This is a genomic window from Bacillus sp. KS1 (assembly GCF_020075515.1).
In the GTDB taxonomy this organism is placed as follows: domain Bacteria; phylum Bacillota; class Bacilli; order Bacillales; family Bacillaceae; genus Bacillus; species Bacillus velezensis.
The window spans coordinates 517,038-574,708 of the sequence record NZ_JACAWW010000015.1; the positions used below are offsets into that span (position 1 = coordinate 517,038).

At 48.8% G+C, this 57,671-nt stretch carries 26 protein-coding genes (2 of these 26 cut by a window edge); 19 read left to right on the forward strand and 7 right to left on the reverse strand.

From position 1 onward, the window contains the following. The 4 genes in view from HWY38_RS09760 to HWY38_RS09775 are tightly spaced (at most 17 nt apart) and all read left to right on the forward strand, a layout consistent with a single transcriptional unit that may run on beyond the window. Positions 1-6,723, forward strand: partial view of a type I polyketide synthase gene (locus HWY38_RS09760; RefSeq protein WP_317986218.1) — the 3' portion only. Its footprint begins 6,687 nt before the window's first position; 6,723 of the gene's 13,410 nt are visible here — the last part of the coding sequence; its start codon lies off the left edge, out of view; it ends in the stop codon at positions 6,721-6,723. 17 nt (positions 6,724-6,740) lie between these two features. Further along, positions 6,741-17,279 (forward strand): SDR family NAD(P)-dependent oxidoreductase, encoded by a 10,539-nt coding sequence (locus HWY38_RS09765; RefSeq protein ID WP_224181723.1) that lies wholly within the window; start codon positions 6,741-6,743, stop codon positions 17,277-17,279. Then, positions 17,269-33,570, forward strand: coding sequence for a non-ribosomal peptide synthetase (locus tag HWY38_RS09770; protein ID WP_224181724.1), 16,302 nt, complete (start codon positions 17,269-17,271; stop codon positions 33,568-33,570). The genes HWY38_RS09765 and HWY38_RS09770 overlap by 11 nt, the downstream gene beginning before the upstream one ends. A gap of 13 nt (positions 33,571-33,583) precedes the next feature. Continuing rightward, a complete protein-coding gene (locus tag HWY38_RS09775) occupies positions 33,584-41,050 on the forward strand; it encodes a beta-ketoacyl synthase N-terminal-like domain-containing protein (RefSeq protein WP_224181725.1) in 7,467 nt (2,488 codons plus the stop codon). A 134-nt stretch (positions 41,051-41,184) separates the two neighbouring features. On the opposite strand, the gene HWY38_RS09780 is transcribed toward HWY38_RS09775, so the two are convergent. Continuing rightward, complete coding sequence (locus tag HWY38_RS09780) at positions 41,185-42,396, reverse strand: cytochrome P450 family protein (protein ID WP_224181726.1); 1,212 nt, start codon at positions 42,394-42,396, stop codon at positions 41,185-41,187. A 288-nt stretch (positions 42,397-42,684) separates the two neighbouring features. Between HWY38_RS09780 and HWY38_RS09785 the strand changes: the two genes are divergently transcribed. Both HWY38_RS09785 and HWY38_RS09790 read left to right on the forward strand, forming a co-directional pair. Then, positions 42,685-43,119: a NucA/NucB deoxyribonuclease domain-containing protein gene (locus HWY38_RS09785; protein WP_007611576.1), complete on the forward strand. Its 435-nt coding sequence runs from the start codon at positions 42,685-42,687 to the stop codon at positions 43,117-43,119. Between the two features lie 59 nt (positions 43,120-43,178). Next, positions 43,179-43,934 carry a YoaK family protein gene (locus HWY38_RS09790; protein WP_224181727.1) on the forward strand — a complete coding sequence of 252 codons (756 nt, stop codon included), beginning with the start codon at positions 43,179-43,181 and terminating at the stop codon, positions 43,932-43,934. A 33-nt stretch (positions 43,935-43,967) separates the two neighbouring features. Here the strand turns inward: HWY38_RS09790 and HWY38_RS09795 are convergent, their stop codons facing one another. Next, complete coding sequence (locus tag HWY38_RS09795; RefSeq protein ID WP_007410383.1) at positions 43,968-44,330, reverse strand: hypothetical protein; 363 nt, start codon at positions 44,328-44,330, stop codon at positions 43,968-43,970. A gap of 183 nt (positions 44,331-44,513) precedes the next feature. Continuing rightward, the gene (locus tag HWY38_RS09800) at positions 44,514-45,842 is read right to left on the reverse strand and encodes a S8 family peptidase (RefSeq protein WP_224181728.1); all 1,329 of its coding nucleotides are present in this window, start codon (positions 45,840-45,842) and stop codon (positions 44,514-44,516) included. Positions 45,843-46,021: 179 nt separating this feature from the next. On the opposite strand from HWY38_RS09800, the gene HWY38_RS09805 reads away from it, so the two are divergent. The 3 genes from HWY38_RS09805 to HWY38_RS09815 all read left to right on the forward strand — a co-directional run bounded on the left by HWY38_RS09805 (position 46,022) and on the right by HWY38_RS09815 (position 47,730). Continuing rightward, positions 46,022-46,255, forward strand: coding sequence for a hypothetical protein (locus tag HWY38_RS09805; RefSeq protein ID WP_224181729.1), 234 nt, complete (start codon positions 46,022-46,024; stop codon positions 46,253-46,255). Between the two features lie 255 nt (positions 46,256-46,510). Further along, positions 46,511-47,218 (forward strand): poly-gamma-glutamate hydrolase family protein, encoded by a 708-nt coding sequence (locus HWY38_RS09810; protein WP_007611586.1) that lies wholly within the window; start codon positions 46,511-46,513, stop codon positions 47,216-47,218. Between the two features lie 59 nt (positions 47,219-47,277). After that, positions 47,278-47,730 (forward strand): OsmC family protein, encoded by a 453-nt coding sequence (locus HWY38_RS09815; RefSeq protein ID WP_224181730.1) that lies wholly within the window; start codon positions 47,278-47,280, stop codon positions 47,728-47,730. A gap of 13 nt (positions 47,731-47,743) precedes the next feature. Here HWY38_RS09815 and HWY38_RS09820 read toward each other — a convergent pair whose 3' ends face one another. The 3 genes from HWY38_RS09820 to HWY38_RS09830 form a co-directional block, all read right to left on the reverse strand. Beyond that, positions 47,744-48,097: a DMT family transporter gene (locus HWY38_RS09820; protein ID WP_007410379.1), complete on the reverse strand. Its 354-nt coding sequence runs from the start codon at positions 48,095-48,097 to the stop codon at positions 47,744-47,746. Positions 48,098-48,114: 17 nt separating this feature from the next. After that, positions 48,115-48,429, reverse strand: coding sequence for a DMT family transporter (locus HWY38_RS09825; RefSeq protein ID WP_007410378.1), 315 nt, complete (start codon positions 48,427-48,429; stop codon positions 48,115-48,117). Between the two features lie 138 nt (positions 48,430-48,567). Then, positions 48,568-48,873, reverse strand: coding sequence for a hypothetical protein (locus HWY38_RS09830; RefSeq protein WP_224181731.1), 306 nt, complete (start codon positions 48,871-48,873; stop codon positions 48,568-48,570). A gap of 101 nt (positions 48,874-48,974) precedes the next feature. Between HWY38_RS09830 and HWY38_RS09835 the strand changes: the two genes are divergently transcribed. From HWY38_RS09835 to HWY38_RS09875, 9 genes are all read left to right on the forward strand, one after another. Continuing rightward, positions 48,975-49,379 carry a YmaF family protein gene (locus HWY38_RS09835; RefSeq protein ID WP_224181732.1) on the forward strand — a complete coding sequence of 135 codons (405 nt, stop codon included), beginning with the start codon at positions 48,975-48,977 and terminating at the stop codon, positions 49,377-49,379. Positions 49,380-49,477: 98 nt separating this feature from the next. Beyond that, positions 49,478-50,422 carry a tRNA (adenosine(37)-N6)-dimethylallyltransferase MiaA gene (gene miaA / locus HWY38_RS09840; RefSeq protein WP_007410375.1) on the forward strand — a complete coding sequence of 315 codons (945 nt, stop codon included), beginning with the start codon at positions 49,478-49,480 and terminating at the stop codon, positions 50,420-50,422. A 39-nt stretch (positions 50,423-50,461) separates the two neighbouring features. Further along, positions 50,462-50,683, forward strand: a complete 222-nt coding sequence (gene hfq, locus HWY38_RS09845) for an RNA chaperone Hfq (protein WP_003154064.1) — start codon at positions 50,462-50,464, stop codon at positions 50,681-50,683. A gap of 96 nt (positions 50,684-50,779) precedes the next feature. Next, the gene (locus HWY38_RS09850) at positions 50,780-51,055 is read left to right on the forward strand and encodes a YmzC family protein (RefSeq protein WP_059366960.1); all 276 of its coding nucleotides are present in this window, start codon (positions 50,780-50,782) and stop codon (positions 51,053-51,055) included. Positions 51,056-51,137: 82 nt separating this feature from the next. After that, positions 51,138-51,353, forward strand: a complete 216-nt coding sequence (locus HWY38_RS09855) for a hypothetical protein (protein ID WP_003154062.1) — start codon at positions 51,138-51,140, stop codon at positions 51,351-51,353. Between the two features lie 259 nt (positions 51,354-51,612). Then, entirely contained in the window at positions 51,613-52,005 is a 393-nt protein-coding gene (nrdI, locus tag HWY38_RS09860; protein ID WP_003154061.1) for a class Ib ribonucleoside-diphosphate reductase assembly flavoprotein NrdI, read from the forward strand. Continuing rightward, positions 51,965-54,067: a class 1b ribonucleoside-diphosphate reductase subunit alpha gene (nrdE, locus tag HWY38_RS09865; RefSeq protein ID WP_007611605.1), complete on the forward strand. Its 2,103-nt coding sequence runs from the start codon at positions 51,965-51,967 to the stop codon at positions 54,065-54,067. The genes nrdI and nrdE overlap by 41 nt, the downstream gene beginning before the upstream one ends. Before the next feature lie 17 nt (positions 54,068-54,084). Then, on the forward strand, positions 54,085-55,074 hold the full coding sequence (gene nrdF, locus HWY38_RS09870) for a class 1b ribonucleoside-diphosphate reductase subunit beta (RefSeq protein ID WP_012117608.1): 990 nt from the start codon (positions 54,085-54,087) through the stop codon (positions 55,072-55,074). 48 nt (positions 55,075-55,122) lie between these two features. Further along, a complete protein-coding gene (locus tag HWY38_RS09875; protein WP_224181733.1) occupies positions 55,123-55,743 on the forward strand; it encodes a hypothetical protein in 621 nt (206 codons plus the stop codon). Between the two features lie 49 nt (positions 55,744-55,792). Here the strand turns inward: HWY38_RS09875 and HWY38_RS09880 are convergent, their stop codons facing one another. After that, positions 55,793-56,551, reverse strand: a complete 759-nt coding sequence (locus HWY38_RS09880; RefSeq protein WP_174737476.1) for an N-acetylmuramoyl-L-alanine amidase — start codon at positions 56,549-56,551, stop codon at positions 55,793-55,795. A 306-nt stretch (positions 56,552-56,857) separates the two neighbouring features. Between HWY38_RS09880 and spoVK the strand changes: the two genes are divergently transcribed. After that, a protein-coding gene (gene spoVK / locus HWY38_RS09885) for a stage V sporulation protein K (RefSeq protein WP_015417523.1) crosses the window boundary here: on the forward strand, positions 56,858-57,671 show its 5' portion. It continues 155 nt past the right edge of the window; the window shows 814 of its 969 coding nt (coding positions 1-814); its start codon is at positions 56,858-56,860; its stop codon lies beyond the right edge, outside the window.

Here is a 57,671-nt window from a genome sequence, read left to right on the forward strand (position 1 = left end):
GATAAACAGTTTTGCTCTATCGGCTCAGCGAAATCCAATATCGGGCACTGTGAAAGCGCGGCGGGCATCGCGGGGCTGACGAAGGTGCTGCTGCAAATGAAAAACAAGAAGCTTGCGCCGTCACTGCATTCCCGGACGCTTAACCCGATTATTGATTTTCCGAGTACGCCGTTTAAAGTGCAGCAGACGCTTGAAGAGTGGAAAAGACCGGTCATAAATGATAAGGAATTGCCGAGAACCGCGGGACTTTCCTCATTCGGAGCCGGCGGCGTCAACGCTCATATCGTCATCGAAGAATATTCCGCTGATGAGGATAAGGAGACGGCTTTTGCCGCGCCTCATCCGTCGATGATCGTCCTTTCCGCGAAAAATGAGAAATTGCTTCAAAAACGGGCGGAACGTCTTCTTGATGCACTGCGGAGCGGGCGTTACCGGGAAGCGGATCTGAGCCGGATCGCATATACACTTCAAATCGGCCGTGAACCGATGGAAGAGCGTCTCGGAATGATTGTCAGCAATTTGCGCGAGCTTGAAGAAAAGCTTGACGAATTTACGGGCGGCAAGGAGTCAATTGACCAGCTCTACCGCGGACAGGTCAAACAGAATAAAGACACGATGGCGCTGTTTGCGGCTGATGAGGACATGGAAAAAACCATTGAGGCATGGCTTGAAAAAGGCAAAGCCGCAAAGGTATTAGAGCTTTGGGTGAAGGGCCTTCCGCTGAATTGGGATAAGTTGTATCAAATGGGCAGACCGCAAAAAATCAGTCTCCCGGCCTACCCGTTTGCAAAAGACCGTTATTGGATCGACATATCAGCAGATTCAGCTGTCAAAAAACCGGCCGACACACAGTCTGCGCCGATCGCCCCGGCGGCCGTCCCGGAAGCGGTCATTGAAGTAACAACTCTTCACGAGGAGACTGCCAAAGAAAAACCGTCAAACATTTCATTGCAGCCTTTGAGCGGCGCGAAACCGAAAAGAACCGTACAGTCTGCTTCCCGTCCGGTGGTATCCGCTGAAAAAGTAAGTGCCGAATTAACGGAAAGGTTGGCGGACGTTTTATATATGGATGCCGACGATATCGACGCAGATGACACATTTATTGATATCGGCATGGATTCAATCACAGGTCTTGAATGGATAAAGGCCGTTAATAAAGCGTACGGCACGTCCCTTACGGTGACGAAAGTATATGATTATCCGACAATCCGCCAGTTTGCGGCCTTCTTGCAAAAAGAGCTCGGGACAGAACCGATCCTTGAGGAAGCAGCCGAACCGCAGAAAACAGAGGCCGTAAAAAAACCGTCAAACATACTGCTGCAGCCTTTAAACGCTCATAAGCAGCATGTGATACAAGCAGAAGCGGATATTCTGGAGGCGATGTCTGAAACGGCAGCTTCCGCCGAACCGGAAGAACCGATTGAAGCGGTGCATGACGAGTTATCAAAAGCACTGGCTGATGTATTGTACATGGAGCGGCATGAAGTGGATATTGATGAGGCCTTTATTGACCTCGGTATGGATTCGATTACCGGTCTTGAATGGATAAAGGCCGTCAATAAACGGTACGGCACGGACTGTAACGTAACGAAAGTGTATGATTATCCGACAATCCGTCAATTTGCCGATTTTCTGCGTACGCAGCCGTCCGTCCGCGGCAGAAAAAAACAGGCGGTTCCCGTACGTCCAAAGCCGCTTACACAGCAAGCCGCCCCGCAGGAGAAAACACCTGCCGAGCCGGAGAGATTAACGGTTCAAAAGGAACCTGAACCGGTGCAGGCCAAACGGGAGCCTAAAGACGAGATAGCGGACGCGATAGCCATCGTCGGCATGTCGGGCAAGTACCCGGATGCGCCGGACCTAAAGGCATATTGGGACAACTTAGCCCATGCGAAAAACGCTATCCGCGACATCCCGCTTTCCCGCTGGGATGTAAACAAATACTATGATCCGGCCTTAAACAAGAAGGGCAAAGTATACTGCAGATCAATCGGTATGCTTGACGGCATTGAAGAGTTTGATCCGCTGTTCTTTAATATTTCTCCGTCTGAAGCGGAACTTATGGACCCGCAGCACCGGATATTTTTACAGGAAGGTTTTAAAGCCTTTGAAGATGCGGGTTACAGCTCAAAAGAATTAAACGGAAAAAATTGCGGCGTTTATTTGGGGATTATGAACAATGAATACGGAATGATGTTAAACAAACATCAGACAGGAGGAAGCGCGACGGGCAACAGTTTCAGCATCGCGGCGGCCCGCCTGCCTTATTATCTCAATTTGAAAGGGCCGGCCATTCCGATCGATACGGCATGCTCTTCATCTCTCGTCGGGACTCATTTGGCGCGTCAGGCGCTGTTGAATCATGAAATTGACATGGCCCTTGTCGGCGGCGTCACCTTGTATTTAACGCCTGAATCATACATCAGCATGTGTGAAGCCGGAATGCTGTCTCCTGACGGCCAATGTAAAGCATTTGATAACAGTGCGAACGGATTTGTGCCTGGCGAAGGCGCGGGGGCGCTCGTTTTGAAGAGGCTGAAAGATGCGGAAGCCGATCAAGACCATATTTACGGAGTCATTATCGGATCTGGAATTAACCAAGACGGAAAAACCAACGGCATTACCGCACCAAGCGCGAAAAGCCAAATGGATTTAGAGCGTCAAGTGTATGAAGCGCACAACATCCACCCTGAGAGCATCACCTATGCGGAAATGCACGGCACCGGCACAAAGCAGGGGGATCCGATTGAATTAGAAGCCTTATCTTCTGTATTCAAGGAAAAAACGGACCGCAAACAATTTTGCGCCATCGGTTCGGTTAAATCGAATATCGGGCATACGTCGGCGGCGGCAGGTGTAGCAAGCGTCCAGAAGGTTCTGCTGTCGATGAAGCACCAGCAGCTTGTGCCGACCCTTCATTTCAGCACGCCGAATGAACATTTTGATTTCGATGACTCGCCTTTATTTGTCAATACCGAACTTAAACCTTGGGAAACAGGCGGAGCACCGCGGCGGGCCTGCGTCAGCTCATTCGGCTACAGCGGCACAAACGCTCATCTCGTTATCGAAGAGTATCAGCCGAAAGACCGGGGAAGCCGCAAGTCTGATGAGACAAACATTTTTGTGCTGTCGGCGAAAAAAGCGCCGCAGGTAAAAACCTATGCTGAGTCTGTGATCGAATTTGCAAAAGCCAATCAGAATATCAATCTTTCGGATATGGCATACACGCTTCAGACCGGGCGTGATGCGATGGATTACCGTCTTGCGGTTACAGCCGGTTCGAGAGAAGAACTGATCAGCCGTTTAACCGATTTTGTAAACGGAAATACGGGTGAAGGGATATATGAAGCCCACATCAAAACGGCAAAAAAAGAAATCAAAGCATTTGAAACGGACGATGATCTGAAGCAGCTTGTCAGGTCGTGGTTCGATAAGAAAAAATACGCCAAAATAGCGGAATTGTGGGCCAAAGGGCTTCAGACGGACTGGGACAGACTCTATCAAGGCGAAAAACCCCGCAGAATCAGTCTGCCGGCTTACCCATTTGCGAAGGAGCCGTACTGGCTGCCTGAGCCGAAAGCCGTATCGCAGGAAACAGAAGACCGGTGCAAGGCTGTGCTTTTAGAAAAGCAATGGGTTCCGTGTGAGATCGATTCGGCCGGTGAGAAAAGCGGCAGGACGGTCATGATTCTGGCTGATGCAAGAACAGCGGAACTTGCCGAAGAGACTGCGAAGCATTTCGCTGACTCGTTCATTCTCCCGGCCGATTCCGCTGACACTGCAGCTAGCGATTGGAATCACATAGATGGCGTAATCGATCTGACGGGATGCGGAGACGAAGACCCTTCACTGGAAGGGATCAGCCGGCTCCAGACTCTGATTGATACAAGCCGCCGGCAAGCGCGGCCGCTGACGCTGCTATATGTAACAAAAGGCTTGGAGCCATTTCAGCAGAAAACGATTCATCTTGCAGGAGCGGCAAAAAGCGGCCTGTACAGAATGCTTCAAAATGAGTATCAAAACGTGACGTCCAGACACATGGATGCCGATACAGATACGGATCAGCAGGCGCTTGCCAAACAGATTGCAGATGAATTTTCGGCGGACAGCACAGAACCGGAAATCTGCCGCCGAAACGGACAGAGATACCGTGCTTTATTCACGGAGATTCCAAGCAGGAAGCGAGCAGAACATAAGCCCGCACCGTTTCCTGAAGACCATGTGCTTTTCATTACCGGAGGCACAAGGGGACTGGGTCTCTTATGCGCCCGCCATTTCACAGAAAAACACGGGGTGAAAAAAGTAGTGCTGACAGGCAGGGAGCCGATTCCTCCCCGTCATGAACGGTCAGCCGTTAATACGAGGCTGAAAGAGAAGATCCGGGCGATTGAAGAGCTCGAAGCAAAAGGAGTGCAAGTGGCGGTGATCAGTCTGAAATTGTCTGATCATGATGCGGCGGCAGCGGAAATTGAAACAATCCGGCGCACGATGGGACCGATCGGCGGTGTCATTCACTGTGCGGGATCGGTTAATTCATTAAATCCGGCGTTTATCAGAAAGACTGCCGACGACATACAAGAAGTGCTTGAACCGAAAGTCGCCGGGCTTCAAACATTAAGCAGCCTTTTCACAAATGATCCTTTGCAATTTTTTGTCTTATTTTCTTCAGTATCTGCAGTCGTTCCGGCGCTCGCGGCGGGACAGTCGGATTATGCGATGGCAAATGCGTACATGGATTATTTCGCGGCGGCTCATCAGCATCAATATCCGCTGGTCAGCATTCAATGGCCGAACTGGAAGGAAACCGGATTAGGTGAAGTCCGCACAGAAAGCCTGAAGCAGACCGGGCTGCTGGGACTGTCCAACGCGGAAGGACTTGACTTGCTGGACCGCATTTTATCTGAAAACATCCGCCCGTCCGTTCTGCCGGCTATCGTTGATCGGAGCGAATGGCATCCTGACAGGCTGCTCTGTCAAGTGAAAACACAAAAAGCCGAAATAAACGGCAAAGCCGCGGAAAAACATTCAGACAGAGACCTGCTTCTTGATACGAAGGCGTGGCTTGTGAAACTGTTTTCCGATGAGCTGAAAATCGCTCCGGAAGAACTGGAAACAGACGAACCGTTTCAGGATTACGGGGTTGATTCGATCATTTTAGCGCAGCTTTTACAGCAAATGAATCAAGCGCTCAAAGAGGACTTAGATCCGTCTGTTTTATATGAACATCCGACGATCGACGCGTTTGCCGAATGGCTTGTATCCAATGGGCAGCCGCTGCTTGCAGAAAGGGAGGAACCTGATACAGAAATGTTGGTTCCGGCTGCCGTACAAACGGTTCACACTGAACAAAAGCGTGATGCCGTAACTGAAGACATTGCCGTCGTCGGAATGAGCTGCCGTTTTCCGGGAGCGGAATCGTTAGACCAATATTGGGACTTGCTGAGAAGCGGCAGGTCCGCAATCGGCTCCGTCCCGGCGGAACGTTTCGGATATGCAAATCAATACGTTGCGGGATTGATTGACAATATGGATCACTTTGATTCCGAATTCTTTTTCATTCCGGAAAACGACGCGAAAGCGATGGACCCTCAGGCGTTGGCGGTGTTGGAAGAGAGCTTGAAACTTTGGTGCCATGCGGGCTATACCCGTGAAGAAATCAAGGGCATAGAAGCCGGTGTGTATATCGGAGGCCGCAGCCAGCATCAGCCTGATCCTGAAATTCTTGCGAATACCCGCAACCCGATCGTTGCGGGCGGGCAGAATTATTTAGCGGCAAACGTTTCGCAATTTTTTGATCTGCGCGGGCCGAGCATCGTGCTTGATACGGCTTGTTCATCGGCTTTGACAGGAATGAACATGGCCGTTCAGGCACTGAGAAGCGGTGATATCAAAGCGGCGGTAGTTGGCGGCGTCAGCCTGCTGAACACGGATGCGGCGCACCGGATGTTCCAAGAGCGCGGGCTGTTAAACGAAAAACCGGCATTTCACGTATTTGACAAGCGTTCAGGCGGAGTTGTCCTCGGTGAAGGCGTCGGCATGGTGCTGTTAAAAACAGTAAGCCAGGCGCAAAAAGACGGCGACACGATACACGCGGTCATTAAGGCCGCCGCCATGAACAATGACGGCAGAACGGCAGGTCCGTCAGCTCCTAATATGCAGGCGCAAAAAGACGTCATGCAAAGCGCGCTTTTCAAAAGCGGCAAAAAGCCGGAAGACATCAGTTATATCGAAGCAAACGGATCGGGTTCCGCGGTGACTGATTTGCTTGAGCTGAAGGCGATTCAATCCGTATACCGCTCAGGTCAGCATGTTCCGCTCGGCATCGGGTCAATCAAGCCAAACATCGGGCATCCGCTTTGCGCAGAAGGCATCGCAAGTTTCATTAAAGTCGTATTAATGCTGAAGCATAAACAAACGGTTCCGTTTCTCTCAGGAGACGAACCGATGCCGCACTTTGATATAACAAAGACAGATTTTAATTTTCATAAAACAGCCGGCGAATGGGATGCAGCCAGACCGTCAGCAGCCATCAACTGCTTTGCCGACGGCGGAACGAACGCCCACGTCATTCTGGAAGCTTGGGAAGAAAAAGATACCCGAATGAAAAGAAAGCCGCTGCCGGTACCGTCATTAAGACGTAAGGCTCTGGTAAAAGAGCCTGACGCACCGGCGGAGAAACAAGAGCTTCCTGCGAAAAAAATGTTCTGGAAAGCATTTAAATGAGAGAGGAGTGGGAAGGAATGATATCGGAAAAAATCAATATCTCACTGGATCATCCCATCATGAAGGGCCATAGGGTCTTTGGTGAAGCGGTATTGCCCGGTCTTGCTTATATCGATTTGATTTATCAGGTTTTTCAGGAACACGGTTATGTATACAATGAGCTCGAATTGAAGCACGTTACGATTTATCAGCCTTTAACCGTCAGTGAAACGGCTGCAATCATTCTGACCATTCAATGTTCTGATAGCGGAGATGGAAAGTGGCTCATCTCCCTTTCAGGGCAGAAACAGCAAGGTGACGAGCTGTCAGACAATATACAATATGCGACGGCTGAAATGGTGAAAAGAGACGCTGTCACATTTGACGAAACCATTGATTTCGGCGATGTAAAGCAGTCAGGCAGATCTCTGAATCTTGATGACATGTATAACCGCTGCCTGGATCATGACTTGGTTCATTCCGGCATGATGAAATCGAACGGACGATTGTACGAAACAGAAGGCGGCATGCTGGCTGAGCTTTCTTGCGAAGAAGGAAAAGATTTCTTTTTATTCCATCCGGCCCTTTTGGATGCGAGCGGAATCGGGGCGAGCGGTTTGCTTTCTGAAACAAACCGGCTTCATCTGCCTTTATATTATGAATCGTTCACGGCCGCCGACAGGCTGCAATCTGAGTGCACGGCGCGTATCGCCGCTTCCGGCGTCCGTCAGGAAAAAGAACTCACAACGATGACAATCGAGTACTTCAGCCGATCCGGACAAAAGGTGGCGGAGCTTAAAAACATTACGGGAAAAGCGGTTCGGCTCAAAGAAGACGCGAATACAGCCGAACAGAATCAACAGGCTGCAGCTGAGCCGGAAAGCGCAGATGAAAAAGACATCATTCTGTTTTTAAAGAAGCTTTTGGCTGATAAGCTTGGTCAGCCCTGGGAGACGCTGGACGTTCTAGCCGGCTACTATGAGCTTGGGCTGGATTCATCTTCTTTGCTTGAGATTGTACAAGATATCAGTAAAAAGACGGGTGCGGACCTCGCGCCCACTCTTCTCTTTGAATATACAAATATAAAAGAACTCGCAGCCTTTTTGAAAAAGACCGTTTCATTTGAATGTGCGGTGGAACGTGCAGCCGAACCATCACGGTCTGAAGCTGAAGCACCGGACGCGCCAGAACATCATAAAAACACCGGAGACATCGCGATTATCGGAATGGCCGGCCGCTATCCGAAAGCGAAAAGTGTGGCGGAGTTTTGGGATAACCTGAAGGCAGGCGCGGATTGCATCACTGAAGTACCGAAGTCCCGCTGGGATTGGAAAACATATCAAAACGTAACGTCCCCGTCTGGAAAAACAGTATCAAAATGGGGCGGTTTCATTGACGATGCCGACTGCTTCGATCCGCAGTTTTTCAGAATCTCACCGCGTGAGGCGGAAATGATGGACCCGCAGGAGCGCCTGTTTTTAGAAACATGCTGGGAAACGATTGAAGATGCGGGGTATACACCTGAAACGCTGGGGAATAAAGGGGAGAAACAGCATCCGATCGGCGTATTTGCAGGGGTGATGCATAAAGATTATTCCTTAATCGGCGCAGAACAATTATCTGAGTCTGATCCTTTTCCGGTTTCACTGAATTATGCGCAGATCGCCAACAGAGTGTCCTATTATTGTGACTTCCACGGGCCGAGCATCGCGGTGGATACCGTTTGTTCCTCATCATTGACCGCCGTCCATCTGGCCATTGAAAGCATCCGCGGCGGCGAATGTGAAGCCGCGCTTGCGGGAGGGGTGAACTTGTCGATGCACCCGGCGAAATATCTCAGCTACGGAAGCGTGGGCATGCACTCAAGTGACGGCCGCTGCCGTACATTCGGCGAGGGCGGGGACGGCTACGTTTCCGGAGAAGGAGTCGGTGCGGTCTTGCTCAAGCCGCTGGAAAAAGCCGAACAAGACGGCGACCGCATTTACGCGGTCATTAAAGGAAGCGCCGTTAACCACGTCGGGAAAGTAAGCGGAATTACCGTCCCGAGTCCTGCTGCACAGGCAGAAGTCATTAAGGCCTGTCTGAAAAAAGCAGGTATCAGCCCGCGGACCGTCAGTTATGTGGAAGCCCATGGCACGGGTACTTCGTTAGGAGACCCGATTGAAATTGAAGGTCTGTCAAAAGCGTTCAGCCAAGGGACGCAGGATCAGCAATTTTGTTCCATCGGTTCGGTCAAATCAAATATCGGTCACGCAGAATCAGCGGCGGGGATCAGCGGGTTAACAAAAGCAGCGCTGCAGCTTCATCACAAAACGCTTGTCAAATCACTGCATTCTGCGGAATTAAATCCTTACCTGAAATTTGAGGGATCTCCTTTTTACGTGCAGCAGCAGACTGCTCCGTGGAAGCAGCCGGCAGCCGAAGAAAACGGAAAAGTCACACATTATCCGCGCCGGGCCGGACTCAGTTCCTTCGGTGCATCAGGTTCGAACGCCCATATCATTTTAGAAGAATACATTCAGCCTGAACAAAAAGCTCCTGCACCTGAGAACGATGCAGCAAAACTCATCCCGCTGTCAGCAAGAAATAAAGACAGGCTTCTGGCCTATGCGGAAAAACTAGCCCGATCGCTTTCAGAAAAGACGGTGCTGTCTGAACTGGCTTATACACTTCAGACAGGACGTGAAGCAATGGAGGAGAGAGCTGTCTTCCTTGTAAATGACACTCGCGACTTGAAAGAAAAGCTGAATGATTTTGTAAAAGGAAACGAAAACATCTCCGGTTTTTGGCGCGGACAAGCTGAGCTGCCGGAACTGAGCGAAGCCGCTCCTGAGACGGACGATCCGAAACGGCTTGCGGCGTTATGGGCAGAAGGGAAAACAGTAGATTGGAATAAGCTGTACGGTTCGGATAAACCGCGTAAAACAAGCGTTCCGACTTATCCGTTTGCAAAAGAACGTTATTGGATTCCGCAGCAGAAAAAACAGGAGAAAAGCCTTTCAGGCACAGTGCTGCACCCGCTTTTACAAGAAAATACGTCAGATTTTTCGCAGCAGCGCTTCACGTCTCTTTTTACGGGAGATGAATTTTTCCTATCTGACCATGTCGTCAACGGACAAAAAATACTGCCGGGCGTCGCCTATTTGGAAATGGCCGCAGAGGCGGTCAAAAAGGCCGCTGCCGTGACGGAAAAAGACCACAGCGTCACACTCAGACAGGTCGTTTGGGTCCGGCCGGTCATGGTTGAAGACAAACCGAAGGAAATACATATTGCCCTTTATCCGGAAGATGATGGTGAGATTACCTATGAAATATACAGTGAGGCAGAAAACGGCGAAGATCCGGTTATTCACAGCCAGGGTGAAGCGGTCATTACCGAACCGGGAAGCGCCCAGATTGATATCGAGTCTGTCAAAACTTCCTGCAATTTAGGAATCGTGACTGCGGAAGAATGTTACGGTGCTTTTGAGAAGATCGGTCTGGATTACGGAGAGGCATACAGGGGCGTACAGCAATTGCTGATCGGAGAAGACCGATTATTGGCCCGTATTTCACTCCCAGCAGCCGTACATGACAAAAAAGAACAGTATACGCTTCACCCGAGTATGATGGACGCCGCTTTTCATGCCTCCGTCGGGCTGCTTGTCCGCTCGATACATGACGATGCAGACAGCCACGAGCTTTCTTTGCCGTTTGCGATGCAGGAAGTGGAAGTGTTCGGCCCGTGCCCTGAACATATCTGGTCATATATCCGGTACACAGAAGGCAGCAAAGCAGATGACAACGTAAGAAAATTTGACATTGATATGTGCGATGATGCCGGTACGGTTTATGTCAGGATGAAAGGCGCGTCCGTCCGGGCGCTTGACACAAGCCAAACAGCGGGCGGAGAAACCACGGAGGCGCCTGTCGGCCATACGATGCTGATTCCGGCTTGGGAGCCTGTTGGGCTTGAAAAAGCCGGGGAAGCAGCGGTGGATAAGCAGACGGCAGTATTCGGCGGTACGGATTCGAGACATACGCGCATAAAAGAACATCTGCCGAACGCTTCCTATTATCCGATCAGAGGTACGGATGATATCACATCTCTTACGCACGTGCTTGAAGGACAAAAAGAACTGGAGCAAATCATTTGGCTTGCTCCGCAGGCTGAGAGTGCTGACAGCCTCAAGGAACAGGATAGGAACGTTCTTCATGTGTTCAAGCTGATGAAAGCATTACTTGCCTTAGGGTACGGAGAAAAACGTTTGGACTGGTGCATCGTCACGGCAAATGCCCAGCCGTTTTCGGATCAAGGCAGCGCCGACCCGTCACAAGCCGCAGTCAGCGGACTTGCCGGAACAATGGCGAAAGAATATCCGCATTGGCATATCCGCATGATTGACACAGAAACGGACGGCAGCTGGCCGATCGAAGAGGCGCTCAGTCTTTCTGCCGGGAAAAACGGTCAAATTTGGGCGTACCGCAATCAGCAGCTGTTTGAGCGGCAGCTGATACCGCTTGACAATATGCCGAAAAACGGCACGCTGTACCAAACAGGCGGGGTTTATGCCGTGATCGGAGGCGCCGGGTATCTCGGTGAGGCATGGAGTGAATATATGATCCGCCGCTACAAAGCACGCATCATTTGGATCGGAAGAAGCACACTGAATGATTCCATACAGGCGAAACTCGACCGGCTCAGCGCATTCGGCCCGGCGCCTGAATATGTTTCCGCCGATGCCGCTGACAGTGCTTCCTTAGAGAGGGCTTATCAGTTCATAAAAGAGCGCCACACAAAAATGAACGGAATCATCCACTCGGCAATGGATCTGTCTGAGCAAAGCTTAAATAATATGAAGACAGAAGAGTTCAAATCGGTGCTGCGGGCAAAAGCCGATGTAAGTGTGTCCATGGCGGAGGTATTTGGACGGGAGCCGCTTGACTTTGCGCTCTTCTTCTCCTCGCTTGTGGCATTTATTCATAACGTGAAACAAAGCCATTATGCCGCAGGATGCGCTTTCAGTGACGCATTTGCGAAAGAACTTGATCAGACATGGAATTGTCCGGTCAAAGTGATGAATTGGGGCTATTGGGGCAACAGCGAAGCGGCTGAAGACGGCGACTTTATTCAGCTGATGGATCAGATCGGATTGGGATTGATCGAACCGGACGCTGCGATGGAGGCGCTTGAAACTCTTATGACGCTGCCGATTGACCAGGCGGCCTTCATTCATACGACCAAACCGGTCGCAGTCGAAGGGATGAGTGAAACAGAAAAAATCTCTGTTTATCCGCCTCAGCCGATTGTCTTTTCACAAAAGCCGAAGGTCGCTCCGCCCGGCGCACGTCTTGTAAGAGAGGCTGAACATCAGGAGCTCGATGATTTTCTGTATCAGCTGTTGATCGCCCAGCTTAAAGAAGCGGACTTGCTGACGCCGCAAAGCCTTAAAGTGTATGAGCCCGAGCATGAATACTTTAAAAAATGGCTCAAGCAAACGATCGCCTTCCTTCTGGAACATGGCTATCTGGAAGGGAATGCGGATTCATTTACACTGTCGGCACGCGCCGAAAACACAACCGCCGCGCTATGGCAAAAATGGGAGCGGGAAAAGGCGGAATGGCTCAATAACGCCGATACAAAAGCGATGACTGTTTTAGCCGAGACGATGCTTAAAGCACTGCCGGGCATTCTGCGCGAAGACGTGCCGGCGACAGACATCATGTTCCCGCATTCTTCAATGGAACTTGTTGAAGGAATTTATAAGCGCAATCAAGTCGCGGATTACTTTAACAGCGCCCTGTCAGATACATTAACGGCTTATGTGAAAGAAAACATCAGCAAACATTCAAAAGCCGAGATCCGCATACTGGAAATCGGAGCGGGCACAGGCGGCACAAGCGCAGGCATATTTGAAAAGCTTAGGCCGTATCAAAACCATATAAAAGAATACTGTTACACCGATGTATCAAAAGCTTTTCTCGTGCATGCGGAGACGGAATACGGCAAACGGAATCCTTATCTGACGTATAAGCTTTTTAACGCAGAAGCGCCGCTTGCCGGCCAGGATATAGAGCCGGGCGCATACGACATCGTCGTTGCGGCCAATGTGCTCCACGCGACGAAAGACATCCGCCAGACGCTGAGAAACGCCAAAGCCGTTTTAAAAGACAACGGTTTGCTGCTCTTAAATGAAATGGCGGGAAACAGCCTGTTCCCGCATATTACTTTCGGACTGCTTGAAGGCTGGTGGCTGCATGAAGATTCTGCCCTTCGTATTCCGGGGTGCCCGGGCTTGTATCCGGAAAGCTGGAAGCGCGTGTTAGAAAGTGAAGGCTGGCATTCTGTCTTCTTCCCGGCAGAAGCGGCACATGAATTAAGCCATCAGATTATAGCGGCAAAAAGCAACGGCATTGTTCGCCAAAAAACGCTTCAAGCAAAGGCCGGAAAACGGACCGCTCCGCCAAAAGCATCACATGCGCCGGAACTTCAGGGGCAAACAACGGTGCAAAAAGGCGACACGTCTTTAATAGAAAAAAGCACCGAGTACTTGAAAACGTTAATCGGAGAAACATTAAAAATTCCGCCGGCTCAAATTGATCCGAAAGCGCCGCTTGAAAAATACGGAATTGATTCTATCGTCGTCGTACAGCTGACAAACGCGTTACGAAATGTATTGGACCAAGTCAGCAGCACTTTATTTTTTGAATATCAGACGATTGAGGCGCTCGTCGCTCACTTAATCAAAACGAAAAAAGACGCAATGATCAAACTGACGGGACAAACGCCTGTTCAGGAAGAACGGAAGGCATCACCAGAACCGCAGGCTGTACAGCCGGCTAAGCCGCTTCGCACTGACTGGCGGCGGAGGGAAAAACGGGCAGCCAAAGAGACCGTCCGGCAAAGTTCAGTTCGCGACGTGGCCATCATCGGTGTTTCAGGACGCTACCCGCAGGCAAAAACAGCGGCTGAGCTTTGGGCTAATATTAAAAAAGGAAAAAACTGCATAGAAGAAATCCCGTGGGAACGCTGGAACTGGCAGGATTACTACGATGAAGAGAAAGGTAAAGAAGGCTCTATTTATACGAAATGGGGCGGCTTCATTGAGGATATGGACAAGTTTGATCCGCTGTTCTTTCAGATTTCTCCTTTGGAAGCAGAGCGAATGGACCCGCAGGAGCGATTATTTTTAGAAACGGCGTATGCGAGTATCGAGGATGCCGGCTATACGCCTGACAACCTGTGCCAAAGCAGAAAAATCGGTGTTTTTGCCGGCGCGATGAACAAAAACTACCCGACAGGCTACGGCTATTGGTCCATTGCCAACAGGGTATCTTACCTTTTTGATTTCCAAGGGCCGAGCATTGCCGTTGATACAGCCTGCTCTTCTTCTTTGACGGCCATTCATCTGGCGCTTGAGAGCATATACAGCGGTTCAAGCGAATGCGCGATTGCCGGTGGCGTAAACATAGTGACCGACCCGATCCATTATATGAATCTGTCAGTCATGAACATGCTTTCCGCAGGCGACACGTGCAAATCGTTCGGAGACCGCGCGGATGGTTTTGTAGACGGAGAAGGGGTAGGCGCGGTCGTGTTAAAGCCGTTAGAGCGAGCGATTGCCGATAACGATCACATTTACGGTGTGATTAAAGGAAGCACCATTAACAGCGGAGGCAAAACGAACGGATACACCGTTCCGAATCCGAATGCGCAGGCCGCCTTAATAAAAGAAGCTTTCCAAAGGGCAAACGTCCCGGCGCGCACCGTCAGTTATATTGAAGCCCACGGTACGGGCACCGCATTAGGAGACCCGATTGAAATCGCCGGATTAACGAAAGCATTTGAAGAGGATACAACAGACAAACAGTTTTGCGCCATCGGCTCCGCAAAATCAAATATCGGCCATTGTGAAAGCGCCGCGGGAATTGCGGGTCTGACAAAAATACTATTCCAGCTCAAAGACCGCCAAATTGCGCCGTCCCTGCACGCGGAACAGCTGAATCCGAATATTGATTTCGCGTATACGCCGTTTGCCGTTCAGCAGGAGCTCGGTGAGTGGAAACGTCCCGTCATCGGCGGCAGAGAGCTTCCGAGAAGGGCGGGGTTAAGCAGCTTCGGCGCGGGAGGAGCAAACGCCCACCTCGTTATAGAAGAATATACGGCAGATAAAGAGCCTGATGAGACGCCGGCAGATCAGCCCGCCATCATCGTCCTGTCCGCGAAAAACAGCGAACGGCTCACTGAAAAAGCAAAACAGCTCAGAGACGCCATCCGTGAAAAAAGATACAGCGGCAGCGATCTAATGAGCATAGCCTTTACTCTCCAGACGGGCCGGGTGCCGATGGAAGAGCGTCTCGGTTTTATCGTCCATTCACTTCATGAACTTGAGGAAAAACTGAATGGATTTATCGCCGGACAAAACAGCGCCGGACTGCACCGTGACGGCACGGAAGAAAACAAACGGATGCTTGCCGTATTTTCGGCGGATGATGATATGGAAACAATCATAGACGCTTGGATCAGCAAACGGAAATATTCTAAGCTGCTTAAGCTTTGGGTAAAAGGATTGGACATCGATTGGGCGAAATTATACGGAGACCGTCCTCCGGCCCGCATCAGCCTGCCCGCTTATCCGTTTGCGAAAGAACGCTTCTGGCATCAGCAGCCTGTACAAAGCAAGGCAGCGCCCGTTAAGTCGCCGGCTGATGAAAATGATCCGGCGGAACAGTTTGAAGTGATGGCTTTTAGAGAAGTTCTTAAAGAACAGGTTCTGCCGGCTGCCGGAGAAAAGAAAATCAAAACAATGATTTCTTTCTTATCTGATCAGAAGAAGCAGCAGGAAGCCATCTCTGTGATCAAATCGTATGAAAATGACATTGACGTTATTTTTATCGCTCAGGGAGACCGGTATGAGGCTCTGTCCGACGGACGCTGCCAAGTGGTGCGGGAAGATCCGCAATCATATGTGAACGCTTTTGCGGATATTCAAACAGAGTACGGTGAAGCTTCTGCCATTTTGTACTTATGGGCGCTTGAAGATAAAAGCTGCATCGAAGATTATTCATGTATCGTTCATATTCTCAAAGCAATGGCTGAGACCGGTCTGCAGCCGGGAAGGCTGTTATTGGCGGGGGAATATGCATCCGGTCTGGAAAAGTGCTACTTGGAATCATGGATCGGCTTTGAGCGTTCGCTCGGCATTGTTCTCCCGAAAACAAGTGTTATCGGCCACTTCAGAAAAGCCGGTGCGGCCATAACGGACTGGATGAGAACCATTTGGGACGAGCTGACAGCTGAAACAGACCATACCGTTTTCTTGGAAGAGGGAAAACGATATGTCTATCACACCGAACCAACCGGACTAACGAAAGAAAACAGCAGGATCAGAACCGGCGGAACATATCTCATTACAGGCGGATTTGGAGGGCTCGGCTACTTATTTGCCCGGCATCTCGCCCGGAACTACCAGGCAAATGTCATTCTCACGGGGCGGTCGCCGATCAATGAAGAAAAGAAAGAAAAAATGAAAGACCTGGAAAATCTCGGCGCGGGTGTTCTTTACGCCGAAGCCGATGTTTGTGATCCGATCGGAATGGGCGACTGCATCAAGCGCGCGAAAGAACGATTCGGAGCCATTCACGGCGTCATTCATGCGGCGGGCATCGAAAGCAGAACATCCGTCTTTGAAAATGAAATCGGGAATTTCCGCAGTACGCTTGAACCGAAAATAAATGGAAGCCTGCTTCTTGACGAGTGGCTGAAAAACGAAACGCCGGATTTTATCTGCTACTTTTCATCCACATCGGCTGTTTTAGGGGATTTCGGCTGCTGTGATTACGCGGTCGCGAACAGGTTCCAAATGGCGTATGCCCACTATAAAAACGAACAATCAGAAAGCGGAAACGCTTTTGTCATAAACTGGCCGGTCTGGAAAAACGGCGGAATGGCCGTCGGCGGTGAAGAGACGACGGGCATGTACCTGAAATCAAGCGGCCAGCGCCTGTTAGAAACAGATGAAGGCATTGAGCTTTTTGAGCGCATCATTTCTCAAGACAACACCCAGTGCCTTGTCATTGCCGGCGAAAGAAGCCGTGCCGAACGATTTTTAGGCATACGGCGGGACGATTCATCAAAACCGGATGCGCTTTTGGAAACCGTGAGCCGCCGCATCCCGGAAGAAAGCACGGAAAAACGGCTCGAAGCGGATTTGAAAGAGCAGATACACAGTCTGCTGAAAATATCCAAAGATAAACTCGTCCTGCATAAAAACTGGGCGGAATTCGGATTTGATTCCATCTATTTAGCCAAATTTGCCGCTCTTTTGACGAGTCATTACGGCATTGAAGTCACTCCGGCGTTATTTTACAGCTATGCCACGCTCGGAGACGTCATGAGCTATTACCTGACAGAACATAAAGAAACGATCGAAACGTTTTACCGAACGGAAGAAACCGAAACAGAAGCCGCCGCTCCGGATAACAAGGAGTATACGGATCAGGAGATCATCGCCATGATGAAACAGGTCTCTGAGGGGACATTAGATTTTAAAAGAGTGCAAGACATCATAGAAGGGAGTAAGACCTATGAATCATAAAGAACTTCTCGATGCCTACAGATCAGGAACGCTCACCATCGCTGAAGTAGAACAAAAGCTTCAGGCTTCTAAGCGGACAACTGCAAAACGTCCGCTTTCTGAAGGCCAGAAAGGTTTGTGGATGCTTCAGAAAATGTTTCCGGAGATGAGCGCATATAACATTCCGTTATGCTTTCGTTTTCAAAAGCTGGATATCGAGACATTCAAAAACGCTCTTTTGTCCGTGCAGCGCCAGCACCCTATTTTGACCAGTGTGATAAAAGAGGAAAACGGCCTTCCGTATCAGATAGAAGATACGGATCGGCATTTTCCGATTGAAGAAATGGATCTTTCTGACTTAAGCGGGCGTGATGCGCTTACGTTTATTAAAGAAAAAGCAAAAGAACCGTTCTCGCTTGAAACCGGGCCGCTCCTGCGTGTTCAAGTATTCCGGCAGGCGAAGCGGGAGCCGATTGTGTTAATCACCATTCACCATATCATTTTTGACGGCGTCTCTCTTATGACGTTTATGTCGGCGCTGCTGGACGCTTATGTAAAAGCAAGTGAAGGCAAAGAACCTGTCATGCTTCAGCAGTCCGCAGATTATCATGACTTTGTGAAATGGGAAAAAGAGCTGCTGGAAAGCGCAGCGGGAAAAACGCATCTCTCTTATTGGAAAAAGCAGCTGGAAGGACCGTTGCCGGTGCTTGAGCTTCCGTCGGATTACCCGAGATCATCGGTTCAAACTTGCAGGGGGCAGGCGTATCAGCGCTTGCTTCCTGATGAACTGAACCGGCAGATTAAAGTTTGCGCCCAAAAAAATAACGTCAATGAATCCGTTGTGTATCTTGCTATTTTCAAAGGACTGCTCTATCAATATACGAATCAGGAAGATGTCATCGTCGGCATGCCGACGATGGGGCGTTCTGAGGCTCAATTTGAGTCTGTCATCGGATACTTTATTAATATGATCGCGGTCAGAAGCAGGGAGACGGGCGCCAAATCTTTTACGTCGTTTTTGAAGGAGCTGCAGCTGACACTGGCAGAAGGGCTGGACCATGCCGCATATCCGTTTCCCGCGCTTGTAAAAGAATTGAAGACGGAACGCTCGCCTGCGGTGTCGCCTGTTTTTCAAACAGCGTTTTTCTATCAAAACTTCTTCCGGACGGAAGGAGCGGAAAAGCTGGCGGAACTATATCAATCACTCGGCATTGAAATGATAGAAGACATTCATCAGGAAGGCGAATTTGAGCTTGCGCTTGAAGTCTATAAAAAAGAAACGGGAACCGTCCTGCAATTTCTGTACAACCCGGATGTCTACAGTCCTTCTTTCATCGAACGGCTTGCGGAGCATTATATGAAACTGGCGGAAAAGGTGCTTTCTGATCCGGAGATCGCTTTTGAAGCCTGTTCCGGCCTGCTCAATCAAAAACGGGATGAAAGCCGTTCATCCCATCAGCCGAATGAGCGCTGCATTCATGAAGTGTTTGCGGAAAAAGCCGGACGCCACCCTGACAGAGAAGCCGTCACATTCGGTGAAAACAGTCTTACATATCGCGAATTAGATGAACGAAGCACGGCGCTCGCTGTGTACCTGCAAGAAAAGGGTGTCACACCGGAATGCCCGGTCGGCATTTGTACGGAGCGTTCTTTTGAGATGGTCATCGGCATCCTCGCCATTTTAAAAGCGGGAGGCGCGTATGTGCCGCTGGACCCGGCTTTTCCAAATGAACGGATGGCCCACGTGTTGACTGACAGCGGCGTGTCAATCGTATTAACGCAGGAAAAGACGCGCGGCATGATTGAACAGTTGGCCATCGGCGGTGTGAGCACGGTGGAAATTGAAAACAGCGGACGTTCTGTCAGCGGGGCAAAACTGACGCCGCGTTCAAAACCGGATCATCTCGCTTATATTCTATATACGTCCGGAAGCACGGGAAAACCGAAAGGCGTCATGGTTGAGCACAGGGCCATCATGAATACGCTGCAGTTTTTGGAAGCTGAGTATCCGGTCGCACAAGAGGATGCCTATCTGTTAAAAACGAATTACGTATTTGACGTTTCGATTTCTGAATTATTCGGCTGGTTTATCGGAAACGGACGGCTAGTCATTTTGCCGCCTGGTGCAGAAAAAAATCCGCAGCTTTGCATGGAATACATCCAAACCCACCAGGTCACGCATCTGAATTTTGCGCCCGCCGTGTTTAATGTATTTCTGGAAACGGTAAAGCGGCATACGGCATTTACAGAAGCCGGCCCTGTGAAGTATGTGATGGTGGCCGGAGAGGCGTTTCCGAAAGATTTAGTCAAAAAGTCAGTTTCCATCTTCAAACATGCCAGAATTGAAAACATATACGGCCCGACGGAAACATCCATTTATGCCGCTTACTACAGCTGCGGCCAAAAGGAAATCACAAGCAGGAATACGCCGATCGGGAAACCGATTCACAATACGCGGCTTTATATCGTCGATGAAAAGCTCAGCCCCGTCCCTGACGGTGTGGCCGGGGAGCTTTGCGTGGCCGGCGCCGGTCTGGCCAGAGGCTATTACAATCAGCCTGAGCTGACGGCGGCATCATTTATTGATAATCCGTTTAGTGAAGGAGAAAAACTTTACAAGACAGGTGATTTGGCCAGATGGCTGCCAGATGGAAATATAGAATATGCCGGCCGGATTGACAGTCAGGTGAAAATTCGCGGCTTCCGCATCGAATTGGGAGCGATTGAAACGAAATTGAGCGAACATCCGGATATCCTTGACCAGGCGGTTGTGGTTCAGGAAAAGAATGGTCATAAAAAGCTGATTGCTTATTATACGGCCCGCTCCGGTCATACGGCAGACGAAAAAGCGCTCCGCAACCATCTTTTATCAAGCCTGCCGGATTATATGGCGCCCGCCCATTTTATCCGTCTGGATGCGCTGCCGTTAACATCGAGCGGAAAAGTGAACCGCAAAGACCTAAAACAGCGCAAGGTAATCGTTCACCGGTCTGAAAAGACGGGCAGACTGCCGTTATCAGAAGCGGAAGCGAAAGTGACCGCAATATGGGAAGACCTGCTGAATACGGCGGGCATCAAAATCGAAGACGGCTTTTTCGATGTGGGAGGCGACTCGCTTCTGGCTGTTGCGGCAGCAGAACGCATTAAACAGGAGCTGGAATGCGATTTTACCGTCACGGATTTATTCGAACACTCTACCATTCAGGCGATCAGCCGATTTATTGTTGAAACAAAACAGGCGGCTGAATCAGAGGCGCCCGGCCAAGATGAGAGAGAAAGAGAACACATACCGCAAAACGGGGTGCCGTCTTACTTTGATGACAGTGTGGCGATAGTGGGGATTTCCTGCCAGTTCCCCGGCGCGAAAAATCATCATGAGTTTTGGAAGCAGTTAAGAGAAGGAAAGGAAAGCGTCCGGTTCTACTCGGAAGAAGAACTTCGGGAATCCGGCGTGCCTGAAGATTTGATCGATAATCCCGACTATGTGCCGGCATTATCGACGATAGAAGGAAAAGATCTCTTTGACCCTGAGTTCTTTCACATTTCTCCGAAAGACGCAGAATTTATGGATCCTCAGCTTCGGCTTCTGCTGCTTCATTCTTGGAAAGCCGTCGAGGACGCGGGATATGTATCGAAAGAGATTCCGAAGACAAGCGTATATATGTCGGCAAGCAATAATTCGTATCGGTCGCTTTTGCCGGAAAAAACGACAGAAGGCCATGAATCTCCCGACGGCTATGTGTCATGGGTGTTAGCGCAGAGCGGTACGATTCCTACGATGGTTTCCCATAAGCTCGGATTAAAAGGGCCAAGCTATTTCGTTCATTCCAATTGCTCATCATCATTAGTCGGTCTTTATTCAGCCTACAAAAGCATAACGAGCGGAGAATCGGAATACGCGCTCGTCGGCGGAGCAACTCTGCATGCAGCGACCGGCATCGGCTATGTGCACCAAAACGGATTGAATTTTTCAAGCGACGGGCATGTCAAGGCATTTGATGCTTCAGCCGACGGTATGGCGGGCGGAGAAGGAGCGGCCGTCATTCTGCTGAAAAAGGCGTCACAAGCCGTTCAGGACGGAGATCACATATACGCCATGCTCAGAGGCATCGGTCTGAACAATGACGGAGCGGATAAAGTCGGTTTTTACGCACCAAGTGTAAAAGGTCAGACTGACGTCATCCAGCATGTTTTAGACAGCACGAATATTCACCCGGAGACGATTTCCTATATCGAAGCGCACGGCACTGGAACGACATTGGGTGATCCGATTGAAATGTCCGCGCTGCAGCAAGTGTATAAACGTTACACGGACCGGGAGCAGTATTGCGGGATCGGCTCCGTAAAAACGAATATCGGACATTTGGATACAGCAGCAGGTCTGGCTGGGTGCATCAAAGTCGCCATGAGTTTATATCATCGGGAGCTGGCGCCTACCATTAATTACACGTCACCGAATCCGAATATCAAATTCAGCGGTTCGCCGTTTTATGTGGCGGATAAGAGAAAACCGCTTCCGGAGAGAGAGACGCCGTACCGCGCAGCGTTAAGCTCATTCGGACTCGGAGGAACAAACGCACACGCCATTTTTGAACAGTATGAAAACAAAACGATCAGCGGATCAAATGACGGACAGCCGCCTTATATCGTTCCGCTGTCAGCGAGAAATAAGCAGCGTCTTACTGCCTATGCATCCTGTTTATCCGGCTTTCTGGATGAAGCCGAAAACGATGTTTCCTTGCATGATCTGGCATTTACGTATCAGACCGGACGTGAAGCGATGGAAGAGAGAGCCGTTTTTATCAGTCATGATCGTCACGATTTGAAGCGTCAGCTGCAGGATTTCATCAACGGCAATGACCAAAACATCTTACGGGGCGAAAAAGTGAGAAGCAGAGAAGTGTCAGCTCAGGAGATGGAAGAGCTTGCGGCATGTCAGACACCGGATGAAAAGCTGAAAGCACTGGCGGCACTCTGGGTTGAAGGAGCGCGTGTCGATTGGGGCTTATTGTATCAGGATTCCGCGCCGCAAAGAATCAGTGCGCCGACCTACCCGTTCGCAGAGGAGCGCTTCTGGCCGGAAGAAACGGTGAAGCAAACGGATACCAAGCTTTTGCATCCGCTGGTACATCAGAATACATCCGTCTTGCAGGAGCAGCGGTTCAGTTCGGAATTTACGGGAAAAGAGTATTTTATTGCCGAGCATATCATTAAAGGAATGGCGATCGTGCCGGCTGCCGTTACCCTTGAGATGGCACGGGCCGCGGCGGAGAAAAGCATCGGCGGGGCAACAGAGGATTCTCTGGGCCTGCGCTTAAAGAATATTGTATGGGTCCGCCCGGTGATAGTCGATCAGGAGGCTGTCCGTGTCCATATCGGACTGTATGAAGAAGAGGACGGACAGATTCAATACAGAATGTACGGGGGTAACGATTCTATCGGTGAAGAAGCTCCTCTTTATAATCAGGGCATCGCTGAAATCATCCGGAAGGAACCGGGGGAAGCGGCGGATATTATGCAGCTGAAGCGCCGGTGCACGCAGGGAACAATCGAATCTCAAGCGTTTTACAAAGGAATGATCGGTGCTGATTACGGGCCCGGATACAAAGGGGTGCAGCTTGTATACAAAGGCGAAGACCGGCTGCTTGCTAAATTGAAGCTTCCTGAATCCGTCTCTCATACAAAAGCTGATTATATCCTTCATCCGAGTATGATGGACGGTGCGCTTCAGGCCGCCGAATATTTGCAAAACGTGACGAGAGCGCTGCTTGCAAAAAGCGGGGAACCATTCAAAGCCGCATTGCCGTTTGCTTTAGAGGAGCTGGACGTTCTGAATCCGTGCGCTGATGATATGTGGGTGCACGTCACATTCAGCGCGAACAATAAAGCCGGCGATCCTATCCAAAAAGCCGATATTGATCTATATGACAATAACGGCGGGCTTTGTGTGCGGATGAGAGGTTTCTCAACGCGGATCATGGAAGAAAACGCGGGTGCCGGCGTTTCCGTCAGCCGTACGGACACATTGCTCGCTGAACCGATCTGGAAAGAGCAGCCGGAACCGGCGGACCACGAGCCAACGTATGAAGAGCATATCATTTTCCTTTGTGAGTACGATGAAGCCGTAAAACAAGCTGTCGAAGAAAAGCTTGAACATGCAAGCGTCATTATCTTGGACGATCGTCCCGCATCTATTGCAGAGCGGTATCATTCTTATGCGGGCCAGCTGTTTGACCATATCAAAACCATAATGAAAAGCAAGCCGAAGGGCCGCGTTCTATTTCAAGCTGTTACGCGGTCAGCAGGCTTACAGCAGGTGTTCTCAGGCATTACCGGCCTCTTCAAAACCGCATGCCTTGAACAATCCAAGCTGATCTGTCAAATGATCGAAGCCGAGGAGAAAGAAAGTGCTGAAGGCATAGCGGAAAAAGCGTCCGAAAACCGTATGCATGCAAAAAGCGTCCATGTGAAATATGAAAACGGCAAGCGCTTTGCCGCTGATTGGGAAGAGATGGATATTTCTCAAGCGGAGCCGGACATTCCGTGGAAAGACGAAGGCGTTTATCTCATTACAGGAGGTGCCGGAGGTTTAGGTCTGATCTTTGCAAAAGAGATCGCAAACCGTACAAAAGACGCCGTCATCTTACTAACCGGCCGGTCCGCTCTCAGAGAAAAGCAGAAAGACATGCTGGAAACAGTACGTGCTGCCGGCGCTTCTGTTTTCTACGAGCAGACCGATGTCACGGACGAAGCAGAAGTATACCGATTGATCCGCAATATACGCAAACGGCACGGCAGGCTGGACGGGATTGTTCACAGTGCCGGCATTATAAAAGACAACTACATGGTGAAGAAGACGGCAGAGGAATTCCAACACGTTCTCGCTCCGAAAGTGAAGGGCCTTGTGTATCTTGATGAAGCGTCACAACATGAGAAATTAGATGTCTTTATTGTCTTTTCATCCTTATCAGGTGTGCTTGGAAGCGTCGGCCAGGCTGATTATGCGTCTGCAAATGTCTTTATGGAGATGTATGCCGAGTACCGCCGTTCTTTACAAGCCGCAGGACAAAGATACGGAAAGACGCTTTCTGTCAGCTGGTCGTTATGGAAAGAAGGCGGAATGCAGGCAGGAAAGCAGACGGAAGATATGCTGATGCAGGAGGCGGGAATCGCACCGCTCGGCACAGATGCCGGCATCAAGGCTTTATATCAAGGCTTGATGAGCGGGACAGCCCGGATGACGGTTCTTGAAGGAGATGTGAAACACATGAAAGCAAAACTGTTCCGCAAAGAGAATGATCATCCGGAAGCAGAGACCGGCGTACGTCATGACATTGATACTGACAGCCTGCTTGAAAAAGTGAAGCATTTGTTAAAACAGCAGACGGCCTCACTTTTAAAAGTAAACATTGACAAAATTGATCCTCATGAAGAAATGACAAAATACGGGCTGGATTCTATCTCGATGACTGAGTTTACGAACCAGTTAAACAAAACGTACCGGCTTACGTTAACGCCGACGATTTTCTTTGATCATCCGACAATCCATGAATTTGCCGTTCATTTAATCAGTGAATACGAAAAGGAATTTGCCGGACGGTTTGCGGTAAATACAAAAACGGTTCAATCGGCAAGACCGGTAAAAGAGACTCAAATCACGCGCCCGGCCGTTAAGCGACGCCGCACTCTGCCTGAGGCACTTCCGCAGACAGTGCAGCGGGACCAAGGGCCGGAACCGATCGCAATCGTAGGCATCAGCGGGATTTTCCCGATGGCAGAAGACATTGAAGCTTTCTGGCAGAACCTGAAAGAAGGCAAAGACTGCATGACCGAGATTCCGAAAGACCGCTGGGACTGGCGGGACTATTACGGGGATCCCGCAAAAGAAGCTAATAAAACAAACGTCAACCAAGGCGGGTTTATTGACGGAATTGCTGAATTTGATCCATTGTTTTTCGGGATTTCACCCCGGGAAGCGGAGCAAATGGACCCTCAGCAGCGCCTCTTGCTGACGCACGCGTGGAAAGCGATTGAAGATGCCGGATATGCGTCAAAGAGTCTCTCAGGCACAAAAACAGGTGTGTTTATCGGGACCGGAAATACCGGCTACGGTTCTCTTTTAGCCAATGCCGATGCGGAGATTGAAGGGTCATCCGCGGCGAATACAAGTCCGTCTGTCGGACCGAACCGTGTCAGCTATACGCTCAATCTGCACGGGCCGAGCGAGCCGATTGATACCGCCTGCTCAAGCTCGCTCGTTGCCATACACCATGCCGTTTCTTCAATTGAAGAAGGGACGTGCGACATGGCTTTAGCGGGAGGAATCAATACGATTGTTCTTCCGGATGTGTATATCAGTTTTGACAAAGCAGGCGCGCTGAGTAAAGAAGGAAGATGTAAAACGTTCTCCGATCAGGCTGACGGTTTTGCCCATGGTGAAGGGGCAGGGCTCTTTTTCCTCAAAAAGCTGAAAGCCGCTGAGGCTGATGGGGACCATATTTACGGCGTTATTAAAGGAAGCGCGGTGAATCACGGCGGCCGCGCGGCATCTTTAACAACGCCTAACCCGAAACAACAGGCGGAAGTCATTAAAGCCGCATACAAAAAAGCGGGCATTGATCCGAAAACAGTCTCTTATATCGAAGCCCACGGCACCGGAACAGAACTGGGAGATCCGGTTGAAATTAACGGCCTGAAACAAGCGTTCAGCTCGTTTGCAGACGGAAAAGAGAAAGCGGCCGGCTATTGCGGCTTAGGGTCGGTCAAAACGAATATCGGCCATTTATCCCTTGCCGCGGGAGCATCGGGCATTATTAAAATTTTGCTGCAGATGAAGCATCGGACATTAGTAAAAAGTCTCCACTGTGAGACGGTAAATCCGTACATTCAGCTTGAAGACAGCCCGTTTTATCTGGTGCGGGAGACGATGGAATGGAAGACGCGGACGGACGAACGCGGAAACGAACAGCCTCGCCGCGCGGGCATCAGCTCATTCGGCATCGGCGGCGTAAATGCCCACGTCGTCATCGAAGAATACATCCCAGAAGACAGAGAGGAAGCAGATGATTCTCATATCGATCCATGTCTTTTCGTTCTGTCCGCCAAAAATGAAAAACGCCTGAAAGAGCAGGCAAAACAGCTGAAACGTGCGCTTACTGAAAAACGGTACGATCAATCCAGCCTCGTTTCTATGGCATATACCCTCCAAATCGGAAGGGACGCCATGGAAGAACGCCTGGCGGTTATTGCCGGATCCGCAGAAGAACTGCAGGAAAAACTGTCACAGTTTATCACTGGAGATAAGCACGCGGATTTGTACAGAGGAAGAATAGACAAAGGCACCCTGCAAATGCTGACGGAAGATGAAGAAATTCAAGAAGCCGTTGAAAAATGGATGGCACGCGGCAAATACGCGAAGCTGCTTGAATTATGGGTCAAAGGGCTGAACGTCGATTGGGCGAAGCTGTATGGAGACCGGCCGCCTAAACGTATGAGCCTGCCGTCGTATCCTTTTGCAAAAGACCGCTATTGGGCGGCAAAAAGCACCGGAAAACACGAAAAAACAAGCACTGTGTCTGCCGGAAAACAAGACGCGCTTCATCCGCTTCTGCACAGAAATACTTCAAACCTTGCAGAACAGCGGTTCAGCTCTACCTATACAGGAGAAGAATTTTACCTTGCGGACCATGTTGTAAAAGGCGTGCCGATTTTACCGGGGGTGGCACATCTTGAAATGGCGCGCGCAGCAATGGAACAGGCATCTGAAGTTCCGGCCGGACAAGGAAGCGTCAAGCTTAAGAATACGGTTTGGGTGCGGCCGATCACCATTGAAGACGAGCCGGTTCATGTCAACATCCGTCTCATTCCTGAAACGGCAAATGACGTTCAATTCGACATTTACAGCGGCCGGGAAACAGATCAGCCGTCCGTTTTCAGCCAAGGGGCAGTATCAGTCCGCCCTGACGCCGAGGCTCCGGTCATTGATCTGCAAAAGCTGAGATCACAATCCGCCGAGACACCGTTTTCTGCAGATGAAGTATACGATATGTACCGCAAAATCGGTTTTGATTACGGCCCGGCTTTCCGGGGTGTCAAAGCGATTTATACAGGCGATGATTTCGTATTGGGCAGACTGTCACTTGATGCGGCTTGTGCGGACACGGTACAGGAGTATGTCATGCATCCGGGCTTAATGGACTCTGCATTGCAGGCATCAAGCATATTAACCGGAACAAATGATGAAAAACTGATGCTTCCGTTTGCGGTTCAGGAGCTCGAAGTATTCAGCGCATGCGCTGCCGAGATGTGGGTTTACGCCAGACTTTCTGAAGACCACAAAGCCGGCCAGATTGAAAAACGCGATCTTGATATTTGTGATGAAAACGGCAAGGTGTGCGTAAGGCTGAAAGGTTTGTCATTCAGAACGGCTGAAAAAGAACCTGAGAAAAAAGAAAAAGCTCCGGAAACGCTCATGCTTGAGCCGGTATGGACCCGAAGCGATGAAACCGCCGTTCAAACGGAACCGGTTTTTGCTCGGCATATCGTGTTGCTTTGTGATACAGACGCCGGATTAAAACAAGCCGTTGAAGCCGCGGGAGCTGAATGTATTGAAATGACCTCCCGGCACGGGAAAGCGGCGGCGCGCTTCCGTGATTATACAGGACGGATATTGGAGACGCTGCAAAAACTGCTGAAGGAAGAGACGGAAGGAGACGTCCTTATCCAGACGGTTCTCTCTAAAACAGATAAGCATCAGCTGCTCTCAGGCATTTCAGCTCTGTTAAAAACAGCCGGCCTGGAACATAAAAAACTGAAAACCCAGCTGATTGAAATAGAACCGGCGGAAAACGGCAGAATCACAGACATCATCAGAGAAAATAAAACACGGGCTGATGACAGCCATATCAAATATGAAAACGGCATCCGATACAGCGCAGATGTCAAAGAAACGGCCGTGTCCGGCGGCAAAATACGCATTCCGTGGAACGACGGAGGCATTTATCTCATTACCGGAGGAGCCGGGGGCTTAGGCTTTATTTTCGCGAAAGAAATCGCCCGGAAAGTCAAAGAGCCGACACTGGTTTTGACAGGCCGTTCCGCTTTAAGCGAGAATCAGCGGATGCAGCTGCAATCGCTTGAATCACTCGGAGCAAAAGCGGAATACAAGCAGGCTGACGTAACAAACGCTCAAACTGCGGCAGACCTGGTCAAAACAATTGAAACGGAATATGGCGGTCTTCACGGCATCATTCATAGCGCGGGTGTGATGAAAGATCAGTATATCGCAAAGAAAACAACCGAAGAGTTTTACAGTGTACTGGCCCCTAAAACGGACGGATTTGTCAACCTTGATGAAGCAACCGAGCATTTAGCGCTGGACTTTTTCATCGTTTTCTCATCCATTTCCGGCGTCACCGGGAATGCGGGACAGGCGGATTATGCGGCGGCAAACGCATTTATGGACAGCTATGCGGCATACCGCAACGCACTGGTTACCGCAATGTACCGCCACGGTCACACATTGTCAATCAATTGGCCGCTTTGGAAAGACGGCGGAATGCAAGTCAATGAAGAAATGGCGAAGCTCACCGAAAAAAGAACCGGCGTAACGCCGATGCGCACTGAAACCGGAATAGAAGCTCTTTACAAAGCATGGAGCACGGGGAAAACAAGCGTGCTCGTCATGGAAGGAAACCGCGCCGTAATGCGGGAAAAGCTGCTTCAAAAGACTCCTGCAGCCGCTTTTGCACCGGTTAAGAAAACGGATGAAACGCCTGCGCCGAAAGACCTGACGGCAAAACTTCAGGAATTGCTGGCAAAAGAGGTTTCCGGGCTTCTGAAAATAAACATTGAAGAAATCGATATCGAATTGGAGTTCAATCAATACGGATTTGATTCCATTACGCTGACGGAATTCGCCAACAAGCTGAATGACACTTATCAGCTTGACCTGACACCGACCGTATTTTTTGAATATGCGACGATTCAAGCCTTGGCGCATCATTTAGCAGAAGACTATCAAACACAATTTGCCGGCAGCACACAGCCGAAAGAAGAAAAACAAAGCGGCGTAACTGATGATGGCGGCATCAGACTGGCAGGGAACAAACGATTTGCAAAAACTGCCGTACAGCCTGTTCAGACGGCGGCTGAACATAAACCGGAACCGATCGCCATTGTCGGCATGAGCGGGGTGTTTCCGAAGGCCGCAAATATTGATGAGTATTGGCGCAACTTAGCAGAAGGAAAAGACTGTATAACAGAGGTGCCGGCGGATCGCTGGGACTGGCGGGAGTATTACGGTGACCCGCTTAATGAAGCCAACAAAACAAATGTAAAGTGGGGCGGATTTATTGACGGAGTTGCGGATTTTGATCCGCTGTTCTTCGGAATTTCACCGCTGGAAGCCGAACAGATGGATCCCCAGCAGCGCTTGTTAATGATGTATGCGTGGAAAGCGATAGAAGATGCGGGATATTCCGCCAAAAGCCTTTCCGGCACGAAAACAGGCCTGTATATCGGCACGGGGAATACCGGATACGGCTCACTCTTTTCCGACCTTGATATCGGCGGTGCGTCAGCCGCAAATATGAGTCCGTCAGCGGGGCCGAACCGTGTCAGCTATATGCTCAATCTGCACGGGCCGAGTGAACCGATCGACACGGCTTGTTCCAGCTCGCTGGTCGCGATTCATCACGCCGTATGCGCCATTGAAAACGGGAACTGCGATATGGCGATCGCCGGCGGCGTGAATACCGTCGTCACACCGCAAGGCCACATCGCTTATGACAAAGCGGGGGCGCTGAGCAAAGAAGGGAAATGTAAAACATTCTCCGACAGGGCGGACGGATTTGCCGTCAGTGAAGGTGCCGGAATTCTATTTTTGAAAAAGCTGTCAGAAGCGGAAAAAGCGGGCGATCATATTTACGGCGTCATTAAAGGCAGCGCGGTCAACCACGGCGGACGCGCGAACTCCTTGACGACACCGAACCCGAAAGCCCAGGCGGAAGTCGTCAGAACGGCTTATGACAAAGCAGGCATTGATCCGAGAACCGTCACTTATATAGAAGCGCACGGAACCGGAACGGAGCTTGGCGATCCGGTCGAAATCAACGGCCTGAAGTCCGCCTTTCAAAAGCTGTACGAAAAAACAGGCGATTCCGCCGTTTACGCGAGTCACTGCGGTCTGGGATCGGCTAAAACCAATATCGGCCACCTGTCACTGGCAGCCGGTGTCGCGGGTGTGATCAAAGTGCTGATGCAGATGAAGCATAAAACACTTGCAAAAAGCCTCCACAGCGAGGTCATCAACCCGTATATCAAGCTGAAAGACAGTCCGTTTTACATCGTACAGGAAAAAAGAGAATGGACGGCATTGAAAGACGAAAACGGCAATCATCTGCCGCGCCGTGCGGGAATCAGTTCTTTCGGCATCGGCGGCGTAAACGCCCATGTCGTCATTGAAGAATATATCCCGAAGGTAGAAAGAAAAACAGCTGTTTTCACCCACCCTCAAATCTTTGTGCTGTCGGCCAAAGAAGAAGAGCGTCTGCAGGAACAGGCGCAGCAGCTGGCGCAAGCTTCTTTTACGGATGCGGATCTTGCCGATGTTGCTTACACGCTTCAGCAGGGACGTGATGCGATGGAAGAAAGAGCGGCCATTATCGCTTCCTCGGCCGAAGAACTGCGTGACAAGCTAAAGAGCTGTGCGAAAGGACGTTATGATATAGCGGGCATTTATAAAGGAAAAGCGGGTAAAACCTCCCTGAAATCCTTTCTGGCAGGCGCAAACGGCGAAGCGGATATCGAAGAGCTGATAAGCCGCCGAGAGAATGACAAGCTTGCGGAATTATGGGTGCAGGGCGCGGATATCAAGTGGGACGGCTTATATTCTGATATCAAGCCCCAACGGATGAGTCTTCCTGCTTACCCGTTTGCGAAAGAGCGGTACTGGATCACGGACAACCGGCCGAAAGCAGAGAAACCGCAAGCTGTGCCGACGTCGCGGGTACTGCACCCGCTGCTTCACGAAAATGTATCAGATTTAACAGAGCAGCGGTACCGATCCGAATTTACGGGACAAGAGACGATTTTCACCGATCATCTTATTAAAGGCAAGCCGGTTATGCCGGGCGTTGCCTACTTGGAAATGGCTAGGGCGGCGGTTGCTCAGGCAGTCAAAGGGCAAAAGGAACATCCGTCTGTCACCCGCCTGAAAAACATCGTTTGGGTTCGGCCGATCGAAGCGGGAACCCGCCCGATTGAAGCGCAAATCAGCCTGATTCCGAGGGAAGACGGTGAAATCGTGTATGACATTTACACGGACTCACAAACAGAAGCAAGCGGCAGGCAGATACACTGTCAGGGGGCTGCCGGCATTCTCAGCGCCGGGGAGGCTCCGCACCGTGATATAGGCGCACTGAAAGCTCAATGCGGCCTCAGTATACTGACTTTTGAACAGTGTTACGGCTTATTCAGCAAAATCGGCATTGACTACGGTCCAGGACAACAAGGAATTCAGCAGATTCATATCGGAAGCAATCAAGCATTAGCTGAGCTCCGGCTGCCTTCCTTCCTCGAAGAAACGGCAGATCAATACGTTCTTCACCCGTGTATGCTTGATTCAGCTTTGCAAGCGACAATCGGACTGAAGCTGCATGCAGATGATAACCAGCTGTCACTGCCGTTCGCCCTTGAAGAACTGGACATTTTCAGCCCGTGCACGACAAGCATGTGGGCGTATGTCAGCTCCCGGGGAACGGATGAAAAAATACAGCGTATGGACATTGACTTATGCGATGAGACAGGACGGGTCTGTGTCAGAATTAAAGGGATTTCTTCCAGAATGATGGAAGGCCCCGCGCCGGAAACATCATTAAATGGAGCAAACCTTCTGGCTCCGGTGTGGGATCTCGCGGAATTCCGTGATCAAAGCCCGGCATATAAGGCGGAAGAGGTTGTCTTTATCGCGGGGGATGAGGAAAGCGCGGCTTTTCAATTGCATCATCCTTCTGCGAAACGGCTTCATATCAACCCGGAGGATGAAATAGAGGCTGTTGCGGCCGAACTGAAAGCAACAGGGTCTTTCGGGCATATCGTATGGATCGCTCCTTTTCACAGCGCTGATGACATGGTGGAAGCTCAAGATGCGGGCGTCATCCAGATGTACAGAGTGATCAAGGCAATGCTTGCTTTAGGATATGGAGGCAAGCGAATCAGCTTGACTGCAGTCACAATAAAAACACAGTCCGTGCAGCCGGCGGACATTATTGATCCGGCTCATGCAGGCATTCACGGTTTGGTCGGCTCGCTCGCAAAAGAGTATCCGAACTGGCAAACAAGGCTGATTGATGCCGGATGTCCGGAAGATGTTTCAAAGGCGGAGCTGTTCTCAGCGCCGTTTGATGAGCAAGGCAATACATGGGCGTACCGGAACAATCACTGGTACAAACAGCGCCTTATTCCTGTACAGCAGCCGGTGTCAAGCCGGCCCGCTTACCAAAAAGGCGGCGTTTATGTCGTCATCGGCGGCGCGGGGGGCATCGGCGAGGCATGGAGCGAATATGCCGTGAAAACATATCAGGCGCGAGTCGTTTGGATCGGCAGACGAAAACATAACAGCGCCATCCAGGAAAAAATCGACAGACTCAGCCAATTCGGCCCGGCGCCGATTTATATTGAAGCTGACGCGGCAAATCCGAATGAGCTCACACGGGCGTATGAAACGATCAAACGCACGCACCCGCAAATTAACGGAATCATCCATTCCGCAATTGTTTTAGAGGATCAGAGCCTGGCAAATATGCCGGAAAGCCGTTTTAAAAGCGTGCTCGCTGCAAAAGTCAATGTCAGTGTGAATATAGCCCGCGTGTTCCGAAATGAGCCGCTGGACTTTGCTTTGTTCTTCTCATCTGTTCAATCATTTGCACGAGCGGCCGGACAAAGCAATTATGCTGCCGGATGCAGTTTCAAAGATGCCTTTGCCGCTCATTTGGCTAAAACGCGGCCGTATTCGGCGGCAGTGATGAATTGGAGCTACTGGGGCAGTGTCGGAATCGTATCATCTGCCGAATATCAAGAACGGATGAAACAGGCGGGAGTCGGATCAATTGAAGCGCCGGAAGCAATGGCGGCGCTTGAACGATTGCTCGGCGGCCCGTTGAATCAGTTCGTCATGATGAAACAGGCGGAAGAGCCGGAGGAAAAACCGGAAGAAATGATAGAAGTATACCCTGAACATCACGGCTCGGCGATGCAAAAACTGCGAAGCTATCAGCCTAAAGTAACAAGACATGTACAACAATTGAGTTAAGGAGGGGACGGCTTTGCAAAACACTGAAGATCTTCTTTACAAACTATTGGCAAGCCAGCTGAAATCTGTCGGATTTTTTACGGAAAACGAAACGCAGCCTGTCATGCAGGGGTTTTACGGCAGGTGGCTGGAAGAAAGCATCTCCATCTTGGTGCAAAAAGGCTTTTTGAAACAGTCAGGCAGTACGTATGTGTTAACGGGTCCGATAGAGCGTGCGGACGTGCTGTGGCAAGAATGGGATGAAAAGAAAGCTCCTTTACTCAAGGACAGCAGCAAAGAGGCGATGATCACCTTAGTGGAGACCGCTCTCAGAGCTTTGCCGGATATTTTATCCGGCAGAGTTTCTGCCACTGATGTTCTGTTTCCTGATTCCTCAATGGAATTGGTTGAAGGAATCTATAAAAACAATGAAACGGCAGACTACTTTAATGAGGTGCTCGCTGACACATTGACGGCTTTCATTGAAGAACGCCTGAAAGAAGACCCGAACGCGGAAATCCGGATATTAGAGATCGGAGCGGGGACGGGCGGGACGAGCGCGGCCGTTTTCAAAAGATTAAAAGAGTACAAACATCATGTGAAAGAATATTGCTACACCGATCTGTCAAAGGCCTTTTTCATGCATGCTGAAAAAGAATACGGTCCCGACAATCCGTATTTGACTTATAAGCGGTTTAATGTGGAAGAGCCCCCGGCTTTGCAGGGTATAGAGGCGGGCGCATATGACGCGGTAATTGCGGCAAATGTGCTTCACGCGACAAAAAATATTCGGCGGACACTTCGCAATGCCAAAGCGGTGCTTAAAAAGAATGGGATTTTGCTATTAAATGAGATCAGCAGCCATTCGGTTTATTCTCACCTGACATTCGGCCTTTTGGAAGGCTGGTGGCTGTATGAAGACGCCAAACTGCGCATTCCCGGATGCCCGGGGCTGTATCCTGAAGCGTGGCAGTCTGCGCTGGAAAGCGAGGGATATCGGTACGTTACATTTATGGCGGAATCGTCACATCACCTCGGCCAGCAGATCGTGGCGGCAGAAAGCGACGGCGTTATCAGGCAAAAGCAGCCGGACGCGCAGGCGGTTGAAGAAACTGCGGCTTCCAAAGAGCCGGCTGATTTCACAGAACCGTCTTTCTCAGTCACAGACCGGACTGTGCAATTCATAAAAGAAACGTTAGCCAAGTCCATAAAGCTTGCTCCCGAGCGCATTCAGCCGGAAACCAGCTTTGAAAAATACGGCATCGACTCCATTTTGCAGGTGAATTTTATCCGCGAACTGGAAACATTGACGGGCGAGCTGCCGAAAACGATCTTATTTGAACACACGAATACGAAAGAACTTGCCGAGTATTTGCTGGAAACTTACCCGGATAAGCTGCAACAGGCATTCGGAGCCGAACAAGCGCCTCCTGAAACGGAGCATCCGGAACCTGCAATGAATGAACCGGTGCCGCTTGTCACGGAAACGCGGCGATTTATCAATGAACAAAAAGAGCCAAAAGCGCCAAAAGCGCCAAAGCCGGAAACAGAAACCGTCACCGTTAATCGTTCTGATCGTGACGACATTGCCATTATCGGCATCAGCGGCCGCTATCCCGAGTCTGAAACGCTCGATGAGCTGTGGGAGCATTTAAAAGCCGGAGACAGCTGTATTACGGAAGCCCCGGAAAACAGATGGAAATCCGGTCTTCTGAAAACAATGGCAAAAGAAACACGAAAAGAAGAACACAAAACACGGTACGGCGGATTTCTGCAGCATATTGACGCTTTTGACCATCACTTGTTTGACATCCGGGAAGACCATGTGATGGAGATGACGCCTGAGCTCCGTCTAAGCTTAGAAACCGTATGGGAAACATTTGAAAATGGCGGTTACTCGTTAGAAAGAGTAAACGAATGGCAGGAATCAGACAGCGGCATCGGTGTATTTATGGGCAGTATGTACAATCAATATTTCTGGAATATCCCGTCATTGGAAAAAGCCGCGCTCAGCTCTAATGGAGGGGATTGGCATATCGCCAACCGCATTTCCCACTTTTTCAATTTAACGGGCCCGAGCATGGGCGTTACGACCGCATGCTCCAGCTCACTGAGCGCCATTCATCTCGCCTGTGAAAGCCTGAAGCTTAACAGCTGTTCCATGGCGATTGCCGGAGGGGTCAATCTCACGCTTGAACCGTCTAAATATGATGCGCTCGAACGGGCGAATTTGCTTGAACAGGGAAGTGAGAGCAAAAGCTTCGGAACCGGCACGGGCCTGATGCCGGGAGAAGGAGTCGGGGCGGTGCTCTTGAAGCCGCTCTCCAAAGCGGTTGCTGACAAAGACCATATTTACGGGGTCATTAAAAGCAGCGCGTTGTGCCATAGCGGCGGAAGGCAGATGTACACGGCTCCGGATCCGAAACAGCAGGCGAAGCTCATGGCGGCTTCCATTGACAAGGCGGGAATCAATCCGGAAACAATCAGTTATGTTGAATCAGCGGCAAACGGGTCTGTATTGGGAGATCCGATTGAGGTCATTGCCCTTACAAACGCGTTCGCGCAATATACCGATAAAAAACGATTTTGCGCGCTTGGATCCGTCAAGTCAAATCTCGGCCATTTAGAGGCGGCCTCCGGCATGTCCCAGCTCGCGAAAGTGCTGCTGCAAATGGAGCGGGAAACATTAGTTCCAACCATTAATGCAAAACCGCAAAACCCGAATATCGCGCTTGAACAAACGGCTTTTTACCTGCAGGAAAAAACCGAGTATTGGGAGCGTATGAGGGATGCCGAAACGGGGGACAACATACCGCGGAGAAGCATGATCAATTCCTTCGGGGCAGGCGGAGCATATGCAAATCTCATCGTAGAAGAATATATCAGCCCGAATTCCGTTCAGGCCCGTCACGGCGATGAGGAATATATTTTCCCTGTGTCAGCGAAAACAAAATGGAGTTTTGAAGCCTATCTTGAGAGACTGGCGGCCTTCTTAGAAAAGACGCCATCTCTTCATCCGGCCGCCATCGCATCCGCGCTGCAAAAAAGAACGCATCATTCGGAGTATCGGGCGGCATTTACGGCTGCTTCCGTTCAGGAACTGCTGGAAAAGCTGTCCGCTTACCGCATGGATCAGCGGAATCTCAATTTCTCTGAATCTGATATTGGCCGGCGTGCGCGGCAATGGGAAAAAGGAGAGAATATCGCGTTTGATCAGTTGCAGCAAGAGCACGCCGTTCATCTGCCGGCCTACGCTTTTGACCACGGGACTTCTTTTCAATTCGTTGAATCAGAAAACGCTGCCGGCGTTCAGGCGGTATACAGTGATGACGACCCATACGTGAAAGGGCATCAATTCAGCGGAGAACCGGTACTCGTCGGCGCTACATATAACAGTCTGGCAGTCGATCATTTTTGTGATCTTTTTCCTGAAGCGGAAGGAGGACAAATTAAAAAACTGAATTACGCGAGCCCCATTACCGTAAAAAAAGGCGATCGCATCGAGCTGAAAACAGAATCGAAACAAAACGGGGATGGATTTGAACTAAGCATAATGCACCGCAGCCGCACGTCTCCTGATTGGAGCATAGCGGCGTATGCCGAGTGCAGCCCGTATCCGTTTCAAAAGCAGCACGCGGATCTGACGGCCATTCAGCGCTCTTACCGGGAAGTGGGCCGGATAGATGAGTTATACGGAGACGGAACGGGAACTGTCGTGTGGGGAGAAGAATTTAAAACGATCACCCGCCTGTACAAAGGCTCTGATGGCGTTTTAGCGAAAGTGAACCTGAACAATAGCGACTCACAACAAGCGCATCATTATGCCGTAAATCCGTTAATCGCCAACAGTGCTTACTTGGCCTCACTTTCTTTATTGGACCAAACGGAGGCGGAAAGCTATCTGCCGTTCGGCATTAATTCCGTCACCTTCAGCAGCCCGGAAGATCTTACCGATTGCTGGCTGCACATCAAGCTGGCCAAACAAACGGGGGAAATGATTCTGATTAACGCAGATGTCATCAGCAGGCGATCGGAAGTGGTGATGCGTTTTGAAGGCTATGCCCTGAAACGGTTCCGCCCGAAAACCGAACAGATAAATCAGCCGGCCCGAACGGCTGTTAAGAATGCGGGAGCACCGATTTCTGCCGGCAGTCTGACAGATGATATCCGCAGCTACGTCCTTGGCAAGCTCGCCAAGATGATGGGTGAACCGGGGCCATCTCTTCGTTCTGACGCGAATATCATGGAATTGGGACTCGATTCAGCGAGCCTGATCGGGTTGACAAAAGAGATCGGCCAAGAGGCGGACATCGATGTGAATCCAACATTGTTTTTCGAGTATCCGACCGCGGAGGAGCTGACCCGCCACTTCGCGTCAGCATATGAGAGCAAGTTTTCTCAATTGCTTGCCGATCATAAGTATTCAGAAGAGGCCAGGATCACGGAAACAGAAGAGCGCACTTTACCGAAGAAACAGCATCCGCCTTGTGATAACGCCGATATCAAGCAAGGAATCGCGATTATCGGTATGTCAGCTCAGTTTCCGCAATCCCCGGATATCCAGTCTTTTTGGGAGCACATCGTAAACGGGGATCACTGTATTACCGAAATTCCGGCGGACCGCTGGGACTGGCGCCGTTACGCCGGTGATGAGAATGACACGAGTCTCAGATGGGGCGGTTTTATTGACGGTGTCGGCGAATTTGACCCGCTCTTTTTCGGAATTTCTCCTAAAGAGGCATCACAAATGGGGCCGGAGCAATTTCTGCTTTTGATGCATACATGGAAGGCAATGGAGGATGCGGGCCTGACAAATAAGGCATTATCAAGCAGACCGACAGGCGTTTTCATTGCCGCGGGCAACAGCGATCCGAACAATGGAACAGCCATCCCGTCCATCATTCCGAACAGGATATCATATGCCTTGAATTTACAAGGACCGAGTGAATATTACGAGGCTGCCTGCACGTCAACGCTGGTGGCATTGCACAGGGCGGTTCAATCAATCCGTCATAACGAATGTGAGCAGGCTGTCGTGGGCGCCGCCAATATTCTGCAGTCGCCGAAGGGCTTTATCGGTTTTGATTCAATGGGATATTTAAGCAAAAACGGCCGGGCGAAATCGTTCCAAAAAGATGCCGATGGCTTTGTCAGAAGCGAAGGGGCGGGCGTGATCATCATCAAACCGCTTGAGGCGGCAATTGATGACGGCGATCATATTCACATGGTCATTAAAGGAACAGGAGTGTCTCACGGCGGTAAAGGCATGTCGCTTCACGCACCGAATCCGGCGGGAATGAAGGCCGCAATGAAAAAAGCGTACGAAGACACCGATGTTGATCCGCAAACCGTCACTTATATTGAAGCGCACGGCATTGCCTCCGAAATGGCAGATGCGCTGGAGTTTAATGCAATCAAAGCGGGTTACCGCGAGTCTGCAAATCAAGAGGAAAGCGCGCCTTGTTATATCAGCACCGTGAAACCTTGCATCGGGCACGGCGAACTCGCTTCCGGACTGGCCGCCCTTATAAAAGTGGCGATGGCCATGAAGCATCATACCATCCCGGGCATTCCCGGATTTACAGCTGCAAATGAGCAAATGGCCATTCAGAAAAGCCGCTTCCGTTTCACCGAAGACAATCAGGAATGGACACAGCTCACCGACCATACGGGCAGACCGATCCCGCGCCGGGCCGCAATTAACAGCTATGGCTTCGGCGGCATGAATGCGCATGTCGTCTTGGAACAGTATAGCCTGAGTCCTAAAGACACAGAATCTGTGCATGAACCGCAGCTTATCGTCCTTTCTGCTAAGAGCGAAGGGCGTCTTAAGGCGGCCGCAGGTCAGCTGGCTGATTTTGTGCAAACTGGAGATACTCCGTCATTGCGGGATATTGCTTATACGCTTCAGACCGGCCGTGAGGCGATGAACTGCCGCCTGGCACTCGTTGCCCGCAATCAAGATGAATTGCTGGAAAAACTGAAAGAGTACAGAGCATTTTCCGAAGAAAGCAATGGAATGAAAAGCTTCTTTACAGGCAGTCAGCAGACTGGATCAGGAGATATCGGCGTTTTACTGGAAGGGACTCTAGGTACAGTCGTCACGGAGACGCTGTTGGCTGAAAACAATCTGGAAAAGCTTGCATTTTGCTGGGTGAAAGGTGCGGATATATCGTGGGACAGACTCCACCAAGGCAAATCTGTTCAAAGAGTGCCGCTTCCGACATATCCTTTTGAAAACCATAAGTATTGGAACGGCGGTCAGCCAGAAGACATCGTCCTTGCACCGGTTTCACAGAATCCTCAGATCCGCCGAGAGAGCGCAGCTGACATTGTGGCAGACATTTTGGGGATGGAGCCAGCGGAAATGGATCAAAATAAGCCGCTGACTGAATACGGCTTCGATTCAATCTCCTCTATTCAGCTGCTGAAAAAACTTGAGGGCGGAGACAGCCGCATCAGTCTGGAGGCTCTTCAGCAATGCAGCACTGTTCAGGAGATTAGCATGCTGTTAAAAACGAACCAATCGCAGGAGGCGGGCCGGAATTTTCCCGAACTCGTCAAGCTGAATGATAGAGAAAAAGGCCGTCCTGTTTTTTGGTTTCACGGCGGAACGGGAGGCGTTGAAGCATACCAGCCATTCGCCAAAAAGAGTCAGCGACCTTTTTACGGCATCCAGGCAAGAGGTTTGACAGGGAAAGAGCCGCTGCAAGGAATCGAAGAGACGGCCGCTTCTTATAAGAGAATCATCCAAGCGGTACAGCCGAAAGGCCCTTATGACCTCGGCGGATATTCCTTGGGCGGAATGCTTGCATACGAAACCGCGCGCCTCTTGCAGGAGGAAGGTCATACGGTAAAAAGCGCCGTCATGATCGACACCCCGTACAGTGAAAAATGGAAAGAAAGAAAACCATCTGTTAAGTCGGTCATGCTGCAAACAATCAATACGATGCTTACAGCATATCTTAAGCCTGAAAACCTTGAAGAGGCATTAATCAGCAGAGAAGACATTACCGTCCAGGCTGAGGAAGAAGAAGTATTGAAAGAATTGATCGGCCTTGCCAAAAAGCGCGGTCTGCCAAAATCCGAAGAAGCGATCCGGATGCAGCTGGAGCAAATGATGAAGACGCATCTCGCTTACGGAATGGAAGAGTATGACATGAAGCCGCTGCCTCATCCGGAAGGGCTGCAATGCTACTACTTCCGTAATAAAAGCGGTTTGTTCCTCGGAGATCTTGAACGTTATCTGACAGCAGAGGAAGAACAGATTCCGTTAGACCATGATGCGTATTGGAAAGAATGGGAACGCCAGATGAAACAGTTTCACCTGCTGGACGTTCACTCTTCCAATCATGTCACAATGCTGTCGGAACCGAAGCCGCAAAACGCCATTAAAGCATTTTGCGAAAAACTGTACGCAAACAAAGGAACGATAAGCGCAAATTTCCTTAAATCTTTCAGAAAAAAGCTGGACGAAACAAATGAGTTGGTAAAACGGTAATAGAGAACGGCCGGAGCAATCCGGCCGCTTTTTTATCCATATAGAACTAAATTAACTATGTACTAAATCTTCAATGTCATATTGATTTCTGTTTATAAGACATTAAAAAACCCCCGATAAACAGGGGGGCGATATTAAAATCTGACAGGCAATGTTTCAAGCCCTCTCAAAAACACATTTTTTCTCCATGTTACATCCTCGGGCGCGCCTTTCAGCTCTATATTCGGAAACCGTTTTAAAAGCGCGGTAAAGGCAATGGATGCTTCCATCCGGGCGAGCGGAGCCCCGAGACAAAAATGAATGCCGAATCCAAAAGAAATATGACGGTTCGGTGTTCTCGCTATATTTAATGTATCAGGGTCATCAAAATATTCCGGATCCCGATTGGCTGAACCGATACCGATAAATATCATATCACCTTTTTTAATAGAAACATCTTTATAAGTGAAATCTTCAATCGCCCATCGATTCGCCATCATGATGACGGGAGAGGTATAACGCAAAAGCTCTTCGACCGCCGTCTGGATATTTTCCGGCTGCCGCTTTATCTTCTCCATCTGGTCTTTGTGCAGAAGAAGCGCCAGGGTGCCGGAGCCAAGAAGGTTAACCGTTGTTTCAAGCCCGGCAACGACTAACAAAAACAGCATGGAATACAGCTCTGATTCACTCAGCTTTTGGCCGTCCTCTTCAGCGTAAATAAGCTTGCTCGTCAAGTCTTCACCCGGATGTTTTCTTTTTTCTTCGATCAGTGTTTTCATATACTGTTTAAATTCTTTGAGAGCCTGGTTGGTCGCATCTTGTCCGCTTTCTGACGTGTCGACCATTGCGTTTGTCCACACTTGAAATTTGGCGCGGTCCTCTTTCGGAATTCCGAGCAGCTCGGAAATGACGATAAACGGAAGCGGTGCGGCGAAATCTCTCATGATATCAGGGTCTGCTTTTGTTTCCATTTCATCCAGCAGCTCTTCTGTGATCTGCTCTATCCCGGTGCGAAGCTGCTCAATCATCCGGGGAGTGAACCCCTGATGCACCAAAGATCGAAGACGTAAATGATCCGGCGGGTCTTTTGCCAGCATATGCTCTGAGACAAAATCGATATCTTCACTGACATTCAGCTTCGCGATCAGCTCCTTCGGCATGACCCGTTTTACATCTCTCGTAATTCTGCCGTCTTTTAAAAACGCCATACAATCATCATAACGCGTGATGAGCCAAGCCGGAAAGGTGCCTCCGAAACGCTGCAGTTCGAATTTATGTATGGGGTCCTGCTCTCTGAATCTGCTTAAAACCGCAAAAGGGTTTTCGTGAAACTCGGGTGAGTGTGGGTGAAACATTGTTTTTTCCATCTGGATTTCCCCGCCTTCATGTTTTTGAAAAGACATAACAAACAGCCGGTGCCTGCCGACCGGACGGCATTCCTCCTTTTATCTGCCGAAGACACTGATCACAACGGCTCGTAAGTATGTCTAAAATATATAAGGAAACAGAAGCCGGTTCAATAGACAAATCGTAAAGCCGCCATTTTCGTTGATTATCAACAAAACAGCAAACTTTTTTTGCCATTTCATCATGTGTGTTAAATCCGGCTAATATACATATTTACGCTTCATATCAACGTCTTAAGGAGGATGTGAATGAATGCGTTTATGAAATGGGCGGCAAGTCTGCTTTTGGTGATCTCTCTTCAGTTCGGTCTTACGGGCGCCGGCATCCATTCGGACAGTGCTGCTCGTGCCGCATCCCGATACGATCAGGTGCTGTATTTCCCGCTGTCAAAATATCCGGAGACGGGAAATCATATAAAAGACGCCATTTCGGCAGGTCATTCTGAGATTTGTACAATTGATCGGGGCGGAGCGGAGAATAGAAGGAAAGAATCATTGAAAGGAATTCCGACAAAGCCCGGGTTTGACCGTGATGAATGGCCCATGGCAGTCTGCACAGAAGGCGGGGCGGGGGCTGATATCAGATATGTAACCCCGTCGGATAATCGCGGGGCCGGTTCATGGGTTGGAAATCAAATGAGCGGATACTCCGACGGCACGAGAGTACTATTTATCGTTCAGTAGCTTCTCCGGTTCGCCGGAGTTTTTTTATGCTCTGAAAAAGCGGCACGCCGGCTGGACATATGAAATGGCAAAGAGTAAACTTATATGTTGGAATCAGCATGAGAAAGGATTGGATCACATTGACAGTGACTACATACCGAAATATTGCACTTTTACTTCTTTGTTTAACAGCGGGAATTGTGGATGTGATCGGTTATTTAAGCCTGGGACATATCTTTACCGCCAATATGACGGGGAACATCGTTCTGTTCGGCCTGGCGATCGGCAACTCATGGCACCTTGCCGTACTCAAATCGTTAACCTCGTTAATCGGATTTATTGCCGGCGTTATTGCCGCGGCCCTGCTTGTAGGCAATAAAAAGAAATCATTCTGGCCCCCTGCGGTAACTGCCGCTTTAGCTATTGAAGGAGCTGTTTTGCTGCTGTTTGCTTTGTTCTCTTGCTTTTTTGCAGATGCCATTTCTGTTTATGTGCTGATTGTGCTGCTCAGCTTCGCAATGGGAATGCAGACGACAGCCGCGAGAAAACTTGGTGTAGCGGGGATTTCCACGACCGTATTAACAGGAACGCTCGCTAATTTTTTTGAAGATCTCACCGCAAGGTTTTACAAAGCGGACAAGCGGAAGCAGTTTACGAGAGATGCTGTATTGCGAGCGCTTGCCTTGGTGCTGTATTGCTTTGGGGCGGTCATAGGCGCTTTTGCCGAACCGGATTATAAGTTTGCCGTGATCTGGCTTCCGATTATCATTATTTTAGGCATTATGCTTTGCGCATTCACGATGTTCCACGGATATTCTGAAGAAAAAAACCAATAAAAAAACGCCGCTGATTCAGGGCGTTTTTTCTTTTTATTGCTCTTTCCGGGTCCCGATTGTATAAACGGCCCGATCTGTATGTACCTTTAATCCGTCTTGCTCCTTTTGGATGGTAATGTCGCCGAGCAGTGGGATTTCATACGCATCTTGGGGAAGCGGGACATTTCCTTCCTCCGTATAGGTTGTGCCGTGCCCTTTTAAGACGAGCTCTTCGTCCGCTACATAGTCATCGGGATGGTTTGTCCGGCGGACGAGAACATCATCAAGGTGAAGCATGATCTGGTCCATATCAGAAATCTCGTTTCGGCTGTCTGTCAGCTCTCCTTTTCTGATATCAAGCGTTTGTCCGATCTGTTTTTGCAGCCATTCAGACAATTCGGTGTTTGTAAGTGCCATTGTGATTCCTCCTTTTATCTACACCATACTTATTCCCTATTTTTTTAGAAATACACTGCCTTGCATTGATCTTTTTTTCTGACAGCCGGTTTTGAAGAGTTACTAGTTTCTTCATTATAATTGTTTACTAAAAACGGGGTCATCTTCCGGTGCAGACGACCCCGTTTACTCATCATATAAAGATTATTCTTTCGGCACGGCGTTTTCGGCGTTCACTGCGCCCGCTCCGTAAATGTTCGGATCTTCATTTGTCCATTGATCCGAACTTTGTTTGATCAGTGTTTTCACTTCGTCAGGCGAAAGCTGCGGGTTTTGCTGAAGGATTAAGGCGGCAATGCCCGCACAGATCGGAGTGGCCATGGACGTGCCCGACAGACTGAAATACAAGGAGCCTACACGGTTTGATTTCTGTAATTTGTCAAGGTATGAACGCGGAGAACGGAGAGATACGATATCGACCCCGGGCGCAAGAATGTCAGGCTTCTCTTTTCCGTACACAGTCGGGCCGCGGCTTGAGAATGAAGCGACCGTATCGTCCTCATTGCCGGCCGTATCATTGTCATCATAGGCGCCTACCGTGATGACCTTCTCGCTGACACCGGGGCTTGAAATCGTTTGAGCTTCCGGACCGGAGTTGCCCGCGGCGACGCAGACGACGATTCCTTTATTCCATGCCTCTTCAACGGCCTTGACGAGCGGGTCGTCCGTTTCTTTATCATATCTGAGCGCATCTCCGCCCAGTGACATGCTGATGATTCTGATCGGATTCTTTGTGTGTTCTTTATTATATTGTATGCACCATTCCACACCTTCAATGATATCAGCCAAGGTTCCTGATCCTGATTTGTTTAAAACCTTGACTCCGATCAGATCGGCTTCCGGCGCCGGCCCCTGATATTTACCGGAAGATGAAGCGCCGCTGCTTGCGATATCACCGGCGCAATGGGTGCCGTGCCCGTTGTCGTCATACGGTTCTGTCTTTTGGTTGACAAAGTCCGCAAATCCGATAACTCTGCCTTCTAAATCGGGATGCTGATAGATTCCGGTATCAATAACGGCAACGGTTACGCCTTTTCCTGTTAATACGGTGCCGTTACGGGTCACTTCTTTTGCATGAGACGATTCAGCTGCAGTATCAAGGAGCGCTTTTACTTCACGGTTTAAATAGATTTTACGGATATCCCGGCATTGCGAAAGAAGCATGTGAAGGGCGGACGGAGTGACTTCGGCGCTGCAGCAATTGATTGTTTGAAACTGCTTTTTTATGGTGCAGCGTTTTTCTTTTGATAAGACCTGTCCTGTGCTGTGAAAACCGGATTCATGGCAGCCCTCTTCAAATTCAATGATGACTGACATTTTCTTTCTGTTTTTCACCTTTTTTTCGAAAAACTTGTGCAAAAAGCAAGGTGTCCATTTGAAAGGTTTATATAACTGTAATACGTTTTCTCTGAGCGGCCAGTCCAGCTTATGAGCATTTGACCGCACCATTTGTACCATTGAGTAACCAAACATATATACTTTTCCCTCCCATTCTGGCGATTCTCTCTATACCATATGAACAGGCCGTATGTTCGGTCAGTTTGTTTGTCCTTCAGGAGCGCTGGTTACTTGCGGCTTTTTCAGGAGAAGAAATCGAGTTGAAGAAGAACGTTTGTTCGTTTATAATGAAGCCGGCGGAAGGAGGTATATATATGAACATAATATTGAGACATTCCTTGGAAAAACAGCTTCCGATTGATATTATATATATGAAAAAAGACGGCTCCATTTCAAAACAGACCATTATTATAAAAAAAGGGGATGAGCGGGCTGTAACGGCATTTTGCTGTACAAAAAGGCAGAGGAGAACTTTTTTGACGGGCTCCATGCTGTCCTGTGCATTTGCTTCGGGAGGCGGATATTCATTTTTAAAAGCGTATTCTTGATGCCGTCCGTTTCCGGCCGTGAATCTCCCGCCCCTGAAAATTCGGGCGTTCCTCCCTTTTTTTTTGCCCTCTCTCAACCTTTTTTCACTGATGCCCGGCATTTGAGCGCTTGAACCGTGACAATCCATTGATTTTTCGAAACCGGGAAGTTTTTCACTGATGATAATGTTAATAGAATGTTAAGATAAGACCTATTGACAAAAATCCATATAATGAACATATCATTTTTCAGAAAGGAGCAAAGAAGGAGAGCTGATGAAAAGAATTTTACTTAATGTCATCATTATCGTAGCAATGGTCTTACTAATAAGATGTGCTCATTATGCGTCAGATCCTGATCCCTCGAATTCTTCTGATACATACACAGATTTTAAAGATTTGGCTGAACATGAAGATCCCGATGATTATCATATATCGTACAATAAGCGAAAGGGGAGCCCCGTATTGATCATGTCGCCGCACGGAGGGAGAATTGAGGGCGGGGTGAGCGAGATCGTCCGCTCTTTCAGCGATGATTTTTCAACCTATCTGTTTGAGGGATTAAAACCGCATGATAACCAGACTCTTCATATTACGAGCACCAAGTTCGATGAGCCTTCAGCAGTCGAAAGCATTAAGCAGCACCATTATGTTATCGCAGTGCACGGTTATAAAGGCGATGAGAAAAATACTCTTGTCGGAGGAAGCGATCGGAAGCGGGCGAAAAAATTGGTGAGAGCTCTCGAACGAAACGGATTTTCTGCAGAATTGGCAACCTCAAAAACCGGTCTGGCCGGGGTTAACACCGAAAATATCAATAACCAGGCGCAAACCGGGCTGAGCATACAGCTTGAGATCAGCAGAGAACAGCGGGAAGCGTTTTTTGATAATTTTGATTATCGCGAAAGGGAATTCACAAAAACGGAGGAATTTTACCGGTTTGTCCGTACGATAAAAAGAGTGATCAATCAAGAGTATTCGTGAGCTTAAAAAAAGACAAACGAGTGAAAGATGAGTAAACTGAAAAAACGGAGGTTTGTCCCTTGGCAAAACATCACTTTTATTTAAAAGCAAATTGGCCCGGAAATCGCAATGACGTCGGCGATATTAAAAGCGGCCGGCTGGAAACGGCTGTGTCCATTCCTAAGGAAATGGACGGACCCGGAGAAGGCACAAATCCTGATGAAATGCTGCTTGGAGCGGCCGCGACCTGTTATATTATAACGCTTGCGGCGATGATGGAAAGAAGCGGCCTGGATAAAGAAGATCTACATATGGAATCTGAAGGAATTGTAGACGTCACGAACGGTGTGTTCACGTACCAGAAAATCATTCACCGTCCGTTTATATTATTAAAGCCGGATGCAGCCGAAACGGACTTTACGCTCGCCAGGAAGTTAGCGCAGAAAGCGGAGTCCTCGTGTATGATTTCACGAGCGGTCCGAGGAAACGTGGAGATGGGGCTTGAGGTTGAAGTAAAAGCTGCCGGCGCTTGACGAGTTCAAACGGTCAGCTCCGGGCCGTTTGATTTTTTTTAGCTTTTTGAGACTTGGAACGGTTCAGCAGGATGACGCCCGTGATGACCAAAACAAGCCCGATCATCATTTTGACTGTCATGGCCTCCTTAAAAACAAAAAAGCCGACAATTGCCGTTAAAGCGGTGCCGACACCTGACCATGTCGCGTATGCAGCGGATAAATCAAGGCTTTTCAATGAGAAGCTCAAAAACATAAAAGAGGCTCCGATTCCGGCAATGACGCCGAGAGCGGGCCATAAGTGCGTAAAACCGTCTGACAGCTTCAGCATCGTGCTCCCGAACACTTCTGATACAATGGCTAATGCCAAGCAAAGTAATCCTTTCATCAGTATGCCTCTCCTTTCTACCAATTCATCAAAATGACACCGGCCAATAAGAAAAAGAGCCCGATGACGGCCTGCTTGTCCAGTTTTTCATGAAACCATTTCGCTCCGATAATGGATGCGAGCACCGTTCCGGCTCCGCTCCATGTTGCATAGGATAAGCTGAGCGGAATGAGATTCAGTGTCAGTGAAAGCATATAAAAGGCCAATGAATAGCCTGCCACTACAAGCGCGCTCGGCAAAAACCGCGTAAATCCGCGGGAGACCTTCAGCATGGCCGCGCCGATTGACTCTGATAAAATAGCAATTGTGAGGAAGATATAACCCAGAATCATATCAAATCCCCCTCTCATCATAATCCTTATGCCTTTTGTTTAAGGCAGTAAAATAAAATAATATCCGAACTTTGCCCGACAAGTCAAGACATTAGGCCTATATAAAAAGGCCCCTGAAAAGGAGCCCTTTTTGATTCGTCAATAATAATACGGGTAACCTCCATACGGATAGCCATACCCGTAACCCCCGTACAAATACGGATTGAACAAAGCGCTTCCGACAAGCCCCCCGACAAGCCCTCCGAAAAACGGTCCGCCGTAAAAACCAAACGGCCGTCCGAATCCATAGCCAAACCAAGGCCGGCCAAATCCAAAACCCGGCCGTCCGAATCCGAACCCGAATCCGGGGCGTCCGAATCCGAAGCCCGGCCGGCCAAATCCAAATCCGGGCCGTCCAAACGGTCTCATATCACTATCTACTGCGTATGTGTATTCTTCATTCATAATTAAGGTACCTCCAAGAATAAATTTGAGATGATAACAGAGTATTCAGCCCACCAATTTTTGATTGGGCGTTTATCAAAAAAATAAAGGAGTGAGCTTTTGTGGGCTTGTATCAGTCCGATTGGTCAAAAAAACCTCCGCATACACACGCATACCGGGCGGTTACGGATGTAGTGCAGGGGCATTACCATTTGATTGAAGGCTTTTCGCAGCCGGAGAACGGCAGCAATACAGATGAGCATACACATTTCTATACGGGCATCACCTCGTTTGAAAACGGCCATTTTCATAGGTATTACGGCATTTCCGGCCCTGCCATCCCGAGGGTTGGCGGAACACATTACCATGAGCTTTCAGAGACCACCTTTGCCGCCTACAATGAGCCGATTCAGATCCAGCACGGCGGCGTCGTTTACGAGCCGCGGGAGGAAGGACGGAAAACGCACCGCCATACACTCAAAGGAAAAACGAGAGAGGTTGTCGGAAACGAGCCGATCGGGTGGTAGTGGACGTTTAGCGCTCAGGAAAAAGGGCAAAATGGATAGGTGCCTGAAGAAATGAATGCTATAATTAGGGGGAGATTTATAAAAGAGAGTGATACATATTGAAAAATAAAAAACAGCCTGTCGTCATACTTGTCGGACCGACGGCAGTCGGAAAAACAAAACTAAGCATCGGACTCGCGAAAATGCTGAATGCGGAAATCATCAGCGGAGATTCCATGCAGGTATATAAAGGGATGGACATCGGAACGGCCAAAGTCACCGAAGAAGAGACAGAAGGCGTGCCGCATCACCTGATTGATATTTTGGAGCCGTCCGACACTTTTTCAACGGCGGATTATCAGAAAATGGTAAGGGGAAAAATCACCGAGATTGCCGATAGAGGAAAGCTGCCGATGATTGTCGGGGGGACGGGTCTGTACATTCAGTCCGTGCTGTATGACTATACGTTCACGGAAAACTCCGGTGACCCTGTATTCCGGGAGCGCATGGAGAAACTGGCGGCTGAAGAAGGGGCGGAAGCGCTTCATGCCAAGCTTGCGGCAGCCGACCCGGAAGCGGCGGCAGCCATTCATCAAAACAATACGCGAAGAGTCATCCGCGCGCTCGAAATTCTGCATGTATCGGGAAAAACAATGTCAGAGCATCTTAAAACCCAAAAACGGGAGCTGCTTTACAATGCGGTTCTTATCGGTCTTACAATGGACAGAGAAGTGCTGTACGGCCGGATTAATGAGCGCGTTGACCTGATGCTGGAAACCGGCCTTCTTGACGAAGTAAAGCGGCTGTATGATATGAATATCCGGGACAGCCAATCGATTCAGGCGATCGGCTATAAAGAGCTGTATGAATATCTTGATGGAAAAGTGCCGCTTCCTCAGGCTGTGGAGCAATTAAAACAAAATTCAAGGCGATATGCGAAACGCCAGCTGACCTGGTTTCGCAATAAAATGCCCGTTTCATGGACAGATATGACGCCGCCTGTTGATATTGAGCAGAAAAAAAAGGAAATTTTCGAGTGCATAGCAGGAAAACTGGAAATTTAATCGAAACAGTATTGTATTGAGAACCAAGGAGGACGAAACATGAAACCGATTAATATTCAAGATCAGTTTTTGAATCAAATCCGAAAAGACAATACGTTCGTCACGGTGTTTTTACTCAACGGCTTCCAGCTTCGCGGCCAGGTAAAAGGCTTTGACAACTTTACCGTTTTGCTCGAAACGGAGGGGAAGCAGCAGCTTATTTATAAACATGCCATCTCCACGTTCGCCCCGCAAAAAAACGTCCAGCTTGAGCTTGAATAGACTTTTTGAAAAAGACCATGAGCAATGGTCTTTTTCTATGCGCATCTGTATATTGCAGGCTGTATATCGGAAACATAAAAGGGGGTTCGGAAAATCGTGTTCGAAAGTGAAAATGAACTGAGAAGAATCAGAATTACGCTCGTTTGGATCGCTGTTTTTCTGCTGTTTGGAGCTTGCAGCAATCATGAGACAGTGGTGACGGATGATGACGGCGGTTCAACGGATGCCGAACCGCAGACAGAAGGCATGGTGCAGCTGGAACATAATCGTTTCGGCATCGTTGAGGACGGTTACTTAAAAATATACCGCTATGATGAAAAAACGAATAAAATCGAACTGAAAAAAGAAGCGGCGCTGGATGAGCTTGAATAAATTTCACAAGCGTTCGAATTTACAAAGCGGGCCGCACAAGCTACACTAAGTACTGACATTGATCATGCAGAGGGTGAGACGATTGAAACACAAGGTGATAATCAACCATTGGGAAGAAACTTGTGAAGATGATTCCTGCTATGAATATGGAACCAGCATCATCGTTGACGGCAAAGAACTGATCAGAGAGGCTTCCATCACAAGCGCTCTGAAAGCCGTACTGAAAGAAATCGGTGCTGATGTGGAGATTGAAGAAACCGTTGAAAGCGAAAAAAAATGTGATTCTTACAAAAAATAAGAATAAAAGTCTAGACTACTAAGCAGTTTTTTTTCATGTTATGATAGACATCGGCTTACACATGACACCTTGAGTAGGATGAGAGATGATTCTCGTTCTGCTCTCTTTTTTGGGCGTTAATCGGGCCAGAGCCAAAGTCCGCTCTTTCAAAAATATGAATTTTTTATAAATCGATCTCAATATGTTGTGTTTTTCCGAGAGGTTAGTATACTATATATAGTGTTAAGAGATTCATTATTTTTGATAGGTCGTGATAAGGATGGTTCAAATCATATTTGATTCAAAGACAGGGAATGTTCAGCGTTTTGTGAATAAAACAGACTTCCAGCTGATCCGCAAGGTGGACGAAACGGACCACGTGGACACTCCGTTTGTTTTGGTCACCTACACGACAAACTTCGGTCAGGTACCGGCATCAACACAATCATTTCTCGAAAAATACGCCCATCTCTTATTAGGAGTCGCTGCGAGCGGCAACAAAGTATGGGGCGATAACTTTGCAAAAAGCGCCGATACCATTTCAAGACAATATCAGGTGCCGATCTTGCACAAATTTGAACTCAGCGGCACATCTAAAGACGTTGAATTGTTTACTCAGGAGGTAGAAAGAGTTGTCACAAAATCAAGTGCCAAAATGGATCCAGTTAAATAACGAAATCATGATCCAACAAGATGGAAAATTCCAGTTTGATAAAGATAAAGAGGCTGTACATAGCTATTTTGTTGACTATATCAATCAAAACACAGTTTACTTTCACGATTTAAAAGAGAAGCTGGATTATTTGATTGAAAACCAATACTACGAAGAGGAATTCTTAAGCCTTTACTCTTTTGAAGACATTAAAGAAGTGTTTAAGACAGCTTACGCAAAGAAGTTTCGTTTTCCTTCCTTCATGAGTGCGTTTAAATTCTATAATGACTATGCTTTGAAAACGAATGACAAGAAAAGAATCCTCGAGCGTTATGAGGACCGAATCTCAATTGTTGCGCTGTTCTTCGCAAACGGCGACACTGAGAAAGCAAAAGAATATGTGAATCTGATGATCAATCAGGAATATCAGCCGAGTACACCGACATTTTTGAATGCCGGCAGAAAACGCCGCGGAGAACTGGTGAGCTGCTTCTTGCTCGAAGTCAACGATTCCTTAAACGATATTTCACGGGCGATCGATATTTCCATGCAGCTGTCTAAATTGGGCGGCGGGGTTTCTCTTAATCTGTCCAAGCTTCGTGCGAAAGGCGAAGCGATTAAAGATGTTGAAAACGCCACAAAAGGTGTTGTAGGCGTCATGAAGCTTCTTGATAATGCGTTCCGTTACGCTGACCAAATGGGCCAAAGACAAGGCTCAGGCGCGGCGTATTTAAATATTTTCCACCGCGATATCAATGATTTTCTCGATACGAAAAAGATTTCTGCGGATGAAGATGTGCGCGTCAAAACGCTTTCTATCGGTGTCGTCATTCCGGATAAGTTCGTTGAGCTTGCACGTGAGGATAAAGCGGCTTATGTATTCTATCCGCATACGATTTATAAAGAATACGGCCAGCATATGGACGAAATGGACATGACGGCGATGTATGAGGAGCTTGTCGACAACCCGCGTGTCAAAAAAGAAAAAGTGAATGCGCGCAAACTGCTTGAAAAGCTTGCCGTTCTCCGTTCTGAGTCAGGTTATCCGTACATTATGTTCCAGGATAACGTAAACAAAGAGCACGCGAATAACCACGTATCAAAAGTGAAATTCTCGAACCTTTGCTCTGAAGTGCTTCAGGCGTCACAGGTTTCGGCTTACACAGATTATGACGAGGAAGACGAAATCGGCTTGGACATTTCCTGCAACCTTGGTTCATTAAATATACTGAATGTCATGAAACATAAATCGATTGAGCGCACGGTGAAACTCGCGACGGATTCCCTGACTCATGTATCTGAGACGACGGATATCCGCAACGCGCCGGCAGTCAGACGCGCGAACAAAGCGATGAAGTCCATCGGTTTAGGCGCCATGAACCTTCACGGCTACCTGGCCCAAAACGGCATCGCGTATGAAAGCCCGGAAGCAAGAGATTTCGCGAATACGTTCTTTATGATGGTGAACTTTTATTCCATTCAGCGTTCAGCTGAGCTTGCGAAAGAAAAAGGCGAAACGTTTGAGCATTATGAAGGCTCCACTTATGCAACGGGAGAATATTTCAATAAATACATCGAAAAAGAGTTCTCACCGGCATACGAAAAAATCGCTGCGCTCTTTGAAGGCATGCACATTCCGACAATCGAAGACTGGAAAGAGCTGAAGGCGTTTGTCGCTGAAAACGGCATGTACCACAGCTACAGACTGTGCATCGCGCCGACAGGCTCCATTTCTTACGTCCAATCCAGCACGGCGTCCGTTATGCCGATCATGGAACGGATCGAAGAAAGAACATACGGAAATTCAAAAACGTATTACCCGATGCCGGGGTTAGCGTCTAATAACTGGTTCTTCTACAAAGAGGCTTATGATATGGACATGTTCAAAGTGGTGGATATGATCGCGACAATCCAGCAGCATATCGATCAGGGAATCAGCTTTACCCTGTTTTTGAAAGATACGATGACAACTCGTGATCTGAATCGTATTGATCTGTATGCCCACCATAGAGGCATCAAAACCATTTACTATGCAAGAACGAAAGATACCGGGCAGGACAGCTGTCTTTCTTGTGTCGTTTGATTAAAGGAGAGTTTACAGTGACAAAAATTTATGACGCAGCAAACTGGTCAAAGCATGAAGATGATTTCACCCAAATGTTTTACAACCAAAACGTAAAGCAGTTTTGGCTTCCGGAAGAGATCGCATTAAACGGCGATCTTCTCACTTGGAAGTATTTGGGTAAAAATGAGCAGGATACGTACATGAAGGTGCTCGCCGGCCTGACACTGCTTGATACAGAGCAGGGGAACACGGGCATGCCGATTGTGGCCGAGCACGTCGAAGGCCATCAGCGAAAAGCGGTTCTTAATTTCATGGCGATGATGGAAAACGCGGTGCACGCAAAATCATATTCAAATATTTTTATGACGCTTGCTCCGACTGAAACGATTAATGAAGTATTTGAATGGGTTAAACAAAATAAATATTTGCAGAAAAAAGCGCAAATGATTGTCGGGCTTTACAAAGCCATTCAAAAAGATGATGAAATTTCACTGTTCAAAGCGATGGTTGCTTCCGTCTATCTGGAAAGCTTCCTTTTCTACAGCGGTTTCTATTATCCGTTATATTTCTACGGACAAGGAAAACTGATGCAAAGCGGTGAGATCATTAACCTGATCCTTCGTGACGAAGCGATTCACGGCGTGTATGTCGGTCTCCTTGCTCAGGAAATTTATAATAAACAGACAGAAGAGAAAAAAGCAGAGCTTCGTGAATTTGCGATTGACCTTCTGAATCAGTTATATGAAAATGAGCTTGAATATACAGAGGACTTGTACGATCAAGTCGGACTCTCACACGATGTAAAGAAATTCATCCGCTATAACGCCAATAAAGCTTTGATGAACTTAGGGTTCGATCCTTACTTTGAAGAAGAGGATATTAATCCGATTGTATTAAACGGATTAAACACCAAAACAAAATCACATGATTTCTTCTCCATGAAAGGGAACGGCTACAAAAAGGCGACGGTAGAACCGATTAAGGACGAAGATTTTTATTTTGGCCAAGATGAAGAGCAGATATAATATCTGCTCTTTTGGCTTGAGTGGAGAGGCAAGACAGGAGGAACGGGCATGAATAAAATGGATGAAATCATCTTGGCTGCACCGCGGAGTGACGTCTTTCAAAACGAAATGCTGACATTTCAGGGAGTCAACAGCGAGGATGAACGTATCGTAAAAATTATGGCTCAAATTGAGACGCATTTTTTTGAAATCAGAAGAGGCGACGCGGAAGAGGACCCGCGATTTAAACAGCCGATTCCGTATGTCGTCATCCGCCGCGATGATGAGGTGTTTGTGTATGAACGGCTCGCGGGCGGAGGGGAATCGCGCCTCCATAATAAGCTTTCTCTCGGCTTCGGCGGACACATGAACCCTATGGAAGGGGCGGCATCATTTTCGGAAGTGCTGAAACAGAATACCGACCGGGAGCTGGCGGAAGAACTGTACATTCGCGAGGAGGACAAACAAAACATTGTCACACTCGGCCTGATCAATGATGATGAAAACGATGTAGGGAAGGTGCATATCGGCATCCTTTCTGCGCTCCAGTTAGCGTCTGCGGCACAAGTCGAAGTAAAAGAAAAAGATCAAATCGCCGGGCGCTGGATGAAACTGAGCGAACTGAAAGAGGAAAATGTGTATCAGCGTCTTGAAGCTTGGTCTCAGTTTGTCGCCGATATACTTCAATAACAAAAAACCCCTGTTCGTCCCAAAAAAGGGAAAGCAGGGGTTTTTTCATTTAGTCTTGCACAATGAAGGCATCAAATCCGGCTTTTTCGGCCCGCGCGGCCAACGCTTCAGCATAATCTTTGGAAGAGAATGCGCCGATCTGCACTTTAAATAAGCCGCCTTTTGGAAGCACAATCGCGTCAAAACCTTTAGACTCCGCATCGGCGGCAAGCGCATCAGCATTTGCTTTCACTTTGAATGCACCGATTTGCACTTTATATAAGTCAGCCTTTTTTTTTAGACCGAAAGCTTGCTCCAAGCCTTTGGCATGTCCTCTTGCAAGGCTTTCAATAAAACTGGCTGTTTTCAGTTTGTTTGCATCAGCTGACGTATCAACAAAACCATTCTCCGTCAAAATCGCCGGCATACTTGTCTCCCGCAGCACATGGAAGTTGGCTGTTTTTTTTCCTCGGTCATTAAAACCTGATGCTTGAATCACTTGCGTGTGGACGGCTGATTGGTAAGTCGAGGTCGGCGCTCCGACACCGGGGTAAATATAGCTTTCAAATCCGGTTCCGCCTCCTGAGTTAATATGAATGGATAAAAAATAATCTGCGCCCCAGCTGTTGGCGGCATCCGTTCTTTCCGTCAGGCTGACCGTCTTATCGCTTGTCCTGCTCATCGTGACAGAAACTCCTTCATACTCATTCGTCAGAATCGTGCGCAAAGCCAGCGCGATCTCCAGCGTGACCGCTTTTTCCTGAAGTCCGTTTCCGGTTGCACCTGAATCAGTTCCGCCATGACCGGGGTCTATAAAAATTTTAACCATTTTCCATCACCTCATTACAGCATATGATGATATTCAAAAGGTGCTTGTACGGCTGTCATTCATGAAAAAAATGAGAAATACACCCAACATTTCCCGGAAAATAAAAATAAATGGTTTGTCCTCCCGTTTCTGTTGAATACAATAAGAAATGAAAAATATTTCTCGGGAAAGCGCAGGATTCAACATCATTCCCGAAGAGAACGGAAAAAGTGACAAATAAAGAGGAAAACGGGTCTCATGATGATAGGCGGATGTCACGGAACCGCTTCATCATGAGTAAGATAAAGAGAGAACAGAGAGGTGAGCATGTTGGAGCGCGCTGTAACCTATAAAAATAACGGACAAATTAACATCATTCTTAATGGCCAAAAGCAAGTGCTGACAAATGCAGAAGCTGAGGCGGAATATCAGGCCGCCCTGCAAAAAAATGAAGCCAAACACAGCATTCTGAAAGAAATTGAAAAAGAAATGAACACATTAGTGGGTATGGAAGAAATGAAACGCAACATTAAAGAAATTTACGCGTGGATATTCGTCAACCAAAAACGGGCCGAACAAGGGCTGAAAGTCGGGAAACAAGCTCTTCATATGATGTTCAAAGGGAACCCCGGCACCGGGAAAACCACCGTCGCGAGACTGATCGGCAAGCTTTTCTTCGAAATGAACGTGCTTTCCAAAGGACATCTGATCGAAGCGGAACGTGCCGATCTGGTCGGTGAATACATCGGACACACGGCGCAAAAAACGAGAGATCTGATTAAAAAATCGCTCGGCGGCATTTTATTCATTGATGAGGCATACTCACTTGCAAGGGGCGGAGAAAAGGATTTCGGTAAAGAGGCGATTGATACGCTTGTCAAGCATATGGAAGACAAACAGCATGAATTTATTCTGATCCTGGCAGGGTACTCGAGAGAAATGACACATTTCCTGTCATTAAATCCCGGCCTGCAATCGCGTTTCCCTATCAGCATCGACTTTCCGGATTACTCTGTCACTCAGCTGATGGACATCGCAAAGCGCATGATAGCAGAGCGGGAGTATCAATTAAGCCAGGAAGCCGAGTGGAAGTTAAAAGATTATTTAATGACAGTGAAAAGCACGACAAGCCCCATTAAAT

What these genes read in the sequence shown, in the direction of transcription:
- HWY38_RS09765 (WP_224181723.1), top strand. Translation starts at nt 6,741, where the DNA reads ATGATATCGGAAAAAATCAATATCTCACTGGATCATCCCATCATGAAG.
- HWY38_RS09770 (WP_224181724.1), top strand. Translation starts at nt 17,269, where the DNA reads ATGAATCATAAAGAACTTCTCGATGCCTACAGATCAGGAACGCTCACC.
- HWY38_RS09780 (WP_224181726.1), bottom strand. Translation starts at nt 42,396, where the DNA reads ATGGAAAAAACAATGTTTCACCCACACTCACCCGAGTTTCACGAAAAC.
- HWY38_RS09785 (WP_007611576.1), top strand. Translation starts at nt 42,685, where the DNA reads ATGAATGCGTTTATGAAATGGGCGGCAAGTCTGCTTTTGGTGATCTCT.
- HWY38_RS09790 (WP_224181727.1), top strand. Translation starts at nt 43,179, where the DNA reads ATGAAATGGCAAAGAGTAAACTTATATGTTGGAATCAGCATGAGAAAG.
- HWY38_RS09795 (WP_007410383.1), bottom strand. Translation starts at nt 44,330, where the DNA reads ATGGCACTTACAAACACCGAATTGTCTGAATGGCTGCAAAAACAGATC.
- HWY38_RS09800 (WP_224181728.1), bottom strand. Translation starts at nt 45,842, where the DNA reads ATGTTTGGTTACTCAATGGTACAAATGGTGCGGTCAAATGCTCATAAG.
- HWY38_RS09805 (WP_224181729.1), top strand. Translation starts at nt 46,022, where the DNA reads ATGAACATAATATTGAGACATTCCTTGGAAAAACAGCTTCCGATTGAT.
- HWY38_RS09810 (WP_007611586.1), top strand. Translation starts at nt 46,511, where the DNA reads ATGAAAAGAATTTTACTTAATGTCATCATTATCGTAGCAATGGTCTTA.
- HWY38_RS09820 (WP_007410379.1), bottom strand. Translation starts at nt 48,097, where the DNA reads ATGAAAGGATTACTTTGCTTGGCATTAGCCATTGTATCAGAAGTGTTC.
- HWY38_RS09825 (WP_007410378.1), bottom strand. Translation starts at nt 48,429, where the DNA reads ATGATTCTGGGTTATATCTTCCTCACAATTGCTATTTTATCAGAGTCA.
- HWY38_RS09830 (WP_224181731.1), bottom strand. Translation starts at nt 48,873, where the DNA reads ATGAATGAAGAATACACATACGCAGTAGATAGTGATATGAGACCGTTT.
- hfq (WP_003154064.1), top strand. Translation starts at nt 50,462, where the DNA reads ATGAAACCGATTAATATTCAAGATCAGTTTTTGAATCAAATCCGAAAA.
- nrdI (WP_003154061.1), top strand. Translation starts at nt 51,613, where the DNA reads ATGGTTCAAATCATATTTGATTCAAAGACAGGGAATGTTCAGCGTTTT.
- HWY38_RS09875 (WP_224181733.1), top strand. Translation starts at nt 55,123, where the DNA reads ATGAATAAAATGGATGAAATCATCTTGGCTGCACCGCGGAGTGACGTC.
- HWY38_RS09880 (WP_174737476.1), bottom strand. Translation starts at nt 56,551, where the DNA reads ATGGTTAAAATTTTTATAGACCCCGGTCATGGCGGAACTGATTCAGGT.